Source organism: Salmonella sp. SAL04213, assembly GCF_046550535.1.
In the GTDB taxonomy this organism is placed as follows: Bacteria; Pseudomonadota; Gammaproteobacteria; order Enterobacterales; family Enterobacteriaceae; genus Salmonella; species Salmonella enterica.
The window spans coordinates 1-57,671 of the sequence record NZ_JBGDXS010000001.1; the positions used below are offsets into that span (position 1 = coordinate 1).

The following is a 57,671-nucleotide window of genomic DNA, read 5'->3' on the forward strand; positions in this document are numbered from 1 at the left end:
AATCGGTGGAGCTGCATGACAAAGTCATCGGGCATTATCTGAACATAAAACACTATCAATAAGTTGGAGTCATTACCCATTTGTGCCAGATACGCTGTCCTGTTCTGGTACTGCGCGGCGAAAACGATCAGGCAACCGAGCGCGTCGTCTCTCCGCTTCTCTCTCACATTTCAGACTGCCGCGCGGTCACTATTCCCGGCAGCAGCCATAACCCGCATGAAGAAAATATCGCGCCCTGCCTCGCAGCGGTAAGCGCGTTTTTACGCGATCTGGCATAAAAAGCCATTAAGGTATTTATCATGAAAAAAGTCAAAAAATTGTCTCTTACCGATTTAGTGCTTTATGGTCTGGTGTTTATGGTGCCTATCGCGCCAGTCTCTCTTTATGGCGTCGTTTATAATCTTTCGCACGGTATGGTTGCGCTGGTTTATATTATTGGCGCGATCGCGATGTTTTTTACCGCGTACAGCTACTCTACCTTATCGCAGCATATCTCCTCGTCGGGTTCGGCCTATGCGTATGCTGGCGTATGCATTAATCCCGCCGTAGGGTTTCTGACCGGATGGATATTACTGCTGGATTATCTTTTGTTCCCTACGCTCGTAGCTGTGCTGGGCGGCGTCGCGGTCCACGCTATTTTACCGCAAATCCCGGTCTGGGTCTGGCCGTTGATTTATGTGGCTATTGGCACCGGAGTCAACTATCTCGGGATACAGCAAACGGCGAAATTTGATAAGTTACTGGTCTTTATTCAACTCGGTATTCTGGCGATTTTCGTGCTACTCATTGTCCGTCTGATGATGCAGGACAGTAGTCAGATAACGCTTTCCTTCCGGCCTTTTTTCGATTCACAGTGGTTCACCCCTGGGCTCATCGCAACGGCGATTTCGGTGGCTGCGCTGAATTTTCTCGGCTTTGACGCTATCAGTACATTAAGTGAAGAAAGCGAAGGCGGGGGACGCGCCGTCAGTAAAGCAACACTGTTGGCGTTAGTTTTGGCGACGGTACTGTTTATTATCGTTGTGGCGTTTGCGGCGTTCGCCACCGGTAACGTCGACCGCTTCGCGGAAGGTAATGCGACGAATGAAGCATTTTTCACCATTGCCGGCAACGTTGGCGGTATCTGGCTCAAAGTGACGTTTTCCATCATTGTGGCGTTTGTGTGCGCCGTCGGCAACATTATTACCGCGCAAACGGCGGTGTCCAGAGTGTTATTTTCAATGGGGCGCGACCGAATGTTGCCCGCCTTCCTCGCTCACGTCCATACCACGCGTAAAACGCCGGATTATGCCATTCTGTTTACCGGCGGCGTCACCCTGCTGCTCAGCTACCTGTTTTCCGGCAAGATTGAATCTATCTCCACGCTGGTGAACTTTGGCGCGCTTTTCGCTTTTTTTGTCGTGAACCTGTGTGTGTTTATCCTGTTCAATTTCCGGATGAAAGCCCAGCGGCGCATTTTCGCCCATGTCATTTCGCCGATCATGGGGATGATCGTCATCGGCTACGTCTGTTTAAACATGAACATTCACGCTCTGATACTCGGAATTAGCTGGGCGGCCATCGGGATAGCGATTCTGTGCTATCGAAAAGCACACAACCAAAACATCGCCATCGACCTGGAAGGCAAAAAGTTGCTCGATTGACATTATGCGCAACAACACCCGCTGTTGCGCAACGCCGCCCCTGTTCGGGCGGCGTTATCGCCAGCGACATCGTAAACAGCGTAATAACAAACCGTGGTGGATCTGCACAGATGTCTTTTGAAACAGGGTTTTCATTTTCCTTTTTTGTAAATTTCAGCGTATAATGCGCGCCAATTGTCTCTTGAATGGTTTCAGCGCATTGGACTGTAAAACTCAACGACTAAAATTATCCCCTTCCCGTTGGGCTGAAACGCGAGCACACATTCCTCTGCACGCTCTTTCGATGTCACCTATCCTTAGAGCGAGGCATCATCACTTTAGCAACACAGGCTTAGCTTCCGGGCCGTGCGCGCCCGAAGCCAGATTTCCATATCCTCCTCAACTTAAAGACTAAGACTGTCATGAAAAAGACGAAAATTGTTTGTACTATCGGTCCGAAAACCGAATCCGAAGAGATGTTAAGCAAAATGCTGGACGCGGGCATGAACGTGATGCGTCTGAACTTCTCTCATGGCGATTATGCAGAACACGGTCAGCGTATCCAGAACTTGCGCAACGTGATGAGCAAAACTGGTAAAAAAGCCGCTATTCTGCTTGATACTAAAGGACCAGAAATCCGCACCATTAAACTGGAGGGCGGTAACGACGTTTCGCTGAAAGCGGGTCAAACCTTCACTTTTACCACCGACAAATCCGTGGTCGGTAATAATGAAATCGTTGCCGTCACCTATGAAGGCTTCACCAGCGACCTGAGCGTTGGCAACACCGTCCTGGTTGACGATGGTCTGATCGGTATGGAAGTGACCGCCATCGAAGGCAATAAAGTCATTTGTAAGGTGCTGAACAACGGCGATCTGGGCGAGAACAAAGGCGTTAACCTGCCGGGCGTTTCTATTGCTCTGCCGGCGCTGGCTGAAAAAGACAAACAGGACCTGATCTTCGGTTGCGAACAGGGCGTTGACTTTGTTGCGGCGTCCTTTATCCGTAAACGTTCTGACGTTGTCGAAATTCGCGAGCATCTGAAAGCCCACGGCGGCGAAAACATCCAGATTATCTCTAAGATCGAAAACCAGGAAGGCCTGAACAACTTCGATGAAATTCTCGAAGCTTCCGACGGCATCATGGTTGCGCGTGGCGACCTGGGCGTAGAAATCCCGGTTGAAGAAGTGATCTTTGCGCAGAAAATGATGATCGAAAAATGTATCCGCGCACGTAAAGTCGTGATCACCGCGACTCAGATGCTGGATTCTATGATCAAAAACCCGCGTCCGACCCGCGCAGAAGCAGGCGACGTTGCGAACGCCATCCTCGACGGTACGGATGCGGTTATGCTGTCCGGCGAATCCGCAAAAGGGAAATACCCGCTGGAAGCCGTTTCTATCATGGCGACCATCTGCGAACGTACCGACCGCGTCATGAACAGCCGTCTGGACTACAACAACGACAGCCGTAAACTGCGCATTACGGAAGCGGTATGCCGCGGTGCGGTAGAAACCGCCGAAAAACTGGAAGCGCCGCTGATCGTGGTAGCGACCCAGGGCGGTAAATCCGCTCGCGCCGTGCGTAAATACTTCCCGGACGCCACCATCCTGGCATTGACCACCAATGAAGTGACCGCCCGTCAGTTAGTACTGAGCAAAGGCGTGGTATCGCAGCTGGTGAAAGAAATCAATTCTACTGATGATTTCTACCGTCTGGGCAAAGATGTCGCCCTGCAAAGCGGCCTCGCCCAGAAAGGCGACGTCGTAGTGATGGTCTCCGGCGCGCTGGTTCCAAGCGGCACCACTAACACCGCCTCTGTTCACGTACTGTAATAATTGTTGTGTGAATTAATTTGTTTAAAAAAGCGCCCTTCCGGCGCTTTTTTTATTTAATCGATAGCCACTATTAATAAAAAAATCAAATCGGATTTTACTATCTAATTGCGGATTATCTAAGAAGAATCCGATGGAAGCCCCCTGTTTTCTTTCGGTTTTTTAGGGACTTTCATGCATTTCGATGCTTCTTTGAGCGAACGATCAAAAATAAGTGCATTCCCATCAAAAAAATATTCTCAACATAAAAAAGTTTGTGTAATACTTGTAACGCTACATGGAGATTAACTCAATCTAGAGGGTATTAATAATGAATCGTACTAAACTGGTACTGGGCGCGGTAATCCTGGGTTCTACTCTGCTGGCTGGTTGCTCCAGCAACGCTAAAATCGATCAGCTGTCTTCTGACGTTCAGACTCTGAACGCTAAAGTTGACCAGCTGAGCAACGACGTGAACGCAATGCGTTCCGACGTTCAGGCTGCTAAAGACGACGCAGCTCGCGCTAACCAGCGTCTGGACAACCAGGCTACTAAATACCGTAAGTAATAGTACCTGCGTAATAAAAATGGCGCACATTGTGCGCCATTTTTTTTACCTATATAACCACACAAAATACAAGGTTATTGTTATGAACCGCACTAACAAACTGATCTTAGGTGCAGCAGTTCTGGGTTCCACGTTACTGGCAGGTTGTTCAAGCAACGCTAAAATCGATCAGTTGTCTTCCGATGTACAGACGCTGAGCGCTAAAGTTGAGCAACTGAGTAATGACGTAAATGCAATGCGTTCCGACGTTCAGGCTGCTAAAGACGATGCTGCTCGCGCGAACCAACGTCTGGACAACAAAGTATTCCGCATCTGTAAATGATTTGACGCACGATATAAAATGGCGCACATCGTGCGCCATTTTTTTGTCCGTTGTTTGCGCGAAGGCTACTGCGTCGCGCGCGTTTGCCCCTCTTCCCCGACAAAACCGTTCTGAGCGGATTCGACTGCGGTCGTATTTACCGCTGGCGTCTGCCCGGCGCTCACACTGACAGGATACCCGGCTCGCCGGTATAGCGCCTTATCGACCAGGCGACTATCCACCCCTTGCGCGTTTCTGAACGCGGTAAATTCCGCAGGCAACACGTAAGGCATCGTCTGCACGTTTTGCTCTTCTTCCGGCGATAGCGGCCTGTGTACCTCTACATAACGAATGCCATTCGGCTCGACAGAGAATTTCACCGGCTGGTTAATCACTTTTACCGGCGTCCCCGTTCTGACCTGCGCAAATAACGCTTTGATGTCCGGCGCGTTCATGCGAATGCAACCGGAACTCACGCGCAGACCCACGCTATCCGGCGCGCTGGTGCCATGAATGAGATATTCCCCATTACCGTGCGCCAGACGCAGCGCATAGCGTCCCAGCGGGTTATTTGGCCCGGCAGGGATCACTGGCGGCAGCGTGATCCCCCGCTCAAGCGAACGTTGGCGTATGCCCGCCGTCGGCGTCCACGTCGGGTTGGGGATCTTTTGCCCTATCCGGGTGTCCATGACGGGAGTTTCCAGTCCCTGCAAACCGATGCCGATGGGATACACCTGAACGCGGTTTTCTCCCGGCGGGTAATAATACAACCGTAGCTCCGCGAGGTTGACGATAACACCTTCCCTGGGCGCATCCGGCAATAGCATCTGCGAGGGAATGGTAATTAGCGTACCGGGCTTAGGCACTGGCGCAATCGTATTGTTCGCCTCAAGAATGAGCATCGCCGCCGTATCAAAACGCCGGGCGATAGCCTGCAGGTTTTTATCACCTTCCTGTACGGTATAGGTTTGATTCTGACCAATAAGACGGCTGCCTTCGGGCGGTAATGGATAATCAACCGCCCAGGCTGCCTGTAGCGCGCTATACGCGCCGATAATAGTTAGCGTAATGAAAGACGCACGTTTCATACCAAACCTCCTGTATTCCTGGTGATGTCCTCTGCGACGGCTGATAGCGCTTCGCTTATCAGAACAACAAAATACACGCTCTGTCCACTCTGGATAAAGCGACGTCGCCGTCCGACAAAGGATTTGACATCAGGTAGAACGCTGTCTGTACAGTTTAGCTAAGAGTGGCGGCCTTAGCGCGAATTGCGCGAATCATTGCTTCCAGCCCCTGAGAACGAGAAGGCGTGAGGTGCTGCGTAAGCGCCATTTTTTCGAACCATGGCCGGACATCAAAATGCACAATATCCTGCGCCGTCATCTGGTGGTACAAAATAAATACCACCGCCATAAGGCCTTTAACGATCGCCGCGTCGCTGTCGCCCTGCAATTCGATAATGCCGTTGGCGTTTCGCCGCATCACGATCCACACCTGGCTCTGACAGCCATGAATCGTATTTTGCGGATTGCGATCCTGCGGATTTAACTCCGCCAGGCGCTGCCCCAACTCAATAATATATAAATATTTCTCTTCCCAATTAGCGCAACGCGTAAAGTTACGCAGCAATTTTTCTTTATCCGGTAGCGCAGCCATAAAACCTCACTGTTATCCCAATAAGCGGTGGATACGCGTTAATCCTGCCACCAGTCGGTCCACTTCTTCATGGGTGTTATACATCGCCAGCGAAGCCCGGCACATTGCTGGCACGCCATACCAGGCCATGAGCGGCATCGCGCAGTGATGCCCCGTTCGTACCGCGATACCGTAATTATCAAGAAAGCTGCCGACGTCGTAAGCATGGTGTTTACCCAGATTAAACGCGATGACGCCCAACCGCTGCGCCGGGCCATATAGCGTGATATCAGGCACCTGCGCCAGTTGCTCCAGCGCATAGCGCATCAGCATCTGCTCATAATCGCCAATCTTATCCAGTCCCAGCGACGTCACATAGTCAATCGCCGCGCCCAGACCGATGATGCCGCCAGTATTCGGCGTTCCCGCCTCAAAACGCCAGGGCGCTTTCGCCCATGTCGTTCCCTGCGTCAGGCTGACGGTCGAAATCATCGACCCGCCCCCTTCCCACGGCGGCATTTCTTGCAGCAACGCCTCTTTAACATACAGAATGCCGATGCCGGTCGGCCCGTAAAGTTTATGGCCGGAGAAAACGTAAAAATCGCAGTCCAGCGCCTGGACGTCAACAGCATGGTGCATCACGGCCTGGGCGCCATCCACCAGCACTTTCGCCCCATGCTGGCGCGCCAGCGCAATCATGTCCGGCAGCGGGTTTTCCGTCCCCAGCACATTGGAAACATGGGTAATGGCCAGCAGTCGGGTCCGGTCATCGAACAGCGCAGCTAAGGTCTCCAGCCGCAGCGTACCGTCAGGATGCAACGGGATCACGCGCAGTTCAGCGCCTTTGCGCTCGCACAGCATCTGCCAGGGAACGATGTTGGCATGATGCTCCATCTCGCTGATGATAATGTTATCCCCGGCGCGAATATTTTCCGTTCCCCAACTGTTGGCGACAAGGTTAATGCCCTCCGTCGTACCGCGCACGAACACCAGTTCTTCTGCGGAGCGGGCGTTAATAAACCGCGACGCCTGCTTACGCACATTCTCCATGCTTTCGGTCGCCTGTGCGCTTAACGTATGGATACCTCGATGTACCGCAGCATAGCCGTGACGGTAGAAGGCAGATTCAGCGTCAATCACCTGATTGGGTTTTTGAGCGCTGGCTGCGCTGTCCAGGTAAGCCAGCGGCAGGCCGTTAACTTCACGCTGCAGTATGGGAAAATCCGCCCGTACTTTTTCTACAGGAAATGTCATACCAGGCCTCCGGGCAGTCGCTGACCGATTCGCGCCAGCACCTGCTGTTTAAGGGCGCTATCATGGATAGCTTCCGTTAACTCTGCGGCAAACGCGTAAAGAATCATGTGCCGCGCCTCCTGCTGCCTGATGCCGCGTGATTGCAGATAAAACATCTGCTCATCGTCAATACGCCCGATTGTCGCGCCGTGGCTGCACTTCACGTCATCGGCATAGATCTCTAATTGCGGTTTGGTATCGACTTCAGCCAGTTTCCCCAACAACAGGTTATTATTGGTCATCTGGCCGTCGGTTTTAATGGCGTGTTGCGCCACGTTAATCAGGCCATTAAAGACCGCGCGTCCTTTGTCGCTGACGATGGTCTTGTGCAACTGGCGGCTGTTACAGTAGCCTTTGTTATGTTCCAGCCATGTCCGCGTATCGCAGACTTCATTTTTCACCGGCATCGCCAGACTATTCAGTCGAAGCGTCGCGTTTTCACCATTCAGTTGTGAGCTGCTGTGGTGACGTAGTACTGCGGCGCCCAGCAGAAAACTGTGGCTAAACGCCGAGGCGTCTGTCGCCAGCAGAAGATCGTTATGCGCAAAGTGATAGCTGGACGCATTTTCAAACGCCAGTTTGATATGGCGCAGTTGCGCATTGTCTGCAACGTTCATCGTCAGACGCGCGCCGGTAAAATGTTTTGCCGCTGTAAGGCTGACATAATGCTCAATAACCGTCGCTTCCGCGCCTTCCGCCAGCGCCAGATGGTGGCGATAATGCGCGGTATTCAGCTCGTCGCCATCCACGCCCTGCGTGATATGCATTAACAGTAGGGGCCTGGTCGGACGCTGATTTCGCCGGACCTGTATATACGTGACACATTGCGCCAGGCTTTCCGTCAGATGCAGAAAAACCTCGGGATGTACCGGCGCGGCAAGCGTCTGGCGCTCATCCCTGACGCTAACGTCAAATCCGCTGTTTTGCGTGCTATCACTGAGCTCTGGCATAAACCGACCATCGACAAACACCAGCCGCACGGCATCGATTTGCAGCGCCAGCGCATCACGCTGTGCGGCGCTGATAGTCGCACACTGCTGGATAAACTGGCTATGGGTTAAGCCCTCCAGCGGCGTGTATTTCCAGTCTTCATGTTTACGCGTCGGCAATCCCAGACGTAACATCTGTTGTAAATGTTTTCTTGCTTGCTCAGTTCGACTTTCTCCTTTTTCTTCAAAGAGATGCTGCCATTGCTGTAGCGCTTTACTGCTGTTCGGTAAGCCAGCCATAACCCTGCTCCTCCAGTTGTTTGACCAGAGTAAAATCGCCGGATCGGACAATTCGCCCCTGATAGAGGACATGGACGTAATCAGGCTTGATGTAGTCCAGTATGCGCTGATAGTGGGTCACGATAATAAAAGCGCGTTTATCGTCGCGTAACGCGTTGACGCCTTCCGCCACAATTTTCAACGCATCGATATCCAGTCCGGAGTCCGACTCATCAAGGATGCACAGTTCCGGCTCCAGCACCGCCATTTGCAAAATATCATTGCGCTTTTTCTCCCCGCCGGAAAAACCGACGTTTACCGAACGGGTCAGTAAATCTTCCGGCATTTTCAGCAATGCGATCTTTTCTTCCATCAGATCCTGAAAATCAAAGCGATCCAACGACGCCTGCCCGCGGTAGGCGCGCACGGCATTCAGCGCGGTTTGCAGGAAAAACTGGTTACTGACGCCGGGGATTTCTACCGGGTACTGGAAGGCCATAAAAATCCCTTCGCCCGCCCGTTCCTCCGGCGACAGTTCAAGCAGATCTTTACCCTTGAACGTAACCGAGCCGCCGGTGACCTCATAATCTTCACGTCCCGCCAGGGTGGCGGAGAGCGTGCTTTTCCCGGAACCGTTCGGCCCCATAATGGCGTGAACTTCGCCGGGGCGAATCTCCAGATTCAGGCCACGCAAAATCGCTTTTTCTTCCACACTGACCTGTAAATCTTTAATGCTTAACATGGGTTTTCCTTCATCATTAACCGACGCTGTGCTCAAGGCTAATCGCCAGCAGTTTTTGCGCTTCAACGGCGAACTCCAGCGGTAGTTCCGAGAAAACGTCTTTGCAGAAACCGTTGACGATCATCGAAATAGCGTCTTCTTCGCTGATACCGCGTTGCAAACAATAGAAAAGCTGATCTTCACCGATGCGTGATGTTGTCGCTTCGTGCTCCAGCTGCGCGCTGTTATTGCGGCATTCAACATACGGGAACGTATGCGCGCCGCAGTCCGCGCCAATCAACATGGAGTCGCATTGGGTGAAATTTCGGGCGTTGGTCGCCGTCGGCATAATTTTTACCAACCCACGGTAGCTGTTCTGGCTGTGGCCGGCGGAAATGCCTTTTGAGATAATGGTTGAGCGCGTGTTTTTACCGATATGGATCATTTTGGTGCCGGTGTCAGCCTGCTGATGTCCACTGGTCAGCGCAACGGAATAGAACTCGCCGATAGAATTATCACCGCGCAGGATACAGCTCGGGTATTTCCAGGTAATCGCCGAACCGGTTTCCGACTGGGTCCACGACATCTTGCTGTTTTCCCCTTCGCACAACGCCCGCTTGGTCACAAAATTCAGAATGCCGCCCGTGTTGTTGTCGCCCGGGAACCAGTTTTGTACGGTGGAATATTTTACTTCAGCATCTTTATGGATGATGACTTCCACTACCGCGGCGTGAAGCTGATAACTGTCGCGTACGGGCGCGGAGCAGCCTTCGATATAACTCACATAGCTGCCTTCATCCGCCACCAGAATCGTGCGCTCAAACTGACCGGTTTTCTCAGCGTTAATGCGAAAATAGGTGGATAACTCCATTGGGCAACGCACGCCTTTAGGAACATAGATAAATGTCCCATCGGAAGCGACTGCCGCATTCAGCGCGGCAAAAAAGTTATCGTTCCCCGGCACGACGGTGCCAAGATATTTCCTGACCAGGTCAGGGTGATCGTGTATCGCTTCGCCAAAAGAACAGAAAATAATGCCCTGTTCCGCCAGTTTTTCACGGTATGTGGTCGCTACGGAGACCGAGTCAAAAATCGCATCGACGGCGACCTCTTTCCCTTCGCGAACCGGAACGCCAAGCTGCTCGAAGGCGTCTTCAACCTCTTTACTCAAAAAGGTATTCGCGCCCGTTTGCTGTACGGCTCCCGGCTGGGAAACGCAGCTATCGTCGCAGTTTCCGCATGATGGCGCAGAGTAATAGCTGTAGTCCTGATAGTTCAGTTTATCGTAGTGCGCCTTCAGCCAGTGCGGTTCATCCATGTCCAGCCAGGCTCTATAGGCATTGAGACGAAATTCCAGCATCCACTCTGGTTCGTTACGCTTTGCGGAAATCGCGCGCACCACCTCTTCGCTGATGCCTTTTGCCAGTTCATCAGTGGGTAATTGCGTGAAAAATCCTTCTTTGTAATTAAGGCGTCCGCCTGTCCAGATGCCGACCTCTTCCGTTGCTTCAGTATTACGAGACATAGTACCGCCTATACCCCAAAACTTTCGCCGCAGCCGCATTCATTCTGGGCTTTGGGGTTATGAAATTTAAATAACTGGTTCAGCCCTTCCTGTACGTAATCCACTTCTGTTCCGTCAATAAAAGGCATCGCCTGTAACGGTGCGAAAAGCTTTGCGCCTTCGGCTTCAAAAACCAGATCGTCTTTATCCGGCTCCCGAACGGTATCCAGAACATAGCCGAATCCGGCACATCCCGTCTGTTTTACGCTTAACCGCACGCCCAACATGCCCGGCTGCTTTGCTGCCAGTTCACGTATGTGCGCTGCCGCCGCTGGCGTTAGCGTCAGCCCTTGCCAGGGGAAGTCCTCCGGGTTAAACGTGCCTGAATGCAATTCCATAGAGTTACCTCGCGTTCTAAATCACCAGGATATAACAGCATGTTAGTGATAATGATTATCACTTCAACCCCTTAACCGCAGGGGCTTTCCAACAAATGGTTATATTGAGCGCCTTTTATTAAGCATAGACCCTGTCCGTCAGGTCATACGACAGACAAAAAAATCGCTTAACTTCTTGATAAATAATGATTTATAAAATATTAACCGTTCTGACAGGTCAAAAACGAAAAGATGTATAGAAAATGACTATTTAATTAATAGGCTGTCGACATTGCCGGGCGGCGAGGTCAGAACCCCATTTTTTGTATGGATACCTGGCGTTGCGCTCTTTATAATCCGCTGCGGTTCTATAACTCAGTTTGAGCTATAGGTTTATGTAAACTCTTTCCGGCATTTCAGGTGCTGAATGAGGCAAGAGGCTTAAAATATGGTTGTTACGCTCGCGTATATCGCACTTTTTTTGGTTTTCTCGTGGGTCATCTTGAGAATTAATCAAAAAAGCGATTCCCTGTCGAAAAGCGTTTTTATCGCTATCTTTTTAGGGGCTGTTATTGGTTTATCCCTGCATTTTATTTCAGCAAATCACACTAAAACTATTATCGAATGGTACAGCATCGTCGGCAATGGTTACGTCCACCTGCTAAAACTGGTCGCTATACCGCTAATTTTTATTTCTATTCTTTCCGCCATCAATAAACTGGAAAATAGCGCCGGCATCGGAAAAATGTCGCTGACGATCGTCGGATGCATGTTATGCCTGGTGATGGTTGCCGGTTTTATCGGATTACTGACCGCTCATGTGCTGGGGCTTGACGCCAGCGCTTTTGTGCACATGCCGTCAATGTTAACTACGGAAGAAGTCAATAAGACTGCCGCGGTGTCGATTCCCCAGTTAGTGACATCGCTGATTCCGACTAATATTTTTCTTGATCTTACGGGGGCCAGAAGTGTTTCCGTTATCGGCATCGTTATCTTCACGCTAATAGCGGGGATCGCTCTGTTAAAGGTCAAAAAAGAGGCGCCTGAAGAAGGTCAGAAATTAAGCGCAGGCATTAACGCTATTCAGATCTGGGTCATGAAGATGGTACGTATCGTTATTGCATTAACGCCCTATGGCGTCATGGCATTAATGACTACCGTATTTTCATCATACCACCTTGAACAATTCGCCAGCTTACTTGGTTTTATCGGCGCCTGTTACATCGCGATTTTCATGATGTTTATCGTGCACGCCATCTTGCTGATCCTCAGCGGTAATAATCCAGCGCGTTATTTCAGAATGGTCTGGCCCGTCTTAACCTTTGCGTTTGTTTCCCGCAGCAGCGCAGCCTCTATCCCGCTGGCCATTTCCGCCCAGGAAAAATTTGGCGTACAAAGCACTATTGCCAATATTTCCGCCTCGTTTGGCTCCAGTATGGGGCAAAATGGCTGCGCCGGGATTTATCCGGCTATTATGGTAGCGATGATTGCGCCCACCATCGGCATTGATCCGCTCTCGCTACATTTTCTGGCCGCGATGTTGCCTGCCATTGCGCTAGGGTCTATTGGCGTAGCCGGCGTCGGCGGCGGCGGTACGTTCGCGGCGCTGATTGTCCTGTCGACGTTGAATTTTCCCGTTGCGCTGGTCGGTATTTTTATTGCCATCGAACCTATCGTTGATATGGCCCGCACGGCACTGAACGTTAACGGATCGATGATGTCAGGTGTGCTGGCTAACCGTATTTTGAATAATCATACGGCTGACGACATGCCAGCGGTTATTGACAGACCTTAGTTTTTTACGCGCCCGGAAAAGAAAAACCCTTAAGTCTGTTCAATACAGGCTTAAGGGTTCCGGCCCCATCCGGCGCTTATCTCCGGCACTCTTAATGGCTTAGCTCTTGAAGGGGCATAAGAATAATCTCATAAAGAGCGCGCGCCTTTTTAGCACAAATGGCGATCTGTATTTTTTTTAAACAAAATCAAGGGGGTTATCTATTACCTGGGGACAGGGTCTGGTGAGATTGCCTGGTAACATAGCCGGATGGCGGCTAACGCCTTATCCGGCCTACACAGACTTTATTAATGCACGCCCAACCGCCAGGCGAAATAGATCTCTTCTTTCAGTTCGGTTGCAGAGAGGGTGAGGAGATCGGCAAACTCTAACTCCAGCTGTTTTAAACGCTTCAAATACTGCGCGGGAGAAAGTTCGGTTTTATCACGGCGTAAAAATTCAATCGCCAGTTGGGTTGGGTCTAAATCAGTAGACATATCATCCTCGCTTATGTGTAAACGTGCACAGTATATCACCTTTTTCTGCGCACATTTTGACCAAAAGCAATATGCATCACACTTTTATGGTGACAACGTCACACAATCGCCGTAGTAAGGCGCGAAGAACAGCACAGACGTCCCTGTTCATCAAAGATCTCTATCTGCCAGACCTGATGGCGAGCCCCAGTATGCAACGCTTTACAGACGCCTCGTACGCGCCCCTGACGCGCCGACCGTACATGGTTGGCATTCACCTCCAGCCCCACCACCTTTTGCTCCCCCTGCGTACACAGATAGCCTGCGACCGAGCCGATACTTTCCGCCAGCACCACAGACGCTCCGCCATGCAGCAAGCCGAACGGCTGTTTGGTGCGATGATCGACGGGCATTGTCGCTTCCAGCGTATCGTCCCCAATACGCTCAAAGCGGATATCAAGCAGGCCAACCATATTCCCTTCCCCCATCGCATTAAGCGCATCGAGGGTCACTTCACGTTTCCAGATCAACCTATAATCTCCAGTAATGCCTGCAACGGGTGACGCACGCCCGTACCTTCAATGCGTTTAACCTGGCTTCGGCAGGAATAGCCGGTTGCCAGGCAGCGGTTTCGCGGTAGACGTTGCATCGCCTGATGCCAGGATAGCTCATAAATTCCCAGCGAATTTTTATGATTGGTGAGTTCATGTCCATAAGTGCCCGCCATACCGCAGCAGCCTACGCTGACATTTTCCAGCTTCGCGCCAAAATGGGCAAAGATGGCGGCCCACTGCGCAGGCGCGCCGGGTAAAGCCGTGACTTCCGTACAATGACCAAAAAAGTACCACGGTTCGCCGCTCACCTCGACGGACAGTCTTGCATTTATTTCCTGCGCCAGCCATTCATTCACCAGCAACACATGAAAATCGCCGCGCTGTTCGCCCAGCGCCAGTTTGTATTCGTCGCGATAACACAGAACCAGCGCCGGATCGACGCCCACCATCGGCATCCCCAACGCGGCGATCCGATTAAGGAACTCAGAGGTTTTTTTCGCCGTTTTCGCAAAGCGATTAAGAAAACCTTTAATATGCTGCGCCTTACCATTCGGCGAGAACGGTAACAATACCGGCCTCCTGCCCAGCTTTTCCGCCAGGCGGATAAAGTCCGCCACGACCCGGGCGTCGTAGTAGCTGGTAAACGGATCCTGAACCACCAGTACCGTTTTCGCTTTTTGCTCGGCGCTCATGCGTTCCAGTTGCTCAAGCGTCATATTGGCAGACGGATGGCCCACCAGTTGCTGTTGCAATGAAGGGGCAGAAAGCAGAGGTAAATCCACCATACCGATATGTTTTTTCGCCAGATTGCGAACCATCGGTTGGTTAATAAAAAAGTTAAAGGTCTTTGGCGCACGCGCCATCAGCGGCGCGTAGGTCTCGACCGTCGCCACCAGATGATCGCGTACCGGACGCAGATAACGCGTATGGTAAAGCTGTAAGAAACGCGAACGAAACTCCGGAACATCGATTTTAATCGGACACTGGGTCGTACAGGCTTTACATGCCAGACAGCCGGACATGGCCTCTTTAACTTCATGGGAAAAGTCATACTCGCCTTTGCGTTTGTGCCAACTATTCCGGGTGCGGGCAATCAGCGTGCGTAAGCTGGCGCGTTTTTCCGGCAACTCCTTTTCCAGCTTCAGCGGATCGACGCCGCGATCGGCCAATAGACGGAGCCATTCCCGTACCAGCGTCGCCCGCCCTTTCGGCGAGTGGATCCGGTTAAGGCTAATTTTCATCGACGGGCACATCGGGCTTTTCGCATCGAAATTAAAGCACAGGCCGTTACCATTACACTCCATAGCGCCGCGCCAGGTCTGCCGTACCGCCAGCGGGATTTGCCGATCCCATGTGCCGCGTTTTACCGCATCCACCTTCATCATCGGCGCCTCTATCCCCTGCGGCGGACAGATTTTACCCGGGTTAAGTCGATTATGCGGATCAAAAGCCGCTTTTATTTTGCGCAGCTCGCCATACAGGACTTCGCCGAAAAAGGCCGGGCTGTATTCCGCACGAAAACCTTTTCCATGCTCGCCCCACAACAGCCCGCCGTATCTGGCGGTCAGCGCGACGACCTCATCGGAGATCTGTTTCATCAACAGTTCCTGCTGCGGATCGCACATATCCAGCGCCGGACGCACATGCAGCACCCCGGCATCCACGTGGCCGAACATGCCGTAACTTAAGCCATGACCATCCAGCAGGGCGCGAAATTCGGCGATGTAATCGGCCAGATGTTCAGGCGGCACGCAGGTATCTTCCGCAAAAGGAATCGGTTTGGCAGCACCTTTCGCATTACCCAGCAGCCCTACCGCTTTTTTACGCATCGCGTAAATACGCTCAATACCCGTCAAATCGGTACAAAGTTGCCAGCCGATCACGCCCGCTTCCGCTCGCGCCATCAGGCCATCCAGCCGGTGGCACAGCGCCTCGACCTGTCCGTCAATAAGCGCTTCATCGTCACCCGCGAATTCCACGATATTCAGGCCAAGCATCTCTTTATCCGGCACATCGGTAATCAATTCGCTAACGGAGTGCCAGACAATATCTTCCCGCGCGAGGTTAAGGACTTTGGAATCGACCGTCTCGACGGATAAGGCGCGCGCATCAACCATAAAAGGGGCGTTACGCAGCGCGGAATCAAAGGAGTCGTATTTTACATTTACCAGACGGCGGACTTTGGGTATCGGGGTAATATCCAGCCGGGCTTCAGTAATAAACGCCAGCGTCCCTTCCGACCCCGTTAAGATGCGGGTAAGATCGAAGCGGGTCATGTCATCGTTAAAGACGTGGCGTAAATCGTAGCCTGTCAGGAAACGATTGAGCTTTGGAAAGCTATCGAGGATAAGTTGACGGTTTTCCAGGCAGGACTGATAGACGGTCTGATAGATGCGGCCTGGCATCGTCGTGTTTTCACCCAGCGTCCGGGCAAGCTCTACGGGCATCGATTGCGTGTCAAGGATATCGCCCCCCAACAATACGGCCCGTATGCCTAAGACGTGATCTGACGTTTTCCCATAGACCAGCGAACCCTGACCAGAGGCATCGGTATTAATCATACCGCCAAGCGTGGCGCGATTACTGGTGGAAAGTTCCGGCGCAAAAAAATAGCCATACGGCTTTAACGCCTGATTAAGCTGATCTTTTATCACCCCCGCCTCTACCCGCACCCATCCCTCTTCAGGATTAATTTCAATAATGCGGTTCATATAGCGGGACATATCAACAATAATGCCCTGGTTTAGCGCCTGGCCATTCGTGCCAGTACCGCCGCCTCGAGGGGTAAATATCAGCGACGTAAAGCGCGGCTCCGCCGCCAGACGGGCAAGAAGCGCGACATCAGCCGTAGAACGGGGAAACACAACAGCATCGGGAAGAAGCTGGTAGATACTGTTATCGGTCGACATTGTCAGACGGTCGGCATAGCTGGTTGCCGTATCGCCCGTAAACCCTTGCTGCTCCAGCGCCTGCAAAAAATTGAGCACCAGCTGAACGACGCCGGGTGCCTGAGAAATTTGTGGAATCATTATATTGACCTTTTCCTGCGGTCTATGTTGTGAACAGTGGCGCCCAACCCGGCGAGCGCGAGCGGTCTACGCACAGGAAGGGATGCTTAATCGTTTGCGTGTTGCGTTATTTGTTGTATCACATTTTTTTCCTGTGCGCCCAACAGAATTACATGCAGAATCGGCCTGTTAAAAACCGCTGAAATTGCTCATCATTATAGGGTGTGGTTTGCATGTTCACGTCGCGCCAACGTTCTGGCGCAAAGACAAAGGTGAAAAGTATTTATGGTAAATGTTCGTCAGCCCAGGGATATTGCGCAAGTGCTGCTATCGGTGCTGTTTTTAGCCATCATGATTGTGGCCTGTTTGTGGATAGTACAGCCTTTTATTTTGGGGTTTGCATGGGCAGGTACGATTGTTATCGCGACCTGGCCCGTTTTGCTGAAATTACAAAAAATATTGTGGGGCCGCCGCTCGCTTGCCGTACTGGTCATGACGCTGCTGTTAGTGCTGCTCTTCGTTATTCCCGTCGCCTTGCTGGTGAACAGCATTGTCGATGGTAGCGGCCCGCTCATCCATGCAGTGACCGGCGGCGATATGACGCTACCCGATCTGGCATGGTTAAATAATATTCCGTTAGTTGGCGCCAAACTGTATGCCGGATGGCATAGCCTGCTGGATATGGGCGGTAGCGCTATTATGGCGAAAGTGCGGCCTTATATCGGCACAACCACGACCTGGTTTGTCGGTCAGGCGGCGCATATCGGACGCTTTATGATGCACTGCGCCCTGATGCTGTTGTTTAGCGCCCTGCTTTACTGGCGCGGCGAACAAGTGGCGATGGGAATACGCCATTTTGCCTGTCGTCTCGCGGCTAAACGCGGCGATGCGGCGGTTCTGCTGGCTGCCCAGGCGATCCGCGCCGTGGCGCTTGGCGTGGTGGTCACCGCGCTGGTACAGGCGGTACTTGGCGGCGTCGGGCTGGCGATTTCCGGCGTGCCTTACGCTACCCTGTTGACGGTAGTGATGATCCTTTCGTGTCTGGTTCAGTTGGGGCCGTTGCCGGTATTGATTCCAGCCATTATCTGGCTTTACTGGACAGGCGACACCACCTGGGGCACCGTGCTGCTGGTTTGGAGCGCCATCGTCGGCACTCTGGATAACGTGATTCGCCCGGTACTCATCCGCATGGGCGCCGATTTACCGCTGCTTCTGATCCTTTCCGGGGTAATCGGCGGCCTGATTGCATTCGGTATGATTGGTCTGTTTATTGGACCGGTGCTTCTGGCCGTGACCTGGCGTTTGTTCTCCGCATGGGTACATGAAGTTCCGGCGCCGACGAATGAACCAGAGGAGATCCTTGAAGAGCTGGATGACATCGAGGAAGCCAACAAGCAGTCATAATCCCGTCGGGCGGCATTGCCGCCCGATGCTTTAGCGACGTTTATCAATTCAACGCACACCCCATTTTGATTCGCCCGTCTGTTCCCCGCCGCATCTCATTTCTGTCGCAAATCCGTTACAGTTTTTAAACTATTGAGACGAATCTGATCGACGCAAAAAGTGCTCATGCCTACTATTAGCACACGGTTATAAATCAACACATTGATTTATAAGCATGGAAATCCCCTGAGTGAAACAACGAATTGCTGTGTGTAGTCTTTGCCCGTCTCCTACGATGGGCTTTTTTTTAACTTTTTTTCGCTGCATTGTTACATAAGCCAGCTCCCGTTTCCCTTCAACACTGCGATATCTGCAACGAACAAATAATATTGCACAAAATAGTGTGATTCTGTTCAAGTCGAAACGGTGTCGGTGGTGCTATTTATAGCATCACTTTTTTCATATAAAAGCCTAAAAAATGATGAACGCGTTAGAACTACAAGCACTACGGCGTATTTTTGATATGACGATTGAAGAATGCACAATCTATATCACCCAGGATAATAATTCGGCAACCTGGCAACGATGGGAAGCTGGCGACATACCCATCTCTCCAGAAATCATTGCCAGGTTAAAGGAAATGAAAGCCAGGAGACAGCGACGAATTAACGCCATTGTTGACAAAATAAATAACCGCATCGGCAATAATACAATGCGTTACTTCCCTGATTTATCTTCTTTTCAGTCCATTTATACAGAGGGGGATTTTATCGAGTGGAAAATTTATCAATCTGTTGCTGCCGAACTTTTCGCACATGATCTGGAGCGGCTGTGTTAGACGTAAACTTTATCGCCGCATCGTATTGATACCGGATAGAAAACCACACAATCACGACATTGACTTGTCACCCTATCCAATATGCTTCCTGCCTATGTATACCACTGTAACGTTCAGGCGGCATCTCTGAGTCAGATAATATGAAAAATCGTTATTTCCCTACCGCTGTAGGGTTGTATTTTAATTACTTTGTACATGGCATGGGGGTTATCCTGATGAGCCTGAACATGTCATCGCTTGAACAGCAATGGCATACCAGTGCCGCTGGCGTCTCTATTGTGATCTCTTCGCTTGGTATTGGCCGGTTAAGCGTTTTGTTAATCGCCGGTATGCTTTCCGATCGCTTTGGTCGCCGTCCTTTTATCATTCTGGGGACCGCCTGTTACCTGATTTTTTTCATTGGCATTCTTTATGCTCAGACGATTTTTGTCGCTTATGCCTGTGGCTTTTTAGCGGGTATGGCCAACAGTTTTTTAGATGCAGGTACCTATCCCAGTTTGATGGAAGCCTTCCCTCGCTCCCCCAGTACGGCAAATATTCTGATTAAAGCATTTGTCTCTGGCGGGCAATTCTTGTTGCCCATTATTATCAGTTTATTAGTCTGGGCTAATATGTGGTTTGGTTGGTCCTTCCTGCTTGCCGGGGCGATCATGCTTATTAATGCTCTGTTTTTATTACGCTGTCCTTTTCCACCCTATCCTGGTCGGATATTGAAGCCCAAAATCTCGCAAGCGCCTGTCACAGGCGTACATCATTGCTCCCTCATCGATCTGATCAGCTACACCCTTTATGGCTATATCTCGATGGCAACCTTTTACCTTATCAGCCAGTGGCTGGCGCAGTATGGACAGTTCGTCGCAGGAATGTCGTATACCCAATCCATCAAACTGTTAAGTATTTATACCTGCGGCTCGCTACTGTGCGTTTTTATAACCGCCCCGCTGGTCAGAAAAACAATTCGCTCTACCACATTATTGATGTTTTATACCTTTATCTCTTTTATTGCGCTTCTGACGGTCTGCCTGCATCCTCAGGCCTATGTTGTTATGATCTTCGCATTCGTCATTGGATTCTCTTCCGCCGGTGGCGTAGTACAAATCGGCCTGACGCTGATGGCGGCCCGTTTTCCACAGGAGAAAGGTAAAGCGACCGGCATTTATTACAGCGCCGGCAGTATCGCGACGTTCACTATTCCGTTGATCACAGCGCGGATTTCAGAAATGAGCATTGCACATATTATGTGGTTTGATACCGGTATCGCCGCAGCGGGATTTCTCCTCGCGCTGTTCATCGGTTACCGAAGTCGGGCTGAATCACAACATCACGCTGAAGCAGCGTCAACTGCACAATAAATGTTAGCGTGCCAACTGCAATATTATTGCCTTGCTATGCAAAATAAAACGTTAGCCATTATCACCGGGAAACAAAAAATGTAATTTTCGTGTTAATTATTATTCATTATCTTCACACTTATCAGAAAAATTGCGATGAGCATCACGAGTTATATGTATTAAACAACAAATTCGCAGCAATTTTTATATTTCCTGGCTAACAAATGAAATGCTATCAATGCAATAAACCTGGCATTTTAAACGCCATGTTATGTACATATAACGACAGTACCGAATTATAGTGTTACTGAACAATCGCTGCATGTAGTAAAGCAGTAATAAGCAGGACATTGAATCAAACCATCAGCAAGGAGCTGTGAACAAATGTCTCAGAACAAGGCTCGCAACATGCCATATTTGCTGGCTGTTATCTGCATTTATTTTAGTTACTTTCTCCACGGCATGAGTGTTATTACACTAGCCCAGAACATGACCTCCCTTGCACAGAAATTCTCCACGGATAGTGCCGGTATCGCCTATTTAATCTCTGGCATTGGTCTTGGTCGTCTGGTCAGTATTTTATTCTTTGGCGTACTGTCCGATAAATTTGGCCGTCGGGCAATAATACTGCTTGGCGCCGTACTATATATGCTGTTTTTCTTCGGTATTCCCGCCAGTCCTAACCTGATGATCGCTTTCATATTAGCGGTGTGTGTCGGCGTGGCGAACTCCGCGCTGGATACCGGCGGATACCCTGCATTAATGGAGTGTTTTCCCAAAGCATCGGGCTCGGCAGTTATTCTGGTTAAAGCGATGGTCTCTTTTGGGCAAATGATTTATCCCCTTATTGTCAGCACCTTGTTAGTCAACCATATCTGGTACGGCTACGCGGTGGTAATCCCCGGTATCCTTTTCGTCCTCATCACGTTGATGCTGTTGAAAAGCCGTTTTCCCAGCCAACTTGTCGATGCCAGTATTGCGAAAGAATTACCCCAGATGAACAGTACTCCCCTCGTCTGGCTGGAAGGCGTAGCTTCCGTTTTATTTGGCGTCGCCGCGTTCTCAACCTTCTATGTGATTGTGGTCTGGATGCCTAAATATGCGATGGCCTTCGCCGGAATGGCGGAATCCGACGCGCTGAAAACCATCTCTTATTACAGTATGGGATCGTTGGTTTGCGTGTTTATTTTTGCCGCATTGCTGAAAAAAATGGTTCGCCCCATCTGGGCCAATGTTTTCAATGCCGGGCTGGCGACACTCACCGCTGCGGCAATTTACCTGTATCCCTCTCCACTGATCTGTAATGCTGGCGCCTTCGTGATTGGTTTTTCCGCTGCTGGAGGTATTTTACAATTAGGCGTATCGGTAATGTCGGAATTTTTCCCTAAGAGTAAAGCTAAAGTCACCAGTATATATATGATGATGGGGGGCGTAGCTAACTTTCTTATCCCACTGATTACCGGTTATATCTCTACTATTGGCCTGCAATATATCATTTTGTTAGATTTTGCCTTTGCACTACTGACATTTATCACCGCCATTATTGTATTTATTCGCTATTATCGCGTATTTAAGATCCCGCAAAACGATGTCCGATTTGGCGAGCGTTATTTCCAGTAAAAATGTTAACTATGCGCAACAGGCATGCGCCCTGCTCTGCACTGTCCACTTATTAAGGAGTATAAAATGGATGTTACCGCAAAATATGAATTAATTGGTCTTATGGCGTATCCTATCCGTCATAGCTTATCGCCCGAAATGCAAAACAAAGCGTTAGAAAAAGCGGGGCTACCGTATACCTATATGGCTTTCGAAGTGGATAACACGACGTTTGCCAGCGCCATTGAAGGACTGAAAGCATTAAAAATGCGCGGTACGGGCGTCTCCATGCCAAACAAACAGCTCGCGTGTGAGTATGTCGATGAATTAACGCCAGCAGCAAAACTGGTTGGCGCTATCAACACCATTGTTAACGATGACGGCTATCTACGCGGCTACAACACGGATGGTACGGGCCATATTCGGGCAATTAAAGAAAGCGGTTTCGATATTCGGGGAAAAACCATGGTGCTGCTCGGCGCGGGAGGCGCGGCTACCGCCATTGGCGCCCAGGCAGCCATTGAAGGCATTAAGGAAATTAAACTGTTTAACCGTAAAGATGACTTTTTCGAAAAAGCGGTTGCCTTTGCGAAGCGGGTGAATGAAAACACCGATTGCGTCGTTACCGTCACCGATCTTGCCGATCAGCACGCTTTTACTGAAGCGCTTGCCAGCGCAGATATTCTGACGAACGGCACCAAAGTTGGCATGAAACCATTGGAGAACGAATCCCTGATCGGCGATGTTTCCCTGCTCCGCCCTGAATTGCTGGTCACCGAATGTGTTTATAATCCGCATATGACAAAGTTATTGCAGCAGGCGCAACAAGCTGGTTGCAAAACAATTGATGGTTACGGCATGTTGTTATGGCAAGGAGCCGAACAGTTTGAACTGTGGACAGGAAAAGCATTTCCATTGGACTATGTGAAGCAGGTGATGGGATTCACAGCCTGACCGGTAAAATTATAATTGCGACGAATGACAATGAAGGGTACCAAATGAAAACCGTAACTGTAAGAGATCTCGTGGTTGGCGAAGGCGCGCCAAAGATCATTGTGTCGCTAATGGGAAAAACCATTACCGATGTGAAATCGGAAGCACTCGCCTACCGTGAAGCGGATTTCGATATTCTGGAGTGGCGCGTTGACCATTTTGCCAACGTGACAACGGCGGAAAGCGTACTTGAGGCCGCCGGTGCCATCCGGGAGATTATTACCGATAAACCCTTGCTATTTACCTTCCGCAGCGCGAAAGAAGGCGGCGAACAGGCGCTAACCACCGGACAGTATATCGCTCTGAATCGTGCAGCGGTTGACAGCGGTCTGGTCGATATGATCGATCTTGAGCTTTTTACCGGCGACGATGAGGTGAAAGCCACCGTCGGCTATGCTCATCAACACAACGTTGCGGTGATCATGTCTAACCATGATTTTCATAAAACGCCCGCAGCGGAAGAGATTGTTCAGCGTCTGCGTAAAATGCAGGAACTGGGCGCCGATATTCCGAAGATCGCCGTCATGCCGCAGACTAAAGCCGATGTCCTGACCTTACTTACCGCCACTGTAGAAATGCAGGAGCGCTATGCGGATCGTCCGATTATTACCATGTCAATGTCGAAAACCGGGGTAATATCTCGTCTTGCCGGCGAAGTGTTCGGTTCTGCAGCAACGTTTGGCGCGGTGAAAAAAGCATCTGCGCCGGGACAAATATCGGTAGCCGATCTGCGTACCGTATTAACTATATTGCACCAGGCGTAATACTTTATCGTGTGGCGGAATATTCTCTTTCTGCCACAATAAAAATAAATAGTTATCTGACATGAATATGTTCCATATTCATTGAAAGCCGCTGTCTTTATTACCTTAACACGGTTATATCGATATTGCTTTCAGGGATAATAGTGGAGTAAATATGAAACTCAATAAGCCATCACGCATTAATGGCCGCGTTCCCGTGCTCTCTGCACAAGAAGCAGTAAATTATATCCCGGACGAGGCCACTTTATGTATTCTGGGCGCAGGCGGCGGCATTCTCGAAGCGACAACATTAATTACCGCACTGGCAGATAAATATCAAACAACCCAGTCACCACGAGATTTATCTATTATTAGCCCTACCGGATTAGGTGACCGCGCCGATCGCGGCATCAGCCCGCTGGCGCAGGAGGGATTGGTAAAATGGGCGCTATGCGGACATTGGGGGCAATCTCCCCGTATTTCTGAACTGGCTGAACAAAATAAAATCGCCGCCTATAACTACCCACAAGGCGTATTAACCCAGACGCTGCGCGCCAGCGCCGCACACCAGCCGGGTATTCTGAGCGATATCGGTATTGGTACCTTTGTCGACCCTCGCCAACAGGGCGGAAAATTAAACGACGTGACTAAAGAAGATCTCATTAAGCTGGTAGAGATCGATAATAAAGAATATCTCTATTATAAAGCGATAGCGCCTAATGTGGCTTTTATCCGCGCCACCACCTGCGACAGCGAAGGCTATGCATCATTTGAAGATGAGGTGATGTATCTTGATGCGCTGGTGATCGCCCAGGCCGTTCACAATAATGGCGGTATTGTAATGATGCAGGTGCAGAAAATGGTAAAAAAAGCCACGCTGCATCCAAAATCCGTGCGTATTCCCGGCTATCTGGTGGATATTGTGGTTGTCGACGCCGACCAGACGCAACTCTATGGCGGCGCGTCGGTGAACCGATTTATCTCCGGGGATTTTACTCTTGATGATAGTACCCAGCTTACCCTGCCCCTTAATCAGCGCAAGCTGGTAGCCCGACGCGCGCTGTTTGAAATGCGTAAAGGCGCGGTAGGCAATGTGGGCGTAGGCATTGCCGACGGCATTGGTCTGGTCGCTCGCGAGGAAGGCTGCGCCGATGACTTCGTGCTGACCGTAGAAACTGGCCCGGTGGGCGGTATTACCTCTCAGGGCGTGGCCTTCGGCGCCAATGTCAATACCCGCGCGATCCTCGATATGACCTCACAATTTGATTTTTATCACGGCGGTGGGCTCGATGTCTGCTATTTAAGTTTTGCCGAAGTGGATCAACACGGTAATGTCGGTGTACATAAATTCAACGGCAAAATTATGGGCACCGGCGGGTTTATCGATATTAGCGCAACGTCGCAAAAAATTATTTTCTGCGGAACTCTGACGGCCGGAAGTTTAAAAACTGAAATTACTGATGGCAAATTAAATATTCTGCAGGAAGGTCGCGTGAAAAAATTCGTCTGCGAACTGCCGGAAATTACGTTCAGTGGAAAAATTGCGCTTGAGCGCGGGTTAGATGTGCGTTACATCACTGAACGTGCGGTTTTCACTCTCAAACAAGATGGCCTGCATTTAATTGAAATTGCGCCTGGCGTCGATCTGCAACGGGATATTCTTGACAAGATGGATTTTTCACCGGTTATCTCACCAGATTTAAAACTGATGGACACAAGATTATTTACCGATAGCACTATGGGATTCACGCTTCCTGACGCAACACATTAAAAGGAGTACAAATATGGATTTTTCATTAACTGAAGAACAAGAACTATTACTGGCCAGTATTCGCGAGTTAATCACCAGCAATTTTCCGGAAGAGTATTTCCGTACCTGCGATCAAACGGGCACCTATCCCAAAGAATTTATGCAGGCGCTGGCGGAAAACGGTATTTCGATGCTGGGCGTCCCGGAAGAATTCGGCGGCATTCCGGCTGACTATGTAACGCAAATGCTGGCGCTGATGGAAATCTCAAAATGCGGTGCTCCGGCCTTTTTGATTACCAACGGCCAATGCATTCACAGTATGCGCCGTTTTGGTTCCGCAGAACAACTGCGTAAAACAGCAGAAAGTACTCTGGCCACCGGCGATCCAGCATATGCGCTAGCCTTAACAGAACCTGGCGCGGGATCTGATAATAATAGCGCCACAACAACCTGGACGCGTAAAAACGGCAAGGTTTATCTTAACGGTCAGAAAACGTTTATCACCGGTGCAAAAGAATATCCTTACATGCTGGTTCTGGCGCGCGATACGGAGCCAAAAGATCCTAAAAAAGCGTTCACGCTTTGGTGGGTGGACTCAAATAAACCGGGCATAAAGATTAATCCGCTGCACAAAATTGGCTGGCACATGTTGAGTACATGCGAAGTTTATCTCGATAATGTCGAGGTGGACGAAAGCGACCGGGTCGGTGAAGAAGGCATGGGTTTCCTCAATGTCATGTACAATTTTGAAATGGAGCGTTTGATTAATGCGGCGCGCAGTACAGGTTTCGCCGAATGCGCATTTGAAGATGCCGCCCGTTACGCCAACCAGCGTATCGCCTTTGGTAAACCCATCGGCCATAACCAGATGATCCAGGAAAAGCTGGCGTTAATGGCCATCAAAATCGAAAACATGCGCAATATGGTGTTGAAAGTCGCCTGGCAGGCCGATCGGGAAGAGTCACTGCGTACCAGCGCCGCGCTGGCTAAGCTGTACTGCGCACGCACAGCGATGGAAGTGATTGACGATGCGATTCAGATTATGGGTGGGCTTGGTTATACTGACGAAGCCCGTGTCTCCCGCTTCTGGCGCGATGTTCGCTGCGAACGTATCGGTGGCGGCACGGATGAAATTATGATCTATGTGGCAGGACGCCAGATTCTGAAAGACTATCAGAACAAGTAAGGATCGTACCGGAACGTCTTATTCGGCCTGACTGCTTTACGGCATCAGGCCGAATAAATCAGATATATTTCGCCGTCAGGTATTTGGCAGCAAATACGCCTGCTCAACCAGACTATTTTTAAATTGCTTACGATAATCGTTGGGAGAACATCCTACATGCCGCATAAACAATTTGGCAAAATGGTCCACATTTTCATATCCTACCCGCCATGAAATTTCTGCCAGTGGCGACTCAGTGTTTGTCAGCGCAAACTTGGCCTCGGTCATACGTCGTTGAATAACATAGTTGATAGGGGATATATGATATTCTTTGGCAAATTCATGGCATATATAACTGACGCTGGCGCGAAATTTTTTCGATAACTGGTCAAGCGTGATTTTCTCACGATAATTATTATTGAGATAAACAAGTACATCCTTAATTAATACATCTTTTTTAATGTAACCTTGTTCAGAACGATAGGCGTTTTTAAAATTTTCATAGTAAAGTGCGGTCAGAGTGTAAGCAAATGCATCGTATACAGAGGAAGCCAATACATTTTTCCCCTGCGGAAGTAACACGCTTAATTCATTAAAGATACTTTTAATGACCTCTTTCCCCTGAACCACGGAAACCACCGGACAGGAATGACTCTGCAATAGTTGGTTTTCTTCCCAACCTGGAAAACAAAACCCATACAGCGCACAGGTATAGGTGGTAGCCGGCGAATTGCTGTCGGATGCTACAGCGTGTAGCCGCCCCCGCTCAACGACGACAATATCGTCCGCATGCGCGACGTAGAGTGAAGAGTCAATAATTAACCTGGCTATCCCTTTTTTGACGTAAATAAGCTCTGTTTCATTATCATGCATATGATGGCCAGACTCCCAGTTTGGATCATCGCTAATGACAAAACGTGAAAATCGAGGGGTCTTGTCCTGTTCAAAAATCGTCTCCGCGGCGGAGTCAAAACAGCGCTGATACATAATAACCTCTGTCAGGTTTAAAAAGATAACCAGGATAAAATAAAGCGAGCGTCAGTGTTGTACAACCGTGGAGATTACCAGCAAAACAAGATTATTCGTTCCGAATGCAAGATATTATGTTCTTTTGCAGACAGCTCAGATTACCTGTCGATAGCGTATTATCAGACAAAAATACATAGCCGACATATCTTTGATGTTTTCTTTTAACCTCACAGAAACAACATCGCACGTTTCATGTTAAAAAATGATGATATGCTTCGCACTTATTATTCTCACTACCGTATTTATATTTTTATGACGCCCTTTTCAGATGGTTGCTAACGATTCTCTGTTCGCAGATTTTTCGTGCAAGATTGTTGGCAAGGAAAACAGATTGACCCATCGAAAACCTCTTCAGACTGCCGCAGACTATTTTCAGTCAGATTTACGTTACTTATCCGCACGCGACTCACTGGAGATGCAATGAAAATAATAACCTGCTTTAAGTTGGTGCCTGAAGAACAGGACATTACCGTGACCCCGGAGCATTCGCTCAATTTTGATCGTGCCGAGGCCAAAATCAGCCAGTTTGATTTAAATGCAATTGAGGCCGCCGCGCAGTTAGCTGGCGATGGCGACGAGATCGCCGCGCTCACCGTCGGCGGCTCTCTGTTACAAAATTCAAAAGTCCGCAAAGATGTGTTATCCCGCGGGCCAGATGCGCTTTTTATGGTTCAGGATGCGCAGCTGGAGCACGCCCTGCCCAAAGAAACCGCGCTGGCGCTAGCATCCGCGGCGGAGAAAATCGGCTTTGACCTGCTGCTCTTTGGAGAGGGCTCCGGCGATATTTATGCCCAACAGGTGGGCCTGCTGACTGGCGAACTCCTGAAACTCCCCGTCATCAACGCAGTAAGCCATATTCAACGCGACGGCGACAAAATCATCGTTGAACGCACACTGGAAGAAGAAGTTGAAATTATCGAGCTCACGCTGCCCGCGGTGCTTTGCGTGACCTCAGATATTAACGTTCCACGCATCCCGTCAATGAAAGCCATTCTCGGCGCCGGGAAAAAAGCCGTTACGTCGTGGCTGGCGAGCGATATCCACTGGACCCCAACCACGCCAATGGCGGAACTGGTCGCCATCTTGGTACCGCCGCAGACAGAACGCAAGCATATCATTCTCGATAACGATTCGCCGGAAGCCATTACCGCACTGGCCGACCATTTGAAAAAATCCCTGAACTAAACCCAACGGAGAAAAATTATCATGAATCATTTAGCTAACGTATGGGTATTTAGCGATAACGTAGAGCGTTATGCCGAATTAATGACCGGCGCGCGGCAGTGGGGAGAAAAAGTTTACGCCATCGTGCAAGGAAACACGGAGATCGACTACGTGAAAGCGCTTGGCGCTGATGAGATAGTCATTCTTGAATCGCATACGGATTTGCAGCGCGTGGAAAACTATGCCGAAACGCTGGCCTCGTTATTAGGCGACAAAAATGGGCTGCTGCTCATGGCGGCGACCAAGCGCTGTAAAGCGCTGGGCGCCCGGCTGAGCATCCAGCTTGACTCCGTGATGGTGAACGACGCGACGTCTATTGACCTCCTCGACGGGACGCTACACGCAGAGCATCGCATGTACGGCGGACTTGCTTTCGGCAAAGAGAAATTAAACAGCCCGCAGGCGATTATTACACTGGCACCCGGCGTGCTGGAACCCGCCGCCCCTCTCCCCGGTCATACTTGCCCGCAGACCACGCTGGCATATATTGCCCCACGCCACGAGGTATTGTGCCAGCAGCGGCGCGCGAAATCGTTAAGCAGCGTCGATTTGAGCAAAGCCAAACGGGTCATCGGCGTAGGACGAGGCCTGGCGGCGCAAAGCGATCTGGATATGGTGCATAAACTGGCGACCGTCCTCGGCGCAGAAGTGGGCTGTTCCCGCCCCATTGCGGAAGGTGAAAACTGGATGGAACGCGAGCGTTATATTGGCGTATCCGGCGTTCTGTTGAAATCCGATCTCTATCTGACGCTGGGCATTTCCGGCCAAATTCAACATATGGTGGGTGGAAACGGCGCAAAAATTATTGTCGCAATTAACAAAGATAAAAACGCGCCCATTTTCAATTATGCCGATTATGGTCTGGTGGGCGATATCTATAAGGTTGTTCCTGCCCTCATCGACCAGTTAAGCCGCTAATTCCTTTTTCAACGCACATCTCCCGTCGTCGATACGGCGGGAAAGGAGCATAAAGCATGTCGGATGATAAATTTGACGCTATTGTGGTGGGCGCAGGCGTAGCAGGAACGGTCGCCGCGTATGTGATGGCAAAAGCGGGACTGGATGTACTGGTTATTGAACGCGGAAACAGCGCGGGCAGCAAAAATATGACCGGTGGCCGGCTCTACGCTCACAGTATCGAAAGTATTATGCCGGGATTCGCAACGTCCGCCCCCATCGAACGTGTCGTTACCCGTGAAAAAATCTCCTTTTTAACCGAAGAAAGCGCCGTCACACTTGATTTTCACCGCGCGCCCCCTACTCCGCCCCTTACGTCATATACCGTACTGCGCAACAAACTGGACCCGTGGCTAATGGCGCAGGCGGAGCAGGCTGGCGCGCAGTTTATCCCAGGTGTACGGGTCGACGCTCTGGTACGTGAAGGCAATCGCGTCACTGGCGTTCAGGCCGGGGATGATATTCTGGATGCGAATATTGTGATTCTCGCGGACGGCGTGAATTCCATGCTGGGCCGTTCGCTGGACATGGTGCCTGTCTCTTCTGCGCATCACTATGCCGTCGGCGTAAAAGAGTTGATTGGGCTCTCTCCGGCACTTATTGAAGAGCGCTTTAATCTGGCGTCCCATGAAGGCGCCGCCTGGTTATTCGCTGGCGCGCCCTCCAACGGGCTCATGGGCGGCGGGTTTCTTTATACCAACCGCGATTCGGTTTCTCTGGGGCTGGTATGTGGCCTGGGCGACATTGCTCACGCGACCAAAAGCGTACCGCAAATGCTGGAAGATTTTAAACAGCATCCGGCAATACGCCCTTTGATTCAGGGGGGAACGCTGCTTGAATACTCCGCTCATATGGTGCCCGAAGGCGGCATAGCAATGATGCCGGAGCTGGCAAATGACGGCGTGATGATTGTCGGCGACGCCGCCGGTCTTTGCCTGAATCTCGGTTATACCGTCCGCGGCATGGATTTAGCCATCGCGTCCGCGCAAGCGGCCGCTCAAACCGCCATTGACGCTAAAGCGCGGCAAGATTTTTCCGCCGCGAGTCTTGCCGGTTACAAACGCGCGCTGGAGAAAAACGGCGTGTTACGCGATATGCGGCATTTCCGCAAACTCCCCGGATTAATGGAAAACCCACGGCTTTTTACCGAGTACCCGCGAATGGCGGCAAACATTGTGGGCGATCTGTTCACCGTTGATGGCGGTCCAGTCCCACCGTTGCGTAAAACTATCCTGTCACATGCGAAAAAAATTGGACTGGTGAATCTATTAAAAGACGGCATAAAAGGGGCTACGGCATTATGAGTTCGGACAATAAGGTGAATGTTGACGTCAAATTGGGCGTAAATAAATTTTACGTAGATGAAGGACACCCACATATCATTTTGCGCTCCTCGCCTGACATGCAGGAGTTTAATAAATTAATAAAAGCCTGCCCTGCCGGACTCTATAAGCTGGACGATGCGGGAAATATTCATTTTGACTCCGCGGGCTGCCTGGAATGCGGGACCTGCAGGGTTCTCTGCGGCAATACTCTTCTCGAAAAATGGGAATACCCGGCGGGAACGTTCGGCGTTGAGTTTCGCTACGGCTGACGCTCTGAAACACCGGATAACGACGCTACGGCGTCTTATTCGGCTTGCCCCCGGAGATTACGTCATTTGTATTAATAGAGAACAAGTCAATGAGTGTTACATTAACGTTTGACGCCGCAAGGCGGAAAACCTATCGCGAGTCCGGCTACTGGGGCGATGCTTCACTGGGCGACTACTGGCGGCAAACCGCACGTGCCGTACCCGATAAAATCGCCGTGGTCGATAATCATGGCGCGTCCTGGACCTACGCCGCACTCGACTGCGCGGCAAGCCGCCTGGCAAACTGGTTACTGTCTCAGGGGATTCAACCGGGCGATCGCGTGGCCTTTCAGCTTCCGGGCTGGTGTGAGTTTACCCTCATTTATCTGGCCTGCCTGAAAACGGGCGCGGTATCTGTCCCGCTACTTCCCGCCTGGCGAGAAGCAGAGCTGGTTTGGGTGCTGAACAAATGTCAGGCTAAAATATTCTTCGCCCCCACCGTATTCAAACAGAATCGTCCGGTCGATCTTATCCTTCCGCTACAAAATCAACTGCGCCATCTGACGCATATTGTCGGCGTGGATAAACTGGCGCCTGCCACCACAGCGCTTGCGCTTAGTCAAATCATCGACCGCAGCGAACCGTTGCAGTCAGACATTAACATTCACGGTGATGAACTGGCGGCAGTGCTGTTTACCTCCGGCACAGAAGGAATGCCGAAAGGGGTGATGTTGACCCACAATAATATTCTTGCCAGCGAACGGGCGTATTGCGCGCGGTTGAATTTAACCTGGCAAGATGTGTTCCTGATGCCTGCGCCACTGGGCCACGCCACCGGATTTTTACACGGCGTCACCGCGCCCTTTTTAATCGGGGCGCGTAGCGTATTGCTGGACATCTTTACCCCAGAAGCCTGCCTTACCTTATTAGCGCAGCAACGCTGTACCTGTATGTCAGGCGCGACGCCGTTTATTTACGATCTGCTTTGTGCCGTTGAGCAACAGCCTGCCGACCTCTCCTCACTGCGATTCTTCTTATGCGGCGGCACGACTATTCCCAAAAAGGTTGCCCGCGACTGCCAGCAGCGCGGTATCAAATTATTGAGTATTTACGGTTCTACAGAAAGTTCTCCACACTCGATGGTTAATCTGGGTGATTCGACTTCACGCATGATGAACACCGATGGTTATGCCGCCACCGGTGTAGAAATTAAAATCGTGGATGAAGATCGCAATACGCTTCCAGCAGGCCACGAAGGCGAAGAAGCCTCGCGCGGGCCAAACGTTTTTATGGGATACCTGGACGAGCCGGAACTTACCGCCCGCGCACTGGATAATGAGGGCTGGTATTACAGCGGCGACCTCTGCCGCATGGATGAAGACGGTTATATCAAAATTACCGGGCGCAAAAAGGATATTATTATACGTGGAGGTGAAAATATCAGCAGTCGCGAGGTGGAGGATATTTTATTGCAACACCCCCGCATACACGATGCTTGCGTCGTTGCTATGCCTGATGAACGCTTAGGCGAACGTTCATGCGCGTATGTAGTCTTAAAACCGCCGCACCTTTCGCTGACGCTGGAAGAGGTGATCGCTTTTTTCAGTCGAAAACGGGTAGCGAAGTATAAATATCCGGAACGGATCGTCATCGTAGAAAAACTGCCCAGAACCGCCTCTGGCAAAGTGCAGAAGTTTCTGTTGCGGCAGGATATTATTGAGCGGCTGCGCCAGGAGCACACTGCGGTATAAATTGCCGGATGGCGACGTTAACGCCGCCATCCGGTATTACACTACTTCTTCAGTTCCGCCAGACTCAGCCAGGTCTGAACCACGGTGTCCGGGTTCAGCGACAGGCTGTCGATCCCCTCTTCCATCAGCCAGGCGGCAAAGTCTTCATGGTCGGACGGACCCTGACCACAAATTCCAACATATTTGCCCTGTTTTTTCGCCGCGCGGATCGCCATCGACAGCAGCGCTTTCACCGCGTCGTTACGCTCGTCAAACAGTTCAGACACCACGCCGGAATCGCGATCCAGCCCCAGCGCCAGCTGCGTCATGTCGTTAGAACCAATCGAGAAGCCATCAAAATACTCGAGGAACTGTTCAGCCAGCAAGGCATTGGACGGGATCTCGCACATCATGATGATCTTCAGCCCGTTCTCGCCGCGTTTAAGCCCCTGGCGCGCCAGCTCTTCGATGACCGCTTTCGCCTGGTCGACCGTCCGCACGAACGGGATCATGATTTCGACGTTGGTAAGGCCCATATCGTTGCGCACGCGTTTCACCGCTTCGCATTCCAGCGCAAAACAATCGCGGAAACTTTCTGCGACGTAACGACCCGCGCCGCGGAAGCCCAGCATCGGGTTTTCTTCATGCGGCTCATAGCGTTCGCCGCCGACCAGGTTGGCGTATTCGTTGGACTTAAAGTCAGACAGGCGAACGATGACGCGTTTCGGGTAGAAGGCGGCGCCTAACGTCGCGATCCCTTCCGTCAGTCGACCAACGTAAAATTCACGCGGCGAGTCAAACCCTTTCATCATCTCACGAATGTCGTTTTGCAGCGCGGCATCCTGGTCGTCAAACTCCAGCAGCGCGCGCGGGTGAACGCCAATCATACGGTTAATGATGAATTCCAGTCGCGCCAGACCTACACCTTCATTCGGCAGGCAGGCAAAGTCAAATGCTCTGTCCGGGTTGCCGACGTTCATCATGACCTTCAGCGGTAGCTCTGGCATGGTATCTACGCTGGAGCTTTTTACGCTGAAATCCAGCATGTCGGCATACACATAACCGGTATCACCTTCCGCACAGGAGACGGTTACTTTCTCGCCATCTTTCATGCGTTCGGTGGCGTCGCCGCAGCCGACTACCGCCGGAATGCCCAATTCGCGGGCGATAATCGCCGCGTGACAGGTGCGCCCGCCACGGTTAGTGACAATCGCCGCCGCTTTTTTCATGATCGGTTCCCAGTCCGGGTCGGTCATATCGGTGACAAGCACATCGCCAGGCTCAATACGGTTCATTTCGCCGATATCGTGAATAACTTTTACCGTACCTGCGCCGATACGATGACCAATGGCGCGACCTTCGGCAATGATTTTCCCCTGCGCATGTAGCGTATAACGCTCCATCACCTGGCCACGGGAGCGCACGGTTTCCGGACGTGCCTGCACAATAAAGAGCTTACCGGTATGACCGTCTTTCGCCCATTCGATATCCATCGGACGACCATAGTGCCGCTCAATCTGCACCGCTTGTTTCGCCAGTTCCTGCACTTCTTCGTTGGTGAGCGAGAAAATGTCGCGCTGTTCCTGCGGCACATCTTCAATCTTCACTTGCTTGCCGTGCTCCTGGGTGGCGGCGTAAACCATGCGGATTTTTTTCGACCCCATGGTGCGGCGTACGATGGCCGGACGGCCTGCCGCCAGGGTTGGCTTATGGACATAAAATTCATCCGGGTTAACCGCGCCCTGCACCACCATTTCACCCAGTCCCCATGCCGAGGTGATAAAGACCACCTGGTCAAAGCCGGATTCGGTATCGATAGAGAACATCACCCCTGACGAGGCGAGATCGGAGCGAACCATCCGCTGCACGCCAGCGGAAAGCGCTACGCCGCGATGATCATATCCCTGGTGAACGCGATAAGAGATGGCGCGATCGTTAAACAGAGAAGCAAATACGTGTTTCACTGCCACCAGTACCGCGTCGAAGCCCTGAACGTTAAGAAACGTTTCCTGTTGACCCGCAAACGAAGCATCTGGCATATCTTCCGCCGTGGCGGAGGAACGCACGGCAAAAGAGGCATTTTCATCATCCGACGAAAGCTGCGCATAGGCATCGCGGATGGCGTTTTCCAGCGCCGGCTGGAAAGGAGTGTCGATAATCCACTGGCGGATCTGCGCGCCCGCTTTCGCCAGCTGGGAGACATCATCAATATCTGTCTTATCCAGCAGCTCATAAATGCGCTGGTTTACGCCGCTTTGATCCAAAAACTGGTTAAACGCATCGGCAGTGGTTGCAAAACCATTCGGAACGGATACGCCCATGCCGGAAAGGTTAGTAATCATTTCACCCAGGGAGGCATTTTTGCCCCCAACTCTGTCTACATCATTCATGCCGAGTTGGTTATACCAAAGCACCAGCGGTGACGAGCCATTGTTGGACATCGAACAATCCTTTTGTGATAAATGAACGAGTTTAAGAAACACATAGTTGCGTATTTATCCTGGCATACTTAAACCCGCGAAAAAAACGGTGAATCGTTCAAGCAAATTTATTTTTTCATTTTTTCAGATTGTTTACGTAGTTGCGCAAACCCGCGCATAGCACGGCATTCCCTTAATCACCCACGGTATAAACTGCGTTTCCAGGAAATGAAACATGCTTTTCATTAATTATAAAAAGCGCCTGTCATTTTATAAAATAAGCGACAAGTTATACGTTTCCCGTTACTTTTAATTTATGCTTTCAGATAATTATGTTTACTCTTCAGGATGAACAGAATGGATAATGTTGTTGATCGCCATGTTTTCTATATTTCTGATGGTACCGCCATCACCGCCGAGGTCCTGGGTCACGCGGTTATGTCGCAGTTTCCGGTGACGATCAGCAGCATCACGCTGCCATTCGTGGAGAACGAAAGTCGCGCCCGCGCCGTCAAAGACCAAATTGACGCCATTTATCAGCAAACCGGCGTTCGCCCGCTGGTATTTTACTCGATTGTTTTACCTGAAATTCGCGCCATCATCTTACAGAGCGAAGGTTTCTGCCAGGATATCGTCCAGGCGCTGGTGGCGCCGCTTCAGCAGGAGATGAAACTGGATCCGACGCCGATCGCTCATCGTACTCATGGGCTTAATCCGGGTAACCTGAACAAGTATGACGCCCGTATTGCCGCTATTGATTATACCCTGGCGCATGATGATGGCATTTCATTGCGCAACCTCGATCAGGCTCAGGTCATTTTACTTGGCGTTTCGCGCTGTGGAAAAACGCCCACCAGCCTCTATCTGGCGATGCAATTCGGTATTCGTGCGGCTAACTACCCTTTCATCGCCGATGATATGGATAATTTGACGCTGCCCACATCGTTAAAACCGCTACAACATAAACTGTTCGGCCTGACAATTGACCCTGAACGCCTGGCGGCAATTCGCGAAGAACGCCGTGAAAACAGTCGCTATGCCTCGTTGCGTCAGTGCCGCATGGAAGTGGCGGAGGTCGAAGCGCTGTATCGTAAGAATCAGATCCCCTGCCTGAACAGCACCAATTATTCCGTTGAAGAGATAGCCACCAAGATTCTCGACATTATGGGGCTTAACCGCAGGATGTACTAGCAAACTAGTTTAATGGGTTGGTTTTTGTTATCATGCCGTTCTGCCTGCGAGGTGTGACACGCCTCGCACTTGAAATCAGCAGGGATTGGTTTATCGTGATGCCCATCACTTCCCGGTAGTCCTGCCGTTGAAGCAACAAATTTCTGAGACTTGTAATGAACAGAACCGACGAACTCCGTACTGCGCGTATCGACAGCCTGGTAACACCGACCGAACTCGCGCAGCGGTATCCTGTATCGTCCTCCGTCGCCAGTCATGTTACCGACTCCCGACGCCGGATAGAAAAGATTTTAAATGGTGAAGATCCACGGCTACTGGTCGTCATTGGCCCCTGTTCGATTCACGATCTGAATGCTGCCATGGAATACGCGACGCAGCTCCAGGCACAACGCCAAAAGCATCAGGCGCGTCTGGAAATCGTCATGCGCACCTATTTTGAAAAACCGCGCACCGTCGTGGGATGGAAAGGCCTGATTTCCGATCCTGACTTGAATGGAAGTTACCGCGTCAATTATGGGCTTGAACTGGCGCGTCGCTTGCTATTGCAGGTGAACGAACTGGGAGTACCGACCGCCACAGAGTTTCTTGATATGGTCACCGGCCAGTTTATTGCCGATCTGATCAGTTGGGGAGCGATTGGCGCGCGTACCACCGAAAGCCAAATCCATCGGGAAATGGCTTCCGCGCTATCTTGTCCGGTCGGCTTTAAAAATGGTACGGATGGCAATACTCGCATTGCCGTTGACGCTATTCGCGCCTCCCGCGCCAGCCATATGTTTCTCTCGCCGGATAAAGACGGACAGATGACTATCTACCAGACGAGTGGCAACCCGTATGGGCACATCATCATGCGCGGCGGTAAAAAACCGAACTACCACGCTGAAGATATTGCCGCCGCCTGCGACACGTTGCATGAATTTGATCTGCCGGAACATCTGGTCGTCGACTTCAGCCACGGCAACTGTCAAAAACAGCATCGCCGCCAGTTGGAGGTATGTGATGATATTTGCCAGCAGATTCGTAATGGCTCCACGGCAATTGCCGGGATTATGGCCGAGAGTTTTTTACGGGAAGGCACGCAAAAAATTATCAGCGGTCAACCATTAATCTATGGTCAGTCCATTACCGATCCCTGCCTGAACTGGGAAGATACGGAAGTTCTGTTGGAAAAACTGGCCGCGGCGGTAGATAGCCGCTTTTAATAGCTCGCCCATCCTGCCGGGATGGGCGTTTCTTCGATGCGTTACCCGCCCTTTTCTCTCCCCGCGCGTATATCACTCCACAGAATTAGCACTTGCTGTTATCGCATTAATTATTGATAATAATAATCATTGTGAGTTTGATTATTAATAAATAACATGTCGCGTATGGATAACACCGAGCTGCCTCACCCTAAGGAAATGGACAATGAAACGCTTCTCCCTGCCGCTGAACGGCGCGTCAACAGTCAGGCGCTATTAGGTCCGGACGGCAAAGTCATTATCGATCACAACGGTCAGGAGTATCTGTTGCGCAAAACTCAGGCCGGTAAACTACTGTTAACCAAATAGCGCTCCCGCCAGCAGACGATGCTGCTGGCATCAGGCTAACTTGAACAACTGACCTCCAGCCGCTTTCCCCACTCCGGCGGTCGGCTGGCATAGTCATCATCTCGATCGGTAAAAGGTTGACGTAAAACTTCATGCAACCGATGCAGTTCCGCCATGTCTCCTTGTTCAGCCGCATCTATCGCGCGTTGCGCCAGCCAGTTGCGCAACACAACCGCAGGATTCACGCGTTGCATCTGCTGCTGGCGCAGCGCGTCATCAACCGCCTCTGTGCGCAATCGCGCCCGGTAGCGGTCGAACCAGGCATCGAACGCCGCGCGATCGATAAACGTATCCCGCAACGGCGAGGAAGCGCTCTGTTGCTCCGTATGGCTTAACATCCGAAATGTACGGGTATAGTCACTCCCTTCGCGCGCCATCAGACTAAACAATTCATTCAGTAAAGCGTTATCGTCTTTTTGCTCGGTAAAGAAGCCCAGCTTCTGGCGCATTCGCTGCCCATAGTGCGTTAACAACGCGTCCTGGTAGCGATCCAGCGCTCTGTTTAACGCGTCGATCTCAATAAAAGGGGTTAACGTCTGCGCCAGACGTTGTAAATTCCACAGCGCCACCGACGGTTGATTATCGAAGCGGTAACGTCCCTGATGATCGGAATGGTTACCAATGAAGCCGGGATCGTAGTCATCGAGAAAACCAAAGGGACCATAGTCGATGGTCAGCCCCAGAATCGACATGTTATCCGTATTCATAACGCCGTGCGAAAAACCGACGGTTTGCCACTCGGCGATGAGTCTTCCGGTACGCGCCGCCACCTCTTCAAACCACAAAGCATATTTTTCCGGGACATCCTGCCATTGCGGCCAGTAATGACGAATAGCGAAATCAGCCAGTTGCTGAACTTTTTCCGGCTCACGGCGGTAGTAGAAATGTTCGAAATGACCAAAACGCATATGACTTTGCGCCAGACGCATTAACATCGCGCCCGTTTCCTGCGTCTCTCGCTGAACCGGCGTATCGCTGGCTACGATAGATAACGCGCGCGTCGTGGGAATACCCAGATAATGCATGGCTTCGCTGGCAAGACTTTCTCGTATGGTTGAACGCAGGACGGCGCGTCCATCTCCCATTCGCGAATAGGGTGTTAATCCGGCGCCTTTCAGATGCCAGTCGAGGGTCGAGCCATCCGCCAGGAGCTGTTCACCCAGCAAAATACCGCGTCCGTCGCCGAGCTGTCCCGCCCAGACGCCGAACTGATGCCCGCTATATACCTGCGCGACAGGCGACATACCGGGTAATAAGGTTTCGCCGCCCCAAACGCCAGCGCCATTGGTAGCGTCAAATAACGAAGCGGGAATGGCTAACTGCTGCGCCAGTTTGTCGTTATACCAAATCAGTCGCGCATTTTTTAACGGTGTGGGTAAAAGCGCGGTATACGTTGCTGGCAGTTCATCGCGCCAACGGGCAGTAAAAGACAGGGTCATAGGGCCTCCTGTCTTCAGTGTAGACGGTTAATCACCGGTTAAACACCGGCAAACAGAAAGGTTATCGCTGAACGAGTTTAATGAGCTGGCTTACTGGCACCGGAGGCCATAGTCCGCCCTGGAATGCGCTAAACCCCAATGGCGCTGCGCGCGCAAACATCGCCTCAGTATCAATACCGGCAATCATCAGCGACTCGCAGCTGGAGGAGATCTGGGCAACGATAGCGTGCATGAATGGTTCGAATGAGATCATTTCAGCTCGCTGCTGAATAAAATTTTTATCCAACATGACTCGTTTGAAAAGCCCATCGAAAATAGCTTTAGTCGACGCCTCGCCTGCCCCAAAATTTGCCAGCATTAATGGGAAATGCATTGCCAGATTAGCTAACGTTTCATTGTTTTTGCCCTGGTTTAATCCAGGATAATTCTCATTTATAGCTAATTCAAGAAACGGAAAGCGCGCTGCCCGGGAAAAAAGTTCGCTATCTAATAATAATAAGTCACTAATTGCAGGCGGTAAATTAAGCCATGCAATAAGTTTATGCTGAATAAAAAAGTGCTGACAGGTTTCTAACAACGCCAGTTTTTCAACAAACAGACAGTATTGTTCCTCCACCGAAAGGCGAGGCGCTACCAACTCAGTCGGCATCCGCACGGCGCCGTCTTCAGAGGCAAACGTTGCAATAATCTCCAAACCAACAAGCCGAGCGTTTTCATCCATGACGGGAAGGAAAAAGAGTTCGGAATGGTAAAGCTCATCAAGTGAAGCAATCATTACGCCAGTCCCATGGTTAGGGCGCTATTCGCCATCCAGTCACTACGGACGGAAACAGACGTAACTTCAGATACTAATTGAAGCGTCATCATTTTTCTTGTTTACCGGTAAACCGGTTCCTTTTTTTAACTTACTCTGATTATAAACCAATATTCAATCTTGTACTTTTAACAGGGCGTGAACACGCCCGTTTTTAATAAAAGTACGTTTGTAAATGCTACGGTTATATCATTATATATGATGACAACAGATGTCATAAGTTCAACCGGCGATATGTTAAAAATAGACTATAAAATTTATATCGTCTGCGAGGTTAAATTCGCCGTGCCTGCCAGAAGTTTTTTCGCCAGTACACATTATCCAGCGATGAACGCATCACGCCACGACTGGTAGAGGCATGAATAAACTCATTATTTGTATCGTAAATACCAACATGTAAACCACTTTCGCCCGAACCGGTTTTAAAGAAAACCAAATCTCCGGGCAGCAATTCATCTTTATCGATTCTGGTGCCGATTTTTGATTGTTCACGCGTATCACGAGGCAACTGCAAATCAAACTTGTCGCGCATAGTGACTACCACAAAGCCGGAACAGTCCACGCCTCTGCGACTCATGCCGCCGTAACGGTATGGCGTACCGCGCCAGGACTGCAACTGATCGTTCAGACCCGCAATGACGGTAATGGAGTCTGATAATCTGGCATTTGGCGCCGGTGCCCGATGAGTACTGCATCCTGCCAGGAACAATGCTGTGATAACAAGAAGCCAAAAACGCATGCCGCAACAATCCTCTGTTTTTATTTTGGTATTAATTTAGCGTCGAAATTACCTGCTTTTCAAGAAACGATTTTACTTAAGTGGCCGAAATGAGCATTGGATGCCCCTCGACGTCGAGTCGTCGAAAGCGCAGACCGTAGGCTTGCGCCAGATAAGAGGGGGTGAGCACCTCTTCCCGGCGGCCGCAGGCAATGAGTTTACCGCGCTTTAGTAACCAGGCTTTATGCGCATGGCGCAGCGTGTGGTTCAGATCGTGGCTACTCATCACAATCGCAATTCCTGCCTGACATAAATGATGTAATACCCGATCCAGAGCGTTTTGTTGCGCAACATCGAGACTGTTCATCGGCTCATCAAGCAGCAATAATTGACCGACCGGATTAGCGTCGGGATGAATTTGTAGTACAACGGCAGCAAGGCGAACACGCTGCCACTCGCCACCGGAAAGCTGATTCACGCTTCGCCCCAGTTTGTCGCCCAATCCAAGCATATCGGCCACCTCGTTAAGCTGCCCGGTTCGCGTTTTATCAGGTTGATGCAATGTCAGGTAATGCCAGACCGGCATGGCGAACGGCGGATTTTGCTGTTGCGCAAGATAAGCGCGGTGTTGGGCAAGCGTTGCCGTCGCCCATGCCTCCAGCGGCGCTCCGCCAAACCTGATGCTCCCCTCGCCGGAGGTTAACCCCGCCATACGCGCCAGTAGCGTGCTTTTCCCGGCGCCGTTCGGCCCGACAAGATGAAGGATCTCTCCTGCGCTTACTTCGCCGGAAAGCGGCCCCAGGCGGGTGCTCTCGGCGACATCCTTTAATTGCATCAATTGAGACATTATTTTGCCAACGCGATTTTTATGCTTTCCATCACAATAGGATCTTCAGGCGTCATATCCGGCGAAAAACGCTGTACCACCTGACCATCCCGGCCTACCAAAAATTTTTCAAAATTCCACAGAATATCATCCGGATAGAGTGGCGTACGCCCTTTGCTTACCATCCGTTCGTAAAAGCCGCTCTTCTCCGGCGCGACTGCCGTTGGCGCAGCGGCTATCAGTTTTTGATACAGCGGATGGCGCGCGTCGCCATTCACATCAATTTTACTGAACATCGGGAACGTGACGCCCCAGGTGCTGGCACAATAGGTTTTAATCTCCTCTTCGCTGCCTGGCTCCTGCCCCATAAACTGGTTGCAGGGAAAACCCAACACGACAAACCCCTGATCTGCCCACGCCTTCTGGATATTTTCCAACTGTTCATATTGCGGCGTCAGGCCACATCTGGAGGCGACGTTTACAATGAGCAGCACTTTTCCGGCGTATTTTTCAAGTGTAGTGACCTCTCCATCAATCGTCGTAACGTGAGTATTAAGAAGCGAGTTTTGCATGGTGTCTCCCTGATGTCGGTAGAATAGCGGGTTTCATCGTTAGCCTTTAATCATAGACTGCGAATGATGAAAGCAGTTGTTTACCGATGCGCTAACGCGCGGATTTGAGTAGCAGCCAGATAAACACTGGCGCCCCCAATGTGGCGGTGACCACCCCGATAGGCAGTTCAGCCGACGCCAGCGCCAGTCGGGCGACCACATCAGCCAATAGCAGGGCGATAGCCCCGGCCAGCGCGCAGCCGGGAAGTAAAACCCGGTGATCGGTTAAACCACATAAGCGCAGGATGTGCGGAATAACCAGACCGATAAAACCAATCGCCCCCGCCATCGCCACGCTGACGCCCACCATCCAGCCGGTGGCGACGACCAACAAATTGCGCCAGAACCACAGCGGCAGGCCAAGCTGCCGCGCCGAGGTTTCCCCTAGCGCCAGCATATTCAGCGGTTGCGACTGGCAACATATCCAGATCAGTACCGGGATGAGCGCAATCATTAGCCAGCTCTGCTGCCAGTCAACGCCGCCAAATCCTCCCATCATCCAGTACATTAATTGCCGCAGATCGAAAGAGGTGGAAAAATAGATAGCCCACGTCATCAGCGCGCTACAGATAATGCCTAGCGCGACGCCCGCCAACAACAAGCGGCTGGTAGAGAGATGGCGACGCGCAAAACGCAGCAGGATTAACGTAATAATGAGCGCGCCGGCTATAGCGCACAGCCCCAGCGCCCATCCTGGCAGTTGCCCCTGCCCCAGTAAGACGGCGGCAATAAGCCCAACACCGGCCCCATTCGAAACGCCGAGCAGGCCCGGTTCAGCAAGTGGATTTTCAAACAGCGCCTGCATCACGGCGCCAGATAGCGCCAGCGCAGCGCCAACCAGCAATACCGCAAGCGTGCGGGGAAGGCGAATTTGCCAGACAAACAGTTCCCCCCGGGCGCTTAACCAGTCACCGGGGGCAATCCACTGTTCGCCTGCGCATAAGCTCAGAAGTGTAGCCAGTAGCACCAGCAGTGACAGGCTCAGAAGCCAGCGAACGTTTCGTCGCTGTTGTTGGCGGGCAAAAGTCAGCATGTTATCCATTCAGCTGAAAAGAGGTAGCGTGATTTTACGGTGGGTATCCTTTACTTGAAAGAAAAAAGGCCGCAATGCGGCCTTTTTAGTTATACGGGTCATCTTTCAGGCTGACAGATACGCTGTCATCCCGCTGATCTACTTTCGGGATGGCAGCGTATCTGCCGCAATACACCCTGATGGATGTTATGCCTGGATCTGATTACTCTTCTTTGGGCGAAGCGTTTTCGACCCGGCTCTTTAACTTCTGCCCGGGTCTGAAGGTCACCACGCGCCGTGCTGTAATAGGAATATCTTCACCCGTTTTCGGGTTACGCCCCGGACGTTGATTTTTATCACGCAGATCGAAGTTACCAAAACCAGAGAGTTTCACCTGCTCACCGTTTTCCAGAGCACGACGGATCTCTTCGAAAAACAGTTCAACCAGTTCTTTGGCATCCCGCTTGCTAAGCCCAAGCTTATCAAACAGATATTCTGACATTTCAGCTTTTGTAAGCGCCATAGGTTCAATCCCTCAATGATGCCTGGAATCGCTCTTTTAATGCCTCTACACATTTGGCGACGGTAGCGGCAATCTCCTCTTCTTCGAGTGTACGGTTGGTATCCTGAAGGATCAGGCTGATAGCGAGGCTCTTATAACCCTCCGCAACACCCTTACCGCGGTACACGTCAAATAAGTTTACGCCAACTACCTGATTTACGCCAACTTTCTTACATTCGGATAAAATATCCGCTGCGGGAACGTTTTCTGCAACAACAACCGCAATATCGCGACGGTTGGCCGGGAAGCGTGAAATCTCCCGCGCCTGCGGCACGATACGGTCTGCGAGCTTATTCCATTCCAGTTCAAACACCAGCGTACGACCATTCAGATCCAGTTTACGTTCCAGTTCAGGGTGAACAACCCCAATAAAACCAATACGTTCATCTTTCAGATAAATCGCCGCAGACTGTCCCGGATGCAGTGCCGGATTCATCTCCGCCTTAAACTGGATATCACCCAGTTTGCCGGTTAAATCCAATACTGCTTCCAGATCGCCTTTCAAATCATAGAAATCAACGGTCTCTTTTGCCAGGTTCCAGTGCTCATCATAGCGGTTACCGCAAATCACGCCAGCCAGCATCAGATCCTGTCGAATACCCAGATTGGCTTGTGTATCCGGAACGAAACGTAAACCGGTTTCAAAAATACGCACGCGATTCTGCTGACGGTTTTGGTTATAGACCACCGTCGCCAACAATCCGCTCCACAGAGACAGACGCATCGCCGACATCTCAACAGAGATAGGGTTTGGCAGCAGCAGCGCTTCTGCGCCTGGATGGATGAGCTGTTGTACTTTAGGATCGACAAAGCTATAGGTAATCACTTCCTGATAGCCTTTGTCGTTAAGCATGGTTTTAACCCGCTTCAACGACAGATCGGCTTCACGGTGCGTCCCCATGATTAAACCGGCCTGGATTGGCTCGTCCGGAATATTGTTATAGCCGTAAACGCGGGCCACCTCTTCCACCAGATCTTCTTCAATCTCCATATCGAAACGCCAGGTCGGCGCCACGGCTTTCCACTCGTCCTGCCCTTCGGTCACTTCACAGCCCAGACGACGCAGAATATCACTGACCTGCTCATCCGCAATATGATGCCCGATCAGGCGATCCAGTTTACTGCGACGCAGCGTAATGGTGGCGCGTTTCGGCAACGTTGCTTCGTTGCTCACATCAATTATCGGACCCGCATCACCGCCACAGATATCAAGAAGCAGACGAGTAGCGCGCTCTATCGCTTTATATTGCAGCGCCGGGTCCACCCCGCGCTCGTAGCGGTGAGACGCATCGGTATGCAGACCGTGGCGACGAGCGCGACCGGTGATAGACAGCGGATTAAAGTACGCACACTCCAGCAGCACATTTTGCGTTTCGCCATTCACTCCGGAATGTTCGCCGCCAAAAATACCGGCTATCCCCAGCGCCTTATGGTGATCGGCGATCACCAGCGTGTCCGCATTTAACGTCGCTTCGCTACCGTCCAGCAGGACGACGGTTTCACCCTCTTTTGCCATCCGCACGACAATACCGCCATCAATGCGATCTTTATCGAAAGCATGCATTGGCTGACCCAGTTCGAGCAGCACATAGTTCGTGACGTCAACCACCGCATCGATGGAGCGAATACCACAGCGACGCAGTTTCTCTTTCATCCACAGCGGCGTCGGCGCGTTAACATTGATGCCTTTTACCACCCGGCCCAGATAGCGTGGACACGCATCAGCGGCCTCTACTGTAATCGGCAGCGTATCGCTGATAGTTGCCGTAACCGGCGCCATTTCAGGCTCCTGGAGCGGCGCTTTGTTCAGTACCGCCACATCACGCGCAACGCCGATGATACCTAAGCAATCCGCACGGTTCGGCGTGACGCTAATTTCGATGGTATTGTCGTCAAGCTTCAGGTATTCACGGATATCGGTACCCAGCGGCGCATCCGCCGGCAGTTCGATAATGCCGCTGTGATCGTCGGAAATCCCCAGTTCGGAGAAGGAGCACAGCATCCCTTCAGACGGTTCGCCGCGCAGTTTCGCCGCTTTAATTTTGAAATCGCCCGGCAGGATGGCGCCAATGGTGGCCACCGCTACTTTCAGCCCCTGACGACAGTTTGGCGCGCCGCAGACGATATCCAACAGGCGTTCTCCGCCGACGTTGACTTTCGTTACACGCAATTTGTCAGCGTTCGGATGCTGGGCGCACTCAACCACTTCCCCAACCACAACGCCATTGAAGCTTCCCGCGACCGGCTCAACGCCGTCTACTTCCAGGCCAGCCATCGTAATCTGGTTAGCCAACGCATCGCTATCAATTGCCGGGTTAACCCACTCGCGTAACCACAGTTCGCTGAATTTCATTGTTTTATCCTGCCTTTATTTAAACTGTTTAAGGAAACGCAGATCGTTTTCGAAGAATGAACGCAGGTCGGTGACGCCGTAACGCAACATGGTCAGACGTTCCATTCCCATACCAAAAGCGAAGCCAGAATAGATTTCCGGATCGATACCGACATTACGCAGCACATTCGGATGCACCATCCCGCAGCCCAGCACTTCCAGCCATTTGCCGTTTTTCCCCATCACATCCACTTCCGCAGAAGGTTCGGTGAACGGAAAATAAGAAGGACGGAAGCGAATCTGCAGATCCTCCTCAAAGAAATTACGCAGGAAGTCGTGCAGCGTACCTTTGAGGTTGGTGAAGCTGATGTTGGTATCAACAATCAGACCTTCCATCTGATGGAACATCGGAGTATGCGTCTGGTCGTAGTCATTACGGTATACACGGCCCGGCGCAATAATACGGATCGGCGGTTGCTGCGCTTTCATCGTCCGGATCTGGACGCCAGACGTCTGGGTCCGCAGCAAACGGGTCGCGTCAAACCAGAAGGTATCATGATCGGCGCGGGCCGGGTGATGACCCGGAATGTTTAACGCATCGAAGTTATGGTAGTCATCTTCGATTTCCGGCCCAGTCGCCACGGTAAAACCAAGCTCGCCGAAGAAACTTTCAATACGGTCAATGGTACGCGTGACCGGATGCAGACCGCCGTTCTCAATACGGCGCCCCGGCAGGGAGATATCGATGGTTTCAGCGGCCAGACGGGCGTTAAGCGCTGCGCTTTCCAGCTCGGCTTTACGCGCGTTAAGAGCCTGTTGTACCTGCTCTTTCGCGGCGTTAATGACTGCCCCGGCTGCCGGACGCTCTTCCGGCGGCAGATCGCGTAGGGTCGTCATCTGAAGGGTTAAATGCCCTTTCTTGCCCAAATATTCGACGCGTACATTGTCTAACGCGGCAACATCTGACGCCTGGTTAATGGCGGCCGCTGCATTGGCAACCAGCTCTGCGAGATGTGACATGGTTTTCCTCATTGTGTCGGTGAAGACACCGGTTCATTGGACGTAATCTCTCGATTTCAGATACAAAAAAAGCCTCCATCAGGAGGCTTTTTTGCGCTGTTTTTCGTTTCGTTTTTCACGCGCTAGCCTCCTGGGATCAGGTGCTAAAGTAAAAAAAGAAACGGAAAATAGCAGCGTTCATGCTTGCGTTACCTTATGTGGTAAAACCGAATATCCTTTATTGAAAAGGGTTACAGGTCAATTGTCAACTCACTGAACAGTAAATAAAAGAGAGGGAGCCAGGCTCCCTCTTTTCACTGGCTTATGCCAGAGCTGCTTTCGCTTTTTCAACCAGCGCGGTGAACGCGACTTTGTCGAATACGGCGATATCAGCCAGGATCTTACGGTCGATTTCAACAGAGGCTTTTTTCAGGCCGTTGATGAATTTGCTGTAAGAAATACCGTTCTGACGTGCTGCTGCGTTGATACGCGCAATCCACAGTTGACGGAACTGACGCTTACGTTGACGACGGTCACGGTAAGCATACTGACCAGCTTTGATAACTGCCTGGAAGGCAACGCGGTATACGCGAGAACGCGCACCGTAGTAGCCTTTGGCTTGTTTCAAAATTTTCTTGTGACGTGCGCGTGCAATTACACCACGTTTTACGCGAGCCATATGTGCTCTCCTGTATCTATTCTAATTAAAAAGTTAAAAACGTTAACGGCTTATGCGTACGGCAGGCACGCGATAACCAGGCCCAGATCGCCTTTAGAAACCATGGCTTTCGGACGCAGGTGACGTTTACGTTTAGTCGCTTTTTTGGTCAGAATGTGACGCAGGTTAGCGTGCTTGTGCTTAAAACCACCTTTACCGGTTTTTTTGAAGCGCTTAGCAGCACCGCGTACGGTCTTAATTTTTGGCATTTTAATAACTTCCACTTCGCATTGTTAATAAACGAAACATAGGCGAACAAAACCTGTGAAGCCCGAAGGCTTCACAGAATTGTTACTTGAAGGCCTTACTGTTTCTTCTTAGGAGCAAGCACCATGATCATCTGACGGCCTTCGATCTTCGTTGGGAAGGATTCGACCACTGCCAGTTCTTGCAAATCGTCTTTCACGCGATTAAGCACTTCCATACCGATTTGCTGGTGGGCCATTTCACGACCGCGGAAACGCAGCGTGATTTTGGCCTTATCGCCCTCTTCGAGAAAGCGAATCAGGCTGCGGAGTTTTACCTGATAGTCGCCTTCATCTGTCCCAGGACGGAATTTAATTTCCTTCACCTGGATAACTTTTTGCTTTTTCTTCTGTTCCTTAGAAGACTTACTCTTTTCATAGAGGAATTTGCCGTAATCCATTATACGACAAACCGGCGGCTCGGCGTTAGGGCTGATTTCGACTAAGTCTACTCCGGCTTCTTCAGCTTTTTCCAGAGCTTCTCTCAGACTCACAATACCAAGCTGCTCGCCTTCCAGACCTGTTAAGCGAACTTCTTGCGCGCGAATTTCGCTATTAATACGATTCGGACGCGCCGTTTGAACTCGTTTTCCGCCTTTAATACTTTATTCCTCCAGTTGTTGAAGACTGCGGCTGCGAATCTCTTGTTGCAGCTTCTCAATCACGTCATTTACGTCCAGACTGCCCAGGTCTTTACCGCGGCGGGTGCGAACGGCAACTTTGCCTGCTTCCACCTCTTTATCACCACAGACCAACATATAAGGGACACGACGTAAAGTGTGCTCGCGGATTTTAAAGCCAATCTTCTCATTTCTCAAGTCTGCTTTTACACGAATGCCCGCATTTTGTAGTTTCTGCGTCAATTCGTTAACGTATTCAGACTGCGAATCGGTAATATTCATCACGACTACCTGAACAGGCGCGAGCCATGTCGGGAAGAAACCAGCGAACTCTTCGGTCAGGATACCGATGAAGCGTTCCATCGACCCAAGAATCGCACGGTGAATCATTACCGGCACCTTACGCTCGTTGTCTTCGCCTACATAGGAGGCGCTCAGACGAGACGGTAAGGAGAAGTCCAGCTGTACTGTACCGCACTGCCATGCACGATCGAGGCAGTCATATAAGGTAAATTCAATTTTCGGACCGTAGAATGCGCCTTCACCCAGTTGATACTCAAACGGGATATTATTTTCTTCCAGCGCAACCGCCAGATCCGCCTCAGCACGATCCCACATCTCATCGCTGCCGATACGCTTATCAGGACGAGTGGAAAGCTTGACGACGATCTTCTCGAAGCCAAAGGTGCTGTACATATCGTAGACCATACGAATACAAGCGTTAACTTCATCGCGGATCTGCTCTTCGGTGCAGAAGATATGCGCATCATCCTGCGTAAAGCCGCGTACGCGCATCAGACCATGCAGCGCGCCTGATGGCTCGTTACGGTGGCAGCTACCGAATTCCGCCATACGCAGCGGCAAATCACGATAGGATTTCAGACCCTGGTTAAAGATCTGAACGTGGCCCGGGCAGTTCATCGGCTTGATGCAATATTCGCGGTTTTCTGAGGATGTGGTGAACATCGCATCTTTATAGTTGTCCCAGTGCCCGGTTTTTTCCCACAGCACACGGTCCATCATGAACGGGCCTTTAACTTCTTGATACTGGTACTCTTTGAGTTTAGAACGAACAAAGACCTCCAGCTCGCGGAAGATAGTCCAGCCGTCGTTATGCCAGAACACCATGCCCGGCGCTTCTTCCTGCATATGATACAGGTCGAGCTGCTTACCAATTTTACGATGGTCGCGTTTTGCGGCCTCTTCCAGGCGCTGCAGATAAGCGTTCAGAGCTTTTTTATCTGCCCATGCCGTACCGTAAATACGCTGCAGCATCTTATTATTGCTGTCACCGCGCCAGTATGCGCCGGCAGTTTTCATTAGTTTAAAGTGATGGCAGAAACGCATATTCGGCACGTGCGGACCACGACACATGTCGACATATTCTTCATGATGGTACAAGCCTGGCTTATCATCATGGGCGATATTTTCATCAAGAATAGCGACTTTGTAGCTTTCACCACGCTTCACGAAGGTTTCACGCGCTTCGTGCCAGCTGACTTTCTTCTTGATAACGTCGTAATTTTTCTCGGCGAGCTCATGCATCCGCTTTTCGAGCGCTTCGACATCTTCCTGAGTTAGCGTGCGGTCAAGATCAACGTCATAGTAAAAACCGTTGTCGACAACCGGGCCGATCGCCATTTTCGTGTGCGGCCAAAGTTGCTTGATAGCGTGACCTAACAGATGCGCGCAAGAGTGACGAATGATCTCCAGACCCTCTTCATCTTTTGCGGTGATGATGGAAAGCGTCGCATCATTTTCAATCAGATCGGAAGCATCAACCAGCTCGCCATTCACACGGCCCGCAATGGTGGCTTTCGCCAGGCCAGGACCAATGTCCAGAGCAACATCCATCGGGCTTACAGGGTGGTCATAATGGCGTTGGCTGCCATCAGGAAGAGTAATAACAGGCATGTAATATCCTTATTTGCAGTGGTGACCCATACGCAAGATCACATACAAAGAGAAAATGAATTTATTGACAGTGAGTTGTGTATCCATCTAGCCAACCATTGCTAAATTGGCGCACAACCTTCGACACAGACGAAAATCGCTATTTTCGTCCGGCATGACGATGGTAACACTAAAAAAAGGGAGATTGCATCACTCTGTAGCAAATCAAGACCCTTGACAGGGTTTCTCCATTATCTTTCTACGCGCCGTATAGCGCTTCTCATCGACAACCTAACTTCTGCGCCAAACTCCCCTTTGTCGTTTTCACCTCGCTGGCTACCGCTTCAGGCAAGGCAGACCACAGCGTCAGCACTGGCTTCGTTTTATGTTCGATAGCCTCCACGGTAACCTGATAGTCGCAAAAATTCGCCGAACGGGGCGTATTCTGATCCATAATAAACGCAGCGTAATTTCCTTCACTTTTTGACGGCGCCGTTCCGGTGAATAAAACCTTCCAGTACCCGCTGGGAATTTCTACCGTCGCATCTTCTGGCAATGTGGCGATATGCCGCTCAAAAAGGGGGCCGGTCACTACGTGCACTACAGATACATCAGCCTGTTTGGCAAGTTCGCGCACCCGGTTTTCCAGTGCAGCCCATGCTCCCTGGTTCAGGGCGGATTTCTGCGGCGTAATATTCGATAAATAATTTAACGACGGCCAGTCCGAAACGCCGCCCAATCCTGCCAACGGCGCCTGGTGTCCCCTGTCGACTTTTAATAGCGTATGGGCATTTTTATAGGCCGAAGGGGCCAACGTATCCGAGGGCGGTAAATCGGGGTCCTGCGCCCAGTTCCGCGGGCGACCGCTTGCCTGGCTGGTCTTTGTCACGCTATAGGCAACCCAGTTGGCAAATTTCGTGGCGCTATTATTATTGAGCGTATAGACATGGCGATAGATTGTTTGTTGACTTCCTCCTTGAGGACAGCCAACGCTACAGTTATCAGGTTGTTGAACGAGTACGTTACGATGGGGTAACTCGGGTGCCGATGTTGTATCCTGGGGAGGATACGATGTAGTACATGCGCTTAATAATACTACGGGCAGTAATTTTAGCAGATTAATGGTTTTATTCATTTTTTCTTCCTTAATAATAACTGCCCTAATAATTCAGATGGCAATAATTTGGTTATATTACCCTGCCAGCCGTTAGATGCGCTCATCATTAAAGACAACACTATCACGGTAAAAATTAATAACAGATAAACATCGAAGCCATCAAAGAAAATGAGCTCAAAAGAATACAACATGATATTCATGTTGATACCAAAAAACATCGTATTATATGCATAATCGTGAAGCCAATAATTTCTCGCACTCAGATAGCGAATGAAAAATGGATATTCAATAATATCTGGCGCATGTTTTTTAACACCATTTTTCAACATTAAGGCAACGTATCCTCTCAATGACTCGCTGCTGGCAGGAGTTTAGTTATATTTAAAGGTTTAATAGGCACTGCGCATCATGCTGCTGTGCTTATTACTTTGTAAAAATAAGAGTATTCACTTTCATATTCACGGGTAAAAAGTGAACAAATACAGCTATTGCGCAACGATGATTGCCGCCATACTCAGTACGACCACAATGGCCAATGCCAGTAGCCTTGCTATTTCAGTGGCGAATGATGATGCAGGTATATTTCAACCATCCTTAAATGCCCTTTATGGGCACAAGGCTGCAGACCGGGGTGATTATACTGCCGGGCTCTTTTTAGGCTACAGCCACGATCTCACTGACGCCAGTCAACTCTCTTTTCATATCGCGCAAGATATTTATTCTCCATCAGGCGCCAATAAGAGAAAGCCTGAAGCCGTCAAAGGCGACCGCGCGTTCAGCGCCTTTCTTCATACCGGACTGGAGTGGAATTCATTAGCCACCAATTGGTTACGTTATCGTTTAGGTACCGATATCGGCGTTATTGGTCCTGACGCAGGCGGTCAGGAGGTTCAGAATCGGGCGCATCGAATAATAGGCGCAGAAAAATACCCTGCCTGGCAGGATCAAATTGAAAACCGTTATGGTTACACGGCAAAAGGAATGGTCTCCCTTACGCCAGCTATTGATATTCTGGGTGTCAATGTGGGCCTCTATCCAGAAGTCTCTGCTGTCGGCGGCAATCTCTTCCAGTATTTGGGGTACGGCGCAACCGTTGCGCTGGGAAATGATAAGACCTTCAACTCTGATAATGGGTTTGGGTTACTGTCCCGCCGAGGGTTAATACACACTCAAAAAGAGGGATTGATCTATAAAGTATTTGCTGGCGTTGAGCGCAGGGAAGTTGATAAAAACTACACGTTACAGGGGAAAACGCTGCAAACAAAAATGGAAACGGTGGATATTAATAAAACCGTGGATGAATATCGCGTCGGTGCCACCATCGGCTATTCTCCCGTCGCATTTTCTCTTTCTTTAAACAAAGTCACGTCGGAATTTCGCACCGGAGACGACTATTCTTATATCAACGGCGACATCACCTTCTTCTTCTGAGGCGTCACCACGGAATAACCGGGTTACGTAACGTAACCCGGCGCAATATTACATCTTATAGCCCAGCGTTACCGTAGTGCGGCGATCGGTATGTTCCGGCGCTGATTCAGGCGGCTGCGAGTTCCACGTTAAATTATACCCCACCTTTAGACCAAAATGTTCGTTAATGGCGACATTGAGGGCTGTTTCCGAATTTAGTGTGGTGTCTTCTGCGCCAAATACTGACACCCCCTGTGTAAACTTAGCATTGTCAGTTAACTGCCAGGCATAGCTGCCGGAAGCATAACCCAACGGCTGCGTTTCAGTGGTATCGTCCGTATGTTCGTCATAGCGAACCCCTGGACCGAATTCAAAACGGAAGCTGTGCACTGGACCATTAAGGAACTGCCGCCCGTAACCGGCGGTCAGTACGTCGCGCTGACGATAACCGTTGAAACGGTCTGTCAGCCAACTGGCCTGGCCAAAGGTATAATCATAATCCGTCATATTAAAACGGTTACGCGCGCCTACCGCATATTTTTCTGAAGAGCGTTCATCATTAGAGGAGGTATTGCTGGCATTGCCCCATAATGACCAGGCGGTACGTTGTCCATACCAGGTCATCGCCGTGTCAGCCGTTAAGGAAGAACTTTTAGTATTGCCTGACTGAGCAAGGTAGCCCGCATTCAGATTACCTTCAAAAGGTTTTTTCGCGGTGGAGGGATCATCCATGACAGTAAAAACGGAATCATCGGCGGCGGCATACAGAGACGCGAACACGCCACCCGCCAGCATAACTACAGCGGGTACTGCCTTCAAAAGCTTCATTTATATAGAGTCCGTACAACTAAAAAAGAGACCACGACGGTCCCGGAAACTTTCATAGGGATCAATGACAAACGCCCCTGGAAAGGTAGCGAATTATAAGAAGCCCCGAATAACATAGCAATCAATTACTATTTCATTTTTTGAATAAGAACCCTCCCGAAGCATTCATTTATTTATATAACTTTACATCGTACTTCTTTAAATAAAGATCCGGAAAATCATATTGTTAATTCCTTCACTTTCCGGGGATTAAGTGCCAGACTGAAATCAGCCTAACAGGAGGTAACGATGGTACGTATCTATACGTTGACGCTTGCGCCCTCTCTCGATAGCGCAACAATCACGCCGCAAATTTATCCCGAAGGTAAACTGCGGTGCTCCGCGCCAGTATTCGAACCCGGCGGCGGGGGTATTAATGTCGCTCGCGCCATTGCGCATCTTGGCGGCACCGCGACCGCAATTTTCCCGGCTGGCGGCGCTACCGGCGAACATCTGGTCGCACTACTGGCTGACGAAAATGTCCCCGTGTCTACCGTCGATGCGAAAGACTGGACGCGTCAGAACCTGCACGTCCACGTCGAGTCCAGCGGCGAACAGTATCGTTTTGTTATGCCCGGCGCCACGCTGGACGATGACGAATTTCGCCAGCTTGAAGAACAGGTACTGGAAATTGAATCCGGGGCAATTCTGGTTATCAGCGGCAGCCTTCCGCCCGGCGTTAAGGTCGAGAAACTCACGCAACTGATTTCCGCCGCGCAGAAGCAAGGCATTCGCTGCATTATTGATAGCTCTGGCGACGCGCTCACCGCCGCGCTGGCGCTTGGCGATATCGAACTGGTGAAACCTAACCTGAAAGAATTGAGCGCCTTGGTTAATCGCGATCTGACGCAGCCTGATGATGTGCGTAAAGCGGCCCAGGAATTAGTGCAAAGCGGCAAGGCTCGCCGGGTAGTGGTTTCTCTGGGGCCGCAAGGGGCGCTGGGCATAGACAGTGAGAATTGCATCCAGGTTGTTCCTCCCCCGGTGAAAAGTCAAAGTACTGTTGGCGCAGGCGACAGTATGGTAGGCGCGATGACGTTAAAACTGGCGCAAGACGCGTCGCTGGAAGAGATGGTGCGCTTCGGTGTGGCGGCAGGCAGCGCTGCTACGCTCAATCAAGGTACGCGTCTGTGTTCCCGTGACGATACCCAAAAAATATACGCCTATCTTTCCGCGCAATAATCGTTTCCCCCTCGCCGAGGGGGATACCGGAAAATCGGTTAACGGGCGGCGCATCCGCCGCTGTTAAAAACACAGTTGCTCCCAACGAGGTGAACGATGGCCAGTGGCGATATTACCCGTTATGTTATTACCGTAACCTTCCATGAAGATTCCCTGACCGAGATTAACGAACTCAATAATCATCTGACGCGCAGCGGTTTTTTGCTGACATTAACGGACGATGAAGGGAATGTGCATGAGCTCGGCACCAATACGTTTGGCTTTGTTAGCGCTCAGAGCGCTGATGAAATCAAAGCGCTTGTCGCCGGACTTGCGAAAAGCGCGTTAGATAAGGATGTCGACATTACCGTGGCGACCTGGGAGGCGTGGAGTAAAAACGCACAATAAGTGCCATTCCCGCCGCGGCGCGTCCGCGATGTGCGTTAGTTCGTATTTTTCAACCGCATTTTTGCGCTAACCTTATGATCTGGCAGACAACGTGGGGAGAGACATTATGTGGCAAGCTATCAGTCGTCTTTTAAGCGAGCAAGTCGGTGAAGGCGAAATCGAACTGCGTAATGAACTGCCAGGCGGAGAAGTTCATGCCGCATGGCATTTACGTTATGCAGGCCATGATTTTTTCGTGAAGTGCGATGAACGAGAAATGCTTCGCGGTTTTACCGCAGAAGCCGATCAGCTGGAGCTGCTCTCCCGCAGTAAAACCGTTGTTGTGCCTAAGGTATGGGCGGTAGGTTCGGATCGGGATTACAGCTTTTTAGTCATGGACTACCTCTCGCCCCGCCCGCTGGATGCCCATAATGCGTTTATTCTTGGGCAACAGCTGGCGCGCCTGCACCAATGGAGCGACCAACCTCAATTCGGCCTCGATTTTGACAACGCGCTCTCTACCACGCCGCAGCCGAATACCTGGCAACGCCGTTGGTCGACTTTTTTCGCCGAACAGCGCATTGGCTGGCAACTTGAACTCGCCGCGGAAAAAGGCATTACCTTTGGTAATATTGACGCCATTGTTGAACATGTTCAGCAACGTCTGGCGTCGCATCAACCGCAGCCTTCTCTTTTGCATGGCGATCTATGGTCGGCGAACTGCGCGCTTGGCCCTGACGGCCCCTATATCTTCGATCCAGCCTGCTATTGGGGCGACAGAGAATGCGATCTGGCGATGCTGCCGCTGCATACCGATCAGCCACCGCAGATTTATGATGGCTATCAGTCCGTTTCGCCGCTACCGCTGGATTTTCTCGACAGGCAGCCGATTTACCAGCTCTACACCCTGCTTAATCGGGCAAGGCTGTTTGGCGGTCAGCACCTGGCTACTGCGCAAAAAGCGATGGATCGGCTGCTTGCGGTATAGGTACAGCCCATGCCGGATACGGGCTATCCGGCATTTTTCAGTTTACATGAAGCCTAACAAGGAAAAGAAAAAGTAGCCGAGCACGATAATAATAACCGGCAAAATATAGAGCGGGAAAAACTGTAAAAAGATGGTATGGTGCGGCACCACGATACGTGACTCTATCTGCTCACGCGTTAGCCCTTCCGCGCCTTTTGCTTTTTCCAGAATCAACTGATCTTCCACGCCTTCACGCAAAAAACGTGACTGGCGGCTCATTCTGGCGCCGGAATCCTGCATCGCCAGCCCGACAAAAATCAGAATAAAAATGAGCCAGAAACCGATATTCAGGCTTCCCTGAAAATTCGGCGTCGGCGAGTTGTACCAAAAAACATTCAGAAACGGCGTATTCACGCGCATCATGTCTATCATTACGTGGGTAAAATCCAGCATTACCGCATTTATCCCCTCCTGCTTTTCACTGTGCGCATACATAAATTTAAGGACTGAGATGAGCGTGGAAAGCAGTGCCGGAATAAAAATAACCCACCCTACAACTCTTTTTAGGATTGCAATGCGTCCAGCTTGTTGATACGTCAT

At 50.8% G+C, this 57,671-nt stretch carries 56 protein-coding genes, 1 other RNA gene, 1 pseudogene and 1 other annotated feature; of the genes and pseudogenes, 28 read left to right on the forward strand and 30 right to left on the reverse strand.

Features of this window, described 5'->3' with window-relative positions:
• The 6 genes and pseudogenes from ACLJPQ_RS00005 to ACLJPQ_RS00030 form a co-directional block, all read left to right on the forward strand.
• The coding region (locus tag ACLJPQ_RS00005; RefSeq protein WP_071528444.1) for an IS1 family transposase at window positions 1-62 on the forward strand (62 nt) is incomplete at its 5' end.
• 6 nt (window positions 63-68) lie between these two features.
• Window positions 69-278 (forward strand): annotated as a pseudogene (locus ACLJPQ_RS00010) (alpha/beta fold hydrolase); the annotation flags it as partial.
• Between the two features lie 21 nt (window positions 279-299).
• Window positions 300-1,643, forward strand: coding sequence for an APC family permease (locus ACLJPQ_RS00015; protein ID WP_080184919.1), 1,344 nt, complete (start codon window positions 300-302; stop codon window positions 1,641-1,643).
• Between the two features lie 401 nt (window positions 1,644-2,044).
• Window positions 2,045-3,457 carry a pyruvate kinase PykF gene (gene pykF, locus ACLJPQ_RS00020; protein ID WP_000751447.1) on the forward strand — a complete coding sequence of 471 codons (1,413 nt, stop codon included), beginning with the start codon at window positions 2,045-2,047 and terminating at the stop codon, window positions 3,455-3,457.
• A gap of 310 nt (window positions 3,458-3,767) precedes the next feature.
• Window positions 3,768-4,004, forward strand: coding sequence for a murein lipoprotein Lpp (gene lpp, locus ACLJPQ_RS00025; RefSeq protein WP_001082307.1), 237 nt, complete (start codon window positions 3,768-3,770; stop codon window positions 4,002-4,004).
• 82 nt (window positions 4,005-4,086) lie between these two features.
• Window positions 4,087-4,326: a major outer membrane lipoprotein gene (locus ACLJPQ_RS00030; protein ID WP_023228360.1), complete on the forward strand. Its 240-nt coding sequence runs from the start codon at window positions 4,087-4,089 to the stop codon at window positions 4,324-4,326.
• A 65-nt stretch (window positions 4,327-4,391) separates the two neighbouring features.
• Here ACLJPQ_RS00030 and ACLJPQ_RS00035 read toward each other — a convergent pair whose 3' ends face one another.
• The 7 genes from ACLJPQ_RS00035 to sufA form a co-directional block, all read right to left on the reverse strand.
• A complete protein-coding gene (locus ACLJPQ_RS00035) occupies window positions 4,392-5,393 on the reverse strand; it encodes a L,D-transpeptidase family protein (RefSeq protein ID WP_000817059.1) in 1,002 nt (333 codons plus the stop codon).
• Window positions 5,394-5,547: 154 nt separating this feature from the next.
• Window positions 5,548-5,964 carry a cysteine desulfuration protein SufE gene (gene sufE / locus ACLJPQ_RS00040; protein ID WP_000729470.1) on the reverse strand — a complete coding sequence of 139 codons (417 nt, stop codon included), beginning with the start codon at window positions 5,962-5,964 and terminating at the stop codon, window positions 5,548-5,550.
• 12 nt (window positions 5,965-5,976) lie between these two features.
• The gene (sufS, locus tag ACLJPQ_RS00045; protein ID WP_000143859.1) at window positions 5,977-7,197 is read right to left on the reverse strand and encodes a cysteine desulfurase SufS; all 1,221 of its coding nucleotides are present in this window, start codon (window positions 7,195-7,197) and stop codon (window positions 5,977-5,979) included.
• Window positions 7,194-8,465 carry a Fe-S cluster assembly protein SufD gene (gene sufD / locus ACLJPQ_RS00050; RefSeq protein ID WP_000907922.1) on the reverse strand — a complete coding sequence of 424 codons (1,272 nt, stop codon included), beginning with the start codon at window positions 8,463-8,465 and terminating at the stop codon, window positions 7,194-7,196. The genes sufS and sufD overlap by 4 nt, the downstream gene beginning before the upstream one ends.
• Window positions 8,440-9,186, reverse strand: a complete 747-nt coding sequence (gene sufC, locus ACLJPQ_RS00055) for a Fe-S cluster assembly ATPase SufC (protein ID WP_000948902.1) — start codon at window positions 9,184-9,186, stop codon at window positions 8,440-8,442. Before sufC ends, sufD begins: the two co-directional genes overlap by 26 nt.
• Before the next feature lie 16 nt (window positions 9,187-9,202).
• Entirely contained in the window at window positions 9,203-10,690 is a 1,488-nt protein-coding gene (gene sufB / locus ACLJPQ_RS00060) for a Fe-S cluster assembly protein SufB (protein ID WP_000089383.1), read from the reverse strand.
• A gap of 8 nt (window positions 10,691-10,698) precedes the next feature.
• Window positions 10,699-11,067 (reverse strand): Fe-S cluster assembly scaffold SufA, encoded by a 369-nt coding sequence (gene sufA, locus ACLJPQ_RS00065; protein ID WP_000418973.1) that lies wholly within the window; start codon window positions 11,065-11,067, stop codon window positions 10,699-10,701.
• A 427-nt stretch (window positions 11,068-11,494) separates the two neighbouring features.
• Between sufA and ACLJPQ_RS00070 the strand changes: the two genes are divergently transcribed.
• Complete coding sequence (locus tag ACLJPQ_RS00070) at window positions 11,495-12,841, forward strand: L-cystine transporter (protein ID WP_000261864.1); 1,347 nt, start codon at window positions 11,495-11,497, stop codon at window positions 12,839-12,841.
• A gap of 287 nt (window positions 12,842-13,128) precedes the next feature.
• Here the strand turns inward: ACLJPQ_RS00070 and ACLJPQ_RS00075 are convergent, their stop codons facing one another.
• The 3 genes from ACLJPQ_RS00075 to ACLJPQ_RS00085 form a co-directional block, all read right to left on the reverse strand.
• Window positions 13,129-13,317 (reverse strand): YdiH family protein, encoded by a 189-nt coding sequence (locus tag ACLJPQ_RS00075; RefSeq protein ID WP_001537749.1) that lies wholly within the window; start codon window positions 13,315-13,317, stop codon window positions 13,129-13,131.
• 98 nt (window positions 13,318-13,415) lie between these two features.
• Window positions 13,416-13,826, reverse strand: a complete 411-nt coding sequence (gene menI, locus ACLJPQ_RS00080) for a 1,4-dihydroxy-2-naphthoyl-CoA hydrolase (RefSeq protein ID WP_000637930.1) — start codon at window positions 13,824-13,826, stop codon at window positions 13,416-13,418.
• Window positions 13,823-16,879: an FAD-binding and (Fe-S)-binding domain-containing protein gene (locus ACLJPQ_RS00085; RefSeq protein WP_000612907.1), complete on the reverse strand. Its 3,057-nt coding sequence runs from the start codon at window positions 16,877-16,879 to the stop codon at window positions 13,823-13,825. Before ACLJPQ_RS00085 ends, menI begins: the two co-directional genes overlap by 4 nt.
• Window positions 16,880-17,143: 264 nt before the next feature.
• On the opposite strand from ACLJPQ_RS00085, the gene ydiK reads away from it, so the two are divergent.
• The 9 genes from ydiK to ACLJPQ_RS00130 all read left to right on the forward strand — a co-directional run bounded on the left by ydiK (window position 17,144) and on the right by ACLJPQ_RS00130 (window position 26,681).
• Complete coding sequence (ydiK, locus tag ACLJPQ_RS00090) at window positions 17,144-18,262, forward strand: AI-2E family transporter YdiK (protein ID WP_000248614.1); 1,119 nt, start codon at window positions 17,144-17,146, stop codon at window positions 18,260-18,262.
• 182 nt (window positions 18,263-18,444) lie between these two features.
• Window positions 18,445-18,552: antisense sRNA RprA (gene rprA / locus ACLJPQ_RS00095), an RNA gene on the forward strand.
• A gap of 167 nt (window positions 18,553-18,719) precedes the next feature.
• Complete coding sequence (locus ACLJPQ_RS00100; protein ID WP_000980452.1) at window positions 18,720-19,079, forward strand: YdiL family protein; 360 nt, start codon at window positions 18,720-18,722, stop codon at window positions 19,077-19,079.
• Between the two features lie 140 nt (window positions 19,080-19,219).
• Window positions 19,220-20,431 (forward strand): MFS transporter, encoded by a 1,212-nt coding sequence (locus tag ACLJPQ_RS00105; protein WP_000797669.1) that lies wholly within the window; start codon window positions 19,220-19,222, stop codon window positions 20,429-20,431.
• A 363-nt stretch (window positions 20,432-20,794) separates the two neighbouring features.
• Entirely contained in the window at window positions 20,795-22,030 is a 1,236-nt protein-coding gene (locus ACLJPQ_RS00110; protein ID WP_080184917.1) for an MFS transporter, read from the forward strand.
• Window positions 22,031-22,096: 66 nt separating this feature from the next.
• Entirely contained in the window at window positions 22,097-22,963 is an 867-nt protein-coding gene (ydiB, locus tag ACLJPQ_RS00115) for a quinate/shikimate dehydrogenase (RefSeq protein WP_000383488.1), read from the forward strand.
• Window positions 22,964-23,007: 44 nt separating this feature from the next.
• A complete protein-coding gene (gene aroD, locus ACLJPQ_RS00120) occupies window positions 23,008-23,766 on the forward strand; it encodes a type I 3-dehydroquinate dehydratase (protein WP_000860224.1) in 759 nt (252 codons plus the stop codon).
• A gap of 154 nt (window positions 23,767-23,920) precedes the next feature.
• Window positions 23,921-25,516, forward strand: a complete 1,596-nt coding sequence (locus ACLJPQ_RS00125) for an acyl CoA:acetate/3-ketoacid CoA transferase (RefSeq protein ID WP_138010007.1) — start codon at window positions 23,921-23,923, stop codon at window positions 25,514-25,516.
• A gap of 13 nt (window positions 25,517-25,529) precedes the next feature.
• Window positions 25,530-26,681 carry an acyl-CoA dehydrogenase gene (locus tag ACLJPQ_RS00130; protein ID WP_000347819.1) on the forward strand — a complete coding sequence of 384 codons (1,152 nt, stop codon included), beginning with the start codon at window positions 25,530-25,532 and terminating at the stop codon, window positions 26,679-26,681.
• Window positions 26,682-26,756: 75 nt separating this feature from the next.
• Here the strand turns inward: ACLJPQ_RS00130 and ACLJPQ_RS00135 are convergent, their stop codons facing one another.
• Window positions 26,757-27,647: an AraC family transcriptional regulator gene (locus ACLJPQ_RS00135; protein ID WP_000284832.1), complete on the reverse strand. Its 891-nt coding sequence runs from the start codon at window positions 27,645-27,647 to the stop codon at window positions 26,757-26,759.
• A gap of 462 nt (window positions 27,648-28,109) precedes the next feature.
• Between ACLJPQ_RS00135 and ACLJPQ_RS00140 the strand changes: the two genes are divergently transcribed.
• The 5 genes from ACLJPQ_RS00140 to fadK all read left to right on the forward strand — a co-directional run bounded on the left by ACLJPQ_RS00140 (window position 28,110) and on the right by fadK (window position 33,194).
• Window positions 28,110-28,874 carry an electron transfer flavoprotein gene (locus tag ACLJPQ_RS00140; RefSeq protein WP_080184916.1) on the forward strand — a complete coding sequence of 255 codons (765 nt, stop codon included), beginning with the start codon at window positions 28,110-28,112 and terminating at the stop codon, window positions 28,872-28,874.
• Window positions 28,875-28,895: 21 nt separating this feature from the next.
• Window positions 28,896-29,831 (forward strand): electron transfer flavoprotein subunit alpha, encoded by a 936-nt coding sequence (locus ACLJPQ_RS00145; RefSeq protein WP_080184915.1) that lies wholly within the window; start codon window positions 28,896-28,898, stop codon window positions 29,829-29,831.
• 56 nt (window positions 29,832-29,887) lie between these two features.
• Entirely contained in the window at window positions 29,888-31,174 is a 1,287-nt protein-coding gene (locus tag ACLJPQ_RS00150; protein ID WP_001278565.1) for an FAD-dependent oxidoreductase, read from the forward strand.
• Window positions 31,171-31,464 (forward strand): ferredoxin family protein, encoded by a 294-nt coding sequence (locus tag ACLJPQ_RS00155; RefSeq protein ID WP_000093362.1) that lies wholly within the window; start codon window positions 31,171-31,173, stop codon window positions 31,462-31,464. Before ACLJPQ_RS00150 ends, ACLJPQ_RS00155 begins: the two co-directional genes overlap by 4 nt.
• 89 nt (window positions 31,465-31,553) lie before the next feature.
• Window positions 31,554-33,194 (forward strand): medium-chain fatty-acid--CoA ligase, encoded by a 1,641-nt coding sequence (gene fadK / locus ACLJPQ_RS00160; protein WP_000117492.1) that lies wholly within the window; start codon window positions 31,554-31,556, stop codon window positions 33,192-33,194.
• Between the two features lie 41 nt (window positions 33,195-33,235).
• Here fadK and ppsA read toward each other — a convergent pair whose 3' ends face one another.
• A complete protein-coding gene (gene ppsA, locus ACLJPQ_RS00165) occupies window positions 33,236-35,614 on the reverse strand; it encodes a phosphoenolpyruvate synthase (RefSeq protein ID WP_000069335.1) in 2,379 nt (792 codons plus the stop codon).
• Between the two features lie 336 nt (window positions 35,615-35,950).
• On the opposite strand from ppsA, the gene ppsR reads away from it, so the two are divergent.
• From ppsR to hemP, 3 genes are all read left to right on the forward strand, one after another.
• Complete coding sequence (ppsR, locus tag ACLJPQ_RS00170) at window positions 35,951-36,784, forward strand: posphoenolpyruvate synthetase regulatory kinase/phosphorylase PpsR (protein ID WP_000370992.1); 834 nt, start codon at window positions 35,951-35,953, stop codon at window positions 36,782-36,784.
• Window positions 36,785-36,939: 155 nt separating this feature from the next.
• On the forward strand, window positions 36,940-37,986 hold the full coding sequence (aroH, locus tag ACLJPQ_RS00175; RefSeq protein WP_001082196.1) for a 3-deoxy-7-phosphoheptulonate synthase AroH: 1,047 nt from the start codon (window positions 36,940-36,942) through the stop codon (window positions 37,984-37,986).
• Between the two features lie 156 nt (window positions 37,987-38,142).
• The gene (hemP, locus tag ACLJPQ_RS00180) at window positions 38,143-38,334 is read left to right on the forward strand and encodes a hemin uptake protein HemP (protein ID WP_000089118.1); all 192 of its coding nucleotides are present in this window, start codon (window positions 38,143-38,145) and stop codon (window positions 38,332-38,334) included.
• A gap of 35 nt (window positions 38,335-38,369) precedes the next feature.
• Here the strand turns inward: hemP and selO are convergent, their stop codons facing one another.
• From selO to ACLJPQ_RS00260, 16 genes are all read right to left on the reverse strand, one after another.
• The gene (gene selO, locus ACLJPQ_RS00185; RefSeq protein WP_000175683.1) at window positions 38,370-39,812 is read right to left on the reverse strand and encodes a protein adenylyltransferase SelO; all 1,443 of its coding nucleotides are present in this window, start codon (window positions 39,810-39,812) and stop codon (window positions 38,370-38,372) included.
• 61 nt (window positions 39,813-39,873) lie between these two features.
• Complete coding sequence (gene ydiV / locus ACLJPQ_RS00190) at window positions 39,874-40,587, reverse strand: anti-FlhDC factor YdiV (protein ID WP_000562014.1); 714 nt, start codon at window positions 40,585-40,587, stop codon at window positions 39,874-39,876.
• Between the two features lie 313 nt (window positions 40,588-40,900).
• Window positions 40,901-41,365 carry a C40 family peptidase gene (locus tag ACLJPQ_RS00195; protein WP_001213256.1) on the reverse strand — a complete coding sequence of 155 codons (465 nt, stop codon included), beginning with the start codon at window positions 41,363-41,365 and terminating at the stop codon, window positions 40,901-40,903.
• 76 nt (window positions 41,366-41,441) lie between these two features.
• Window positions 41,442-42,191: a vitamin B12 ABC transporter ATP-binding protein BtuD gene (gene btuD / locus ACLJPQ_RS00200; RefSeq protein ID WP_000080607.1), complete on the reverse strand. Its 750-nt coding sequence runs from the start codon at window positions 42,189-42,191 to the stop codon at window positions 41,442-41,444.
• Entirely contained in the window at window positions 42,191-42,742 is a 552-nt protein-coding gene (locus ACLJPQ_RS00205) for a glutathione peroxidase (protein ID WP_001181565.1), read from the reverse strand. Before ACLJPQ_RS00205 ends, btuD begins: the two co-directional genes overlap by 1 nt.
• Window positions 42,743-42,833: 91 nt before the next feature.
• Entirely contained in the window at window positions 42,834-43,814 is a 981-nt protein-coding gene (gene btuC, locus ACLJPQ_RS00210; protein ID WP_000954984.1) for a vitamin B12 ABC transporter permease BtuC, read from the reverse strand.
• Between the two features lie 202 nt (window positions 43,815-44,016).
• A complete protein-coding gene (gene ihfA / locus ACLJPQ_RS00215; RefSeq protein WP_001229266.1) occupies window positions 44,017-44,316 on the reverse strand; it encodes an integration host factor subunit alpha in 300 nt (99 codons plus the stop codon).
• 4 nt (window positions 44,317-44,320) lie between these two features.
• On the reverse strand, window positions 44,321-46,708 hold the full coding sequence (gene pheT, locus ACLJPQ_RS00220) for a phenylalanine--tRNA ligase subunit beta (protein WP_000672402.1): 2,388 nt from the start codon (window positions 46,706-46,708) through the stop codon (window positions 44,321-44,323).
• 15 nt (window positions 46,709-46,723) lie between these two features.
• Window positions 46,724-47,707, reverse strand: a complete 984-nt coding sequence (gene pheS / locus ACLJPQ_RS00225; protein ID WP_000018570.1) for a phenylalanine--tRNA ligase subunit alpha — start codon at window positions 47,705-47,707, stop codon at window positions 46,724-46,726.
• 62 nt (window positions 47,708-47,769) lie between these two features.
• Window positions 47,770-47,893, reverse strand: a sequence feature (Phe leader region).
• On the reverse strand, window positions 47,844-47,888 hold the full coding sequence (pheM, locus tag ACLJPQ_RS00230) for a pheST operon leader peptide PheM (RefSeq protein WP_001386830.1): 45 nt from the start codon (window positions 47,886-47,888) through the stop codon (window positions 47,844-47,846). Its footprint overlaps the feature before it by 45 nt.
• 115 nt (window positions 47,894-48,008) lie before the next feature.
• Window positions 48,009-48,365 carry a 50S ribosomal protein L20 gene (gene rplT / locus ACLJPQ_RS00235; protein WP_000124850.1) on the reverse strand — a complete coding sequence of 119 codons (357 nt, stop codon included), beginning with the start codon at window positions 48,363-48,365 and terminating at the stop codon, window positions 48,009-48,011.
• A gap of 50 nt (window positions 48,366-48,415) precedes the next feature.
• Window positions 48,416-48,613 (reverse strand): 50S ribosomal protein L35, encoded by a 198-nt coding sequence (rpmI, locus tag ACLJPQ_RS00240; protein WP_001124225.1) that lies wholly within the window; start codon window positions 48,611-48,613, stop codon window positions 48,416-48,418.
• Window positions 48,614-48,708: 95 nt separating this feature from the next.
• A complete protein-coding gene (infC, locus tag ACLJPQ_RS00245) occupies window positions 48,709-49,251 on the reverse strand; it encodes a translation initiation factor IF-3 (protein ID WP_001574431.1) in 543 nt (180 codons plus the stop codon).
• A gap of 3 nt (window positions 49,252-49,254) precedes the next feature.
• A complete protein-coding gene (gene thrS, locus ACLJPQ_RS00250) occupies window positions 49,255-51,183 on the reverse strand; it encodes a threonine--tRNA ligase (RefSeq protein WP_001144224.1) in 1,929 nt (642 codons plus the stop codon).
• Window positions 51,184-51,442: 259 nt separating this feature from the next.
• Complete coding sequence (locus tag ACLJPQ_RS00255) at window positions 51,443-52,297, reverse strand: DNA/RNA non-specific endonuclease (RefSeq protein WP_001044093.1); 855 nt, start codon at window positions 52,295-52,297, stop codon at window positions 51,443-51,445.
• The gene (locus ACLJPQ_RS00260) at window positions 52,294-52,608 is read right to left on the reverse strand and encodes a hypothetical protein (RefSeq protein WP_000916613.1); all 315 of its coding nucleotides are present in this window, start codon (window positions 52,606-52,608) and stop codon (window positions 52,294-52,296) included. Before ACLJPQ_RS00260 ends, ACLJPQ_RS00255 begins: the two co-directional genes overlap by 4 nt.
• A gap of 142 nt (window positions 52,609-52,750) precedes the next feature.
• Between ACLJPQ_RS00260 and ACLJPQ_RS00265 the strand changes: the two genes are divergently transcribed.
• Entirely contained in the window at window positions 52,751-53,710 is a 960-nt protein-coding gene (locus ACLJPQ_RS00265) for a lipid A deacylase LpxR family protein (RefSeq protein WP_023206639.1), read from the forward strand.
• A gap of 48 nt (window positions 53,711-53,758) precedes the next feature.
• On the opposite strand, the gene ACLJPQ_RS00270 is transcribed toward ACLJPQ_RS00265, so the two are convergent.
• Window positions 53,759-54,517, reverse strand: a complete 759-nt coding sequence (locus tag ACLJPQ_RS00270; protein WP_000770981.1) for a YdiY family protein — start codon at window positions 54,515-54,517, stop codon at window positions 53,759-53,761.
• Between the two features lie 288 nt (window positions 54,518-54,805).
• On the opposite strand from ACLJPQ_RS00270, the gene pfkB reads away from it, so the two are divergent.
• The 3 genes from pfkB (at window position 54,806) to ACLJPQ_RS00285 (ending at window position 57,092) form a co-directional block, all read left to right on the forward strand.
• The gene (gene pfkB / locus ACLJPQ_RS00275) at window positions 54,806-55,738 is read left to right on the forward strand and encodes a 6-phosphofructokinase II (protein ID WP_000251707.1); all 933 of its coding nucleotides are present in this window, start codon (window positions 54,806-54,808) and stop codon (window positions 55,736-55,738) included.
• 96 nt (window positions 55,739-55,834) lie between these two features.
• Complete coding sequence (gene ghoS, locus ACLJPQ_RS00280; protein WP_000146133.1) at window positions 55,835-56,125, forward strand: type V toxin-antitoxin system endoribonuclease antitoxin GhoS; 291 nt, start codon at window positions 55,835-55,837, stop codon at window positions 56,123-56,125.
• A 106-nt stretch (window positions 56,126-56,231) separates the two neighbouring features.
• The gene (locus ACLJPQ_RS00285) at window positions 56,232-57,092 is read left to right on the forward strand and encodes a fructosamine kinase family protein (protein ID WP_000267686.1); all 861 of its coding nucleotides are present in this window, start codon (window positions 56,232-56,234) and stop codon (window positions 57,090-57,092) included.
• Window positions 57,093-57,134: 42 nt separating this feature from the next.
• Here the strand turns inward: ACLJPQ_RS00285 and ACLJPQ_RS00290 are convergent, their stop codons facing one another.
• The gene (locus ACLJPQ_RS00290; protein ID WP_000222158.1) at window positions 57,135-57,671 is read right to left on the reverse strand and encodes a YniB family protein; all 537 of its coding nucleotides are present in this window, start codon (window positions 57,669-57,671) and stop codon (window positions 57,135-57,137) included.

Bases quoted from the DNA above. Each gene is read 5' to 3' on its own strand.
- ACLJPQ_RS00015 (WP_080184919.1), top strand. From the start codon at position 300: ATGAAAAAAGTCAAAAAATTGTCTCTTACCGATTTAGTGCTTTATGGT.
- pykF (WP_000751447.1), top strand. From the start codon at position 2,045: ATGAAAAAGACGAAAATTGTTTGTACTATCGGTCCGAAAACCGAATCC.
- lpp (WP_001082307.1), top strand. From the start codon at position 3,768: ATGAATCGTACTAAACTGGTACTGGGCGCGGTAATCCTGGGTTCTACT.
- ACLJPQ_RS00030 (WP_023228360.1), top strand. From the start codon at position 4,087: ATGAACCGCACTAACAAACTGATCTTAGGTGCAGCAGTTCTGGGTTCC.
- ACLJPQ_RS00035 (WP_000817059.1), bottom strand. From the start codon at position 5,393: ATGAAACGTGCGTCTTTCATTACGCTAACTATTATCGGCGCGTATAGC.
- sufE (WP_000729470.1), bottom strand. From the start codon at position 5,964: ATGGCTGCGCTACCGGATAAAGAAAAATTGCTGCGTAACTTTACGCGT.
- sufS (WP_000143859.1), bottom strand. From the start codon at position 7,197: ATGACATTTCCTGTAGAAAAAGTACGGGCGGATTTTCCCATACTGCAG.
- sufD (WP_000907922.1), bottom strand. From the start codon at position 8,465: ATGGCTGGCTTACCGAACAGCAGTAAAGCGCTACAGCAATGGCAGCAT.
- sufC (WP_000948902.1), bottom strand. From the start codon at position 9,186: ATGTTAAGCATTAAAGATTTACAGGTCAGTGTGGAAGAAAAAGCGATT.
- sufB (WP_000089383.1), bottom strand. From the start codon at position 10,690: ATGTCTCGTAATACTGAAGCAACGGAAGAGGTCGGCATCTGGACAGGC.
- sufA (WP_000418973.1), bottom strand. From the start codon at position 11,067: ATGGAATTGCATTCAGGCACGTTTAACCCGGAGGACTTCCCCTGGCAA.
- ACLJPQ_RS00070 (WP_000261864.1), top strand. From the start codon at position 11,495: ATGGTTGTTACGCTCGCGTATATCGCACTTTTTTTGGTTTTCTCGTGG.
- ACLJPQ_RS00075 (WP_001537749.1), bottom strand. From the start codon at position 13,317: ATGTCTACTGATTTAGACCCAACCCAACTGGCGATTGAATTTTTACGC.
- ACLJPQ_RS00085 (WP_000612907.1), bottom strand. From the start codon at position 16,879: ATGATTCCACAAATTTCTCAGGCACCCGGCGTCGTTCAGCTGGTGCTC.
- ydiK (WP_000248614.1), top strand. From the start codon at position 17,144: ATGGTAAATGTTCGTCAGCCCAGGGATATTGCGCAAGTGCTGCTATCG.
- ACLJPQ_RS00100 (WP_000980452.1), top strand. From the start codon at position 18,720: ATGATGAACGCGTTAGAACTACAAGCACTACGGCGTATTTTTGATATG.
- ACLJPQ_RS00105 (WP_000797669.1), top strand. From the start codon at position 19,220: ATGAAAAATCGTTATTTCCCTACCGCTGTAGGGTTGTATTTTAATTAC.
- ACLJPQ_RS00110 (WP_080184917.1), top strand. From the start codon at position 20,795: ATGTCTCAGAACAAGGCTCGCAACATGCCATATTTGCTGGCTGTTATC.
- ydiB (WP_000383488.1), top strand. From the start codon at position 22,097: ATGGATGTTACCGCAAAATATGAATTAATTGGTCTTATGGCGTATCCT.
- aroD (WP_000860224.1), top strand. From the start codon at position 23,008: ATGAAAACCGTAACTGTAAGAGATCTCGTGGTTGGCGAAGGCGCGCCA.
- ACLJPQ_RS00125 (WP_138010007.1), top strand. From the start codon at position 23,921: ATGAAACTCAATAAGCCATCACGCATTAATGGCCGCGTTCCCGTGCTC.
- ACLJPQ_RS00130 (WP_000347819.1), top strand. From the start codon at position 25,530: ATGGATTTTTCATTAACTGAAGAACAAGAACTATTACTGGCCAGTATT.
- ACLJPQ_RS00135 (WP_000284832.1), bottom strand. From the start codon at position 27,647: ATGTATCAGCGCTGTTTTGACTCCGCCGCGGAGACGATTTTTGAACAG.
- ACLJPQ_RS00140 (WP_080184916.1), top strand. From the start codon at position 28,110: ATGAAAATAATAACCTGCTTTAAGTTGGTGCCTGAAGAACAGGACATT.
- ACLJPQ_RS00145 (WP_080184915.1), top strand. From the start codon at position 28,896: ATGAATCATTTAGCTAACGTATGGGTATTTAGCGATAACGTAGAGCGT.
- ACLJPQ_RS00150 (WP_001278565.1), top strand. From the start codon at position 29,888: ATGTCGGATGATAAATTTGACGCTATTGTGGTGGGCGCAGGCGTAGCA.
- ACLJPQ_RS00155 (WP_000093362.1), top strand. From the start codon at position 31,171: ATGAGTTCGGACAATAAGGTGAATGTTGACGTCAAATTGGGCGTAAAT.
- fadK (WP_000117492.1), top strand. From the start codon at position 31,554: ATGAGTGTTACATTAACGTTTGACGCCGCAAGGCGGAAAACCTATCGC.
- ppsA (WP_000069335.1), bottom strand. From the start codon at position 35,614: ATGTCCAACAATGGCTCGTCACCGCTGGTGCTTTGGTATAACCAACTC.
- ppsR (WP_000370992.1), top strand. From the start codon at position 35,951: ATGGATAATGTTGTTGATCGCCATGTTTTCTATATTTCTGATGGTACC.
- aroH (WP_001082196.1), top strand. From the start codon at position 36,940: ATGAACAGAACCGACGAACTCCGTACTGCGCGTATCGACAGCCTGGTA.
- hemP (WP_000089118.1), top strand. From the start codon at position 38,143: ATGTCGCGTATGGATAACACCGAGCTGCCTCACCCTAAGGAAATGGAC.
- selO (WP_000175683.1), bottom strand. From the start codon at position 39,812: ATGACCCTGTCTTTTACTGCCCGTTGGCGCGATGAACTGCCAGCAACG.
- ydiV (WP_000562014.1), bottom strand. From the start codon at position 40,587: ATGATTGCTTCACTTGATGAGCTTTACCATTCCGAACTCTTTTTCCTT.
- ACLJPQ_RS00195 (WP_001213256.1), bottom strand. From the start codon at position 41,365: ATGCGTTTTTGGCTTCTTGTTATCACAGCATTGTTCCTGGCAGGATGC.
- btuD (WP_000080607.1), bottom strand. From the start codon at position 42,191: ATGTCTCAATTGATGCAATTAAAGGATGTCGCCGAGAGCACCCGCCTG.
- ACLJPQ_RS00205 (WP_001181565.1), bottom strand. From the start codon at position 42,742: ATGCAAAACTCGCTTCTTAATACTCACGTTACGACGATTGATGGAGAG.
- btuC (WP_000954984.1), bottom strand. From the start codon at position 43,814: ATGCTGACTTTTGCCCGCCAACAACAGCGACGAAACGTTCGCTGGCTT.
- ihfA (WP_001229266.1), bottom strand. From the start codon at position 44,316: ATGGCGCTTACAAAAGCTGAAATGTCAGAATATCTGTTTGATAAGCTT.
- pheT (WP_000672402.1), bottom strand. From the start codon at position 46,708: ATGAAATTCAGCGAACTGTGGTTACGCGAGTGGGTTAACCCGGCAATT.
- pheS (WP_000018570.1), bottom strand. From the start codon at position 47,707: ATGTCACATCTCGCAGAGCTGGTTGCCAATGCAGCGGCCGCCATTAAC.
- rplT (WP_000124850.1), bottom strand. From the start codon at position 48,365: ATGGCTCGCGTAAAACGTGGTGTAATTGCACGCGCACGTCACAAGAAA.
- rpmI (WP_001124225.1), bottom strand. From the start codon at position 48,613: ATGCCAAAAATTAAGACCGTACGCGGTGCTGCTAAGCGCTTCAAAAAA.
- thrS (WP_001144224.1), bottom strand. From the start codon at position 51,183: ATGCCTGTTATTACTCTTCCTGATGGCAGCCAACGCCATTATGACCAC.
- ACLJPQ_RS00255 (WP_001044093.1), bottom strand. From the start codon at position 52,297: ATGAATAAAACCATTAATCTGCTAAAATTACTGCCCGTAGTATTATTA.
- ACLJPQ_RS00260 (WP_000916613.1), bottom strand. From the start codon at position 52,608: ATGTTGAAAAATGGTGTTAAAAAACATGCGCCAGATATTATTGAATAT.
- ACLJPQ_RS00270 (WP_000770981.1), bottom strand. From the start codon at position 54,517: ATGAAGCTTTTGAAGGCAGTACCCGCTGTAGTTATGCTGGCGGGTGGC.
- pfkB (WP_000251707.1), top strand. From the start codon at position 54,806: ATGGTACGTATCTATACGTTGACGCTTGCGCCCTCTCTCGATAGCGCA.
- ghoS (WP_000146133.1), top strand. From the start codon at position 55,835: ATGGCCAGTGGCGATATTACCCGTTATGTTATTACCGTAACCTTCCAT.
- ACLJPQ_RS00285 (WP_000267686.1), top strand. From the start codon at position 56,232: ATGTGGCAAGCTATCAGTCGTCTTTTAAGCGAGCAAGTCGGTGAAGGC.
- ACLJPQ_RS00290 (WP_000222158.1), bottom strand. From the start codon at position 57,671: ATGACGTATCAACAAGCTGGACGCATTGCAATCCTAAAAAGAGTTGTA.